This window comes from Streptomyces seoulensis, assembly GCF_022846655.1.
Taxonomy (GTDB): Bacteria; Actinomycetota; Actinomycetes; order Streptomycetales; family Streptomycetaceae; genus Streptomyces.
In genome coordinates this window covers 5,105,607-5,161,201 of the sequence record NZ_AP025667.1, presented here as the reverse complement: position 1 = coordinate 5,161,201, position 55,595 = coordinate 5,105,607, and the positions used below count along the sequence as shown (strand labels likewise).

The following is a 55,595-nucleotide window of genomic DNA, read 5'->3' as shown; positions in this document are numbered from 1 at the left end:
CAGGAGCTGTTGTCCGACTCGGGCATCGGCCGCGAGATGCACGTCATCGTCGGCCAGGGCCAGCTCGACTCCGTCCTGCACGCCGACCCCATGGGCCGCCGCGCCTTCATCGAGGAGGCGGCCGGCGTCCTCAAGCACCGCAAGCGCAAGGAGAAGGCGCTGCGGAAGCTCGACGCGATGAAGGCCAACCTCGCGCGCGTGCAGGACCTCACCGACGAACTCCGCCGCCAGCTCAAGCCGCTCGGCCGCCAGGCCGCCGTCGCCCGTCGCGCCGCCGTCATCCAGGCCGACCTGCGCGACGCCCGCCTCCGCCTCCTCGCCGACGACCTCGTACGGCTCCGTGAGGCGCTCGGCGCCGAGATCGCCGACGAGGCCGCCCTCAAGGAACGCAAGGACACCGCCGAGCGCGGACTGCGCCAGGCCCTCCAGCGCGAGGCCCACCTGGAGGACGAGGTACGCCGGCTCGCCCCACGCCTGAGGCGCACCCAGCAGACCTTCCACGACCTGTCCCAGTTGGCCGAGCGGGTGCGCGGCACCGTCTCGCTGGCCGAGGCCCGCGTCCGCAGCGCCACCTCCGCGCCCCCCGAGGAACGGCGCGGCCGCGACCCCGAGGACCTGGAACGCGAGGCCGCCCGGGTCCGGGAGCAGGAGGCCGAGCTCGAAGCCGCCCTGGAGGCGGCCCGGCACGCCCTCGACGACACCGTCGCCCATCGCGCCGAGCTCGAACGCGCGCTCACCGCCGAGGAACGGCGCCTGAAGGACGCCGCGCGGGCCATCGCCGACCGTCGCGAGGGCCTGGCCCGGCTGTCGGGCAAGGTGGGCGCCGCCCGCTCCCGCGCCGCCTCCGCCCAGGCCGAGATCGACCGGCTGGCCGCCGGCCGCGACGAGGCCCAGGAACGCGCGGTCCACGCGCAGGAGGAGTACGAGGTCCTCCAGGCCGAGGTCGACGGGCTCGACGCGGACGACGCCGACCTCACCGAACGGCACGAGAGCGCCAAGCTGCGGCTCGCCGAGGCGGAGAACGCGCTCGGCGCCGCCCGCGACGCGGTCACCGGAGCCGAACGCGAACGCGCCGCCCTGCGCGCCCGCCACGACGCCCTCGCCCTGGGCCTGCGCCGCAAGGACGGCACCGGCACTTTGCTCGAAGCCCGCCACCGCCTCACCGGCATCCTCGGCCCGGCCGCCGGACTCCTCACCGTCACCCCCGGCCACGAGACCGCCCTCGCCACCGCCTTCGGCACGGCGGCCAACGCGCTGGCCGCCACCACCCCCGCGGCAGCGGCCGAAGCGATCCGTCACCTCCGCAAGGAGGAGGCGGGGCGGGCGGCGCTGCTGGTCGCCGGGGGACAGGACGAGGACGGCCGGGTGGAGGCGGTGAGCCAGTACCCGTTCGCCGCCGATCTCGTGCGGGGCCCCGCCGAGCTGATGCCCGCCGTGCGGCGGCTGCTGCGGGGGATCGTCGTGGTGGGCACGCTGGAGGAGGCCGAGGCGCTCGTCTACGCGCGGCCCGGACTGATCGCGGTGACCGCTGACGGGGATCTGCTCGGGGCGCACTTCGCGGAGGGCGGTTCGGCCGGGGCGCCCAGCCTTCTGGAGGTGCGGGCCTCCGTGGACGAGGCCGCCGCCGAGCTGGCGGAGCTGGCCGTGCGGTGCGAGGAGCTGGCGCGGGCGCAGGAGACGGCGGCCGCGGTCAGAGCCGGGGCCGCCGCGCTCGTGGAGGAAGTGGGGGAGCGGCGCCGGGCCGCCGACCGGGAGAAGTCGGCCGTCGCCCAGCAGCTCGGCCGGCTCGCCGGGCAGGCGCGCGGCGCCGCCGGGGAGGCGGAGCGTTCGGCCGCGGCCGCCGCCCGCGCCCAGGAGGCGCTGGAGCGGGCCGTGGCCGAGGCGGAGGAACTGGCCGAGCGGCTGGCCACCGCCGAGGAGATGCCGGCCGAGGAGGAGCCCGACACCTCCGTGCGCGACCGGCTCTCCGCCGACGGCGCCAACGCGCGGCAGACCGAGATGGAGGCCCGCCTCCAGGTCCGTACGCACGAGGAACGGGTCAAGGGGCTCGCCGGACGGGCCGACTCGCTGGACCGGGCCGCCCGCGCGGAGCGCGAGGCACGCGCGCGTGCGGAGCGGCGGCGGGCCCGGCTGCGCCACGAGGCGGCCGTCGCCGCGGCGGTCGCCGAGGGCGCCCGGCAACTGCTGGCGCACATCGAGGTGTCCCTCGGCCGCTCCCAGCGGGAGCGGGACGCCGCCGAGGCCGCCAAGGCCGCCCGCGAGGGGGAGTTGGCCGATGCGCGCGGCGTGGGGCGTGAACTCAAGGCGGAGCTGGACAAGTTGACGGACTCGGTGCACCGGGGCGAGGTGCTCGGCGCGGAGAAGCGGCTGCGGATCGAGCAGTTGGAGGCCAGGGCGCTGGACGAACTCGGGGTCGAGCCCGAGGGTCTCGTGGCCGAGTACGGCCCTCTCCAGCCGGTGCCGCCCTCGCTCCCGGCGGACGGCGAGGAGCTGCCGGAGGATCCCGGGCACCCCCGTCACCAGCCCCGTCCCTTCGACCGCACGGAGCAGGAGAAGCGGCTGAGGGCGGCGGAGCGGGCCTACCAGCAGCTCGGCAAGGTGAATCCGCTCGCGCTGGAGGAGTTTGCGGCGCTGGAAGAGCGGCACAAGTTCCTCAGTGAGCAACTGGAGGACCTGAAGAAGACACGGGCCGATCTGCTGAGGGTGGTGAAGGAGGTCGATGAGCGCGTCGAGCAGGTCTTCGCCGAGGCGTTCCGGGACACCGCCCGCGAGTTCGAGGGCGTCTTCGCCCGGCTCTTCCCCGGCGGTGAGGGGCGGCTGGTGCTGACCGACCCGGACGACATGCTGGCCACCGGGGTGGACGTGGAGGCGCGGCCGCCGGGGAAGAAGGTGAAGCGGCTGAGCCTGCTGTCCGGCGGCGAGCGGTCGCTGACGGCCGTGGCCATGCTGGTGTCGATCTTCAAGGCCCGGCCCAGCCCCTTCTACGTCATGGACGAGGTCGAGGCGGCCCTGGACGACACCAATCTCCAGCGGCTGATCGGGATCATGCGCGAGCTGCAGGAGAGCTCGCAGCTGATCGTGATCACCCACCAGAAGCGCACGATGGAGGTCGCGGACGCGCTGTACGGCGTCTCGATGCAGGGTGACGGTGTGTCGAAGGTCATCTCGCAGCGGCTTCGCTAGCCGGGCTTTCAAGATCAAATAAGCGTGCGTTTACTTCTTGAACAACTTGAGCGTGCGCGTATCTCTTAAGTCACAGTCATCTGGGTATTGACTTCGAAACTTGAAGGCATAGTCTCTGCAACGTTGCTTTTACCTTCAGGTGTAAGTGGCGCCAAGTTGTGCGCCACTGGAACCTGGAAGGGCTCGCCCCCACCCGGCAGCGTTGCCGTGGCCCGAGGAGTTACACGTGACCAGCACAGCGCAGGCACCCCAGCCAGGAGCCGGGACGGCTCACCCCGAGCATCTCGGGCACGTCATCTTCATCGCGGCCGCGGCCGCGATGGGCGGCTTCCTGTTCGGCTACGACAGCTCCGTGATCAACGGCGCCGTCGAGGCCATCCGTGACCGTTACGACGTGGGCTCCGCCGTCCTCGCCCAGGTCATCGCCATCGCGCTGATCGGCTGCGCCATCGGTGCCGCCACCGCCGGCCGCATAGCCGACCGGATCGGCCGTATCCGCTGCATGCAGATCGCCGCCGTGCTGTTCACCATCAGCGCCGTCGGTTCCGCGCTGCCCTTCGCGCTGTGGGACCTCGCCTTCTGGCGCATCATCGGCGGTTTCGCCATCGGCATGGCCTCGGTCATCGGCCCGGCCTACATCGCCGAAGTGTCCCCGCCCGCGTACCGCGGCAGGCTCGGCTCCTTCCAGCAGGCCGCGATCGTCATCGGCATCGCCGTCTCGCAGCTCGTCAACTGGGGCCTGCTCAACGCCGCCGGCGGCGACCAGCGCGGCAAGCTGATGGGTCTCGAGGTCTGGCAGGTCATGCTGGGCGTCATGGTCATCCCGGCCGTCCTCTACGGCCTGCTCTCCTTCGCCATCCCCGAGTCCCCGCGCTTCCTGATCTCCGTCGGCAAGCGTGAGCGCGCCCGCACGATCCTGGGCGAGGTCGAGGGCAACGGTGTCGACCTCGACGCGCGTGTGAACGAGATCGAGCACGCCATGAAGAGCGAGCACAAGTCCTCGTTCAAGGACCTGCTCGGCGGCAGCTTCTTCTTCAAGCCGATCGTCTGGGTCGGTATCGGCCTCTCGGTCTTCCAGCAGTTCGTCGGCATCAACGTCGCGTTCTACTACTCCTCGACGCTGTGGCAGTCGGTCGGTGTCGACCCGACGGACTCCTTCCTGTACTCCTTCACGACGTCGATCATCAACATCATCGGCACCGTGATCGCCATGATCTTCGTGGACCGCGTCGGCCGTAAGCCGCTGGCCCTCATCGGCTCCGTCGGCATGGTCATCGGTCTCGCGCTGGAAGCCTGGGCGTTCTCGTACAACCTCGTCGACGGCAAGCTCCCCGCCACGCAGGGCTGGGTCGCCCTCGTCGCCGCCCACGTCTTCGTCCTCTTCTTCGCCCTCTCGTGGGGCGTGGTGGTCTGGGTCTTCCTCGGCGAGATGTTCCCGAACCGGATCCGCGCCGCCGCCCTCGGTGTCGCCGCCTCCGCGCAGTGGATCGCCAACTGGGCCATCACCGCGAGCTTCCCGTCGCTGGCCGAGTGGAACCTCTCCGGCACGTACGTGATCTACACGGTCTTCGCCGCGCTCTCCATCCCCTTCGTCCTGAAGTTCGTCAAGGAGACGAAGGGCAAGACCCTGGAAGAGATGGGCTGACCGCCCCCCCCTGGACCCGAGGAGAAGGGCCAAGTCCCCGCTGCCCCTCTCCTCGCACCTCCACCGCCCCCGCTCCGGCCACTGCCTGGAGCGGGGGCGGTGTTGTCGTGTCCGGGGGCGGTGCCGTTGCCCTCGGTCGGACCGGGTACGCCGGGGGCACGGGCCGATGTCGGGTCCCGTCGGGGAGGGCTCGGTCGGCTGTGCGCCGGCATCTCCGAAGGGGGAAGCCCCGTCGGCCAGGTGGAGGGCTCGTGCCCCTGGCGGGCCGACAGCCCACGGGCCGCACACGGGCGGGTAGGCCGAGATGCCGACTCGCGCACGGGAGTCGACCCCCGGCTCGGCTACTGGCCGACATCCTGCGCGGACCGGCGAGCCAGGCCCACCCCGCGCATCGGGCGCTGGAGCGCAGGCGCTGACGGAGCCACCGCGAGGCCCCCGCCCGGCGCCGGACCCCGCCGATTCCCCGACCCGGTACGCCGAAGGCCCCCTCCGTGGAGGGGGCCTTCGGGTTTCGGTGGGGGTCAGACCGTCGCGGAGGTCTGCTCCTCGGCCGGTGCCGGGGTCGGCGAGGGGATGCGGGGCTTCGGGAGGGCCAGGTACAGGGCGGCGGAGATGACGATCGCCGCGATCCAGCCCAGGCCGTACTCGCCGATGACGTTGTTCTTCGCCAGGGGGCCGGTGAACCAGTCCGAGGTGGTGAAGAGCAGGCCCGAGACCAGGCCGATCGCCCAGGCGGCCACGGCGGCGGGGGAGAAGCCGGCGCGGTACCAGTAGGCACTGGTGCGGGTGGTGTCGGCCAGGGCGCGGGCGTCGTACTCCTTGCGGCGGAGCATGTCCGCGCCGAAGACGCCGGTCCAGGCGGAGAAGGCCACCGCGAGCATCGACAGGAAGGCGATGAAGGAGCCCATGAAGCTCGACGCCACCAGCATCAGCACACCGCCCAGCGCCAGCGAGATCACGGCGTTGACGGAGACGGCCCAGTGGCGCGGGATGCGGAAACCGAGCGTCTGCGCGGTGAAGCCGGCCGAGTACATCGACATCGAGTTGATCAGCAGCATGCCGACCACGGCGATCAGCAGGTAGGGGATCGTGATCCACAGCGGCAGGATCTTGCCGAGGAAGGAGACCGGGTCGGCCGCCGAGGCCAGATCGGGGGTGGCCACCGCCATCACCGCACCCATCAGGACCAGCGGCAGTACGACGATGCCCGCCCCGCCGATGGTGTGCCCGACGACCGCCTTGGAGGAGGCCGTACGCGGCAGATAGCGGGTGAAGTCCGGCGCGGACGGGATCCAGCTCACGCCACCCGCGGCGATCAGGCCGACGGCGGTGATCAGCGAGGCCGTCGACCCCGCGCTCCCGTGCAGCACGCGCGACCAGTCGGTGTGCACGGCCAGATACCCCAGGACCAGCACCGAGAAGACACCGAAGAGGTACGTCGCGTACTTGCTGCACTTCTGCACGGCGCCGATCCCGAGCCCGGAGATCACGAACGTGGCGATCACGAAGAGGAGCAGCGTGACCATGTCCAGCACGCCGTTCGCCTTGATGCCGAGAGCGAGGTCCAGGATGGTGAGCAGCGCGTACGCGCCGGTCACGGCGTTGATCGTCTCCCAGCCCCAGCGCGCGACCCAGATCAGCGAACCGGGCAGCAGATTGCCGCGCTGACCGAAGACCGCCCGCGACAGCGCCATGCCGGGCGCGGCACCCCGCTTGCCCGCGATGCCGATCAGCCCGACCAGGCCGTAGGAGACGAGCGGCGCGACGGCCGCCACGACGAGCGCCTGCCAGAAGTTCAGGTGATACGTCACGACCAGGCTCGCGCCCATCGTGAGCAGAAGCACGCTGATGTTGGCCCCCACCCAGGTGGGGAAGAGCCCGCGGGTGCGCGCGGTGCGTTCGTGATCGGGGACCGGCTCGATGCCACGGGTCTCCAGCGCGCCCTCGCGCGCGGCCGTCTTGCTCATGAAGGGGGAGTGTCCTAGCGGTGGGGGACGAGGACGACGGGCTCAACACGCGGAGCGGAGCCGAGAGTCATCGTAGTTTAATCCGACTCCACTACCCCTGTGGCATTTGTCTCCTGGAGGAAATGCCAGGCGCGCGGAAGCCTCTTCGTCGGATACCCCATGGCTGATACTGGACAGGTTATGGAAACCATCATCCTTGCTGTAGTCATCGCCGTGGTCGTGCTCGGCGCGCTCGGCGGGCTCCTCATCACCAGCAGGCTCAAGAAGCCGCTGCCGCCGCCCCCGCCGTCGACCCCAGACCTGACCGCGCCCCCGGCCGAACCGCACGTCGGTGACGAGGCCGAGACCCCGCGCGACGAACAACGCCGGACCATCGAGGAGGTGGACCTTCCGGGTGGCGGCGCCCCCACCACCGTCGAGGAGCCCCCCGCCGCCGAGAAGGCTCCCGAGATCGAGATCCCGGAGCCCAGCGCCGGACGCCTCGTCCGCCTGCGCTCCCGCCTCTCCCGCTCGCAGAACGCCCTCGGCAAGGGCCTGCTCACGCTGCTGTCGCGCGAGCACCTGGACGAGGAGACCTGGGAGGAGATCGAGGACACCCTCCTCACCGCCGACGTCGGCGTCCAGCCCACCCAGCAACTGGTCGACCGGCTGCGCGAGCGCGTCAAGGTGCTCGGCACCCGCACCCCCGAGGAACTGCGCGGCCTGCTCCGCGAGGAGCTGCTCCAGCTCGTCGGCACCGACATGGACCGCGAGGTCAAGACCGAGCCCGAGAGCCGCAAGCCCGGCATCGTGATGGTCGTCGGCGTCAACGGCACCGGCAAGACCACCACCACCGGCAAGCTCGCCCGGGTCCTGGTCGCCGACGGCCGCACCGTCGTCCTCGGCGCCGCCGACACCTTCCGCGCCGCCGCCGCCGACCAGCTCCAGACCTGGGGCGAGCGCGTCGGCGCCTACACCGTGCGCGGCCCGGAGGCCGGTGACCCCGCCTCCGTCGCCTTCGACGCGGTGAAGGAGGGCAAGGAGATGGGCGTCGACGTGGTGCTCATCGACACCGCCGGACGTCTGCACACCAAGACCGGCCTCATGGACGAGCTGGGCAAGGTCAAGCGCGTCGTGGAGAAGCACGCCCCGCTCGACGAGGTGCTGCTCGTGCTCGACGCCACGACCGGCCAGAACGGCCTGGTGCAGGCCCGCGTCTTCTCCGAGGTCGTGGACATCACCGGCATCGTGCTCACCAAGCTCGACGGCACCGCCAAGGGCGGCATCGTCATCGCCGTGCAGAACGAGCTGGGCGTGCCGGTCAAGCTCATCGGCCTCGGTGAGGGCGCCGACGACCTGGCGCCGTTCGACCCGGAGGCGTTCGTCGACGCGCTCCTCGGTGACTGACCCCCGTCACCGCACCCGCGCTCACGCCGAAGCGCCCGCCCCCGCGAGAGACGGGGGACGGGCGCTTCGGCGTGAGAGGGGCCGGGGCCGCTACGCCGGGGCGGCGGAGCGGTGCGCCACATAGGCCAGCGTGCCCAGCAGCAGCCGGGCCGCCGGCGGGCGCGTCGCCCCGTCCAGCACCGGCGGCCTGAGCCAGCGCACCGGACCGAGGCCGCCCCGGTCGGAGGGCGGGGCGGTGATGTGCGTACCCGGGCCGAGGCCGCGCAGGTCCAGCGCGGAGGGGTCGTCCCAGCCCATGCGGTACAGCAGGTGGGGCAGCTCGGCGGCGGTGCCGGGGGCGACGAGGAAGTGCGCGCGGCCCTCCGGGGTCGCGGTGACCGGGCCGAGAGGCAGCCCCATCCGCTCCAGCCGCACCAGCGCCCGGCGCCCCGCGGCCTCCGCCACCTCGATCACGTCGAACGCCCGGCCGACCGGCAGCATCACCGACGCGCCCGGCACCTCGGCCCACGCCCGGCTCGCCTCGTCCAGCGTGGCCCCCGCGGAGACCTGGGGCGCGAAGTCCAGCGGATGCGCGCCCGGCTCCGGGCAGCCGGCCCGCCCGCACGAGCAGGCACCGCCCGCGGCACGTGCACCCGGCACCACGTCCCAGCCCCACAGCCCGGCGAACTCGGCGGCCGTGGTGCATTCCGGTGTGCGGCCGCGCCGACGCGTGCCGGAGCGGATCTCCCGGATGCCGCCGATCGTGAAACCCATGCCCCCTCCAACGGGTCGAGCGCGCCGGTGGTTACGAAACGGAGTGAGAGGGATGCGGAACGTGACTCCTCGACTCTCGCTTTCCCTCACCCCTATCGGGACAAGGCAGCGCATCGTGGCACGAACGGTGGTGTACGGGACGTCGCGCGCCCCCACGCGCTTCCTTCCGCCCACTGCCGATCGCCCGGTGTCAAGTGAATCGCGGGGTGGTCAACCTGAGTTCATTCGAAGGGGTGGCGAATGGTGGCGTTTCAAGGATCGCCGTGGCTGGAAGGGTGATCGTGGGATTACTGTGAGTGTGCGAGTCCCGGGGGCACATGCACTCATGGGTATGCCGGGGGCAAGCCGTCAGCTCGTTCGAAGGGTGAGAACCACCGGACGGGCGGCCCGGTCCACCGGCATTCTGATAGGGCTTGGCGCATTCGGCGACAGGTGGATTCAGGAATGGGGGCGTTCCAGTGGGCGGCAACGGCGGTGGCGGGACGAACGCTGACAAGCGCCCCAACGACCTGCTCGGTTCGTGGTTCGTGCGCAGCGGCTGGTCCAAGGGCGAGCTGGCCCGCCAGGTGAACCGCCGGGCCCGGCAGCTCGGCGCCAACCACATCTCCACCGACACCTCGCGGGTCCGCCGCTGGCTGGACGGGGAGAACCCGCGCGAACCCATCCCGCGCATCCTCTCGGAGCTGTTCTCCGAGCGGTTCGGCTGCGTCGTCTCCATCGAGGACCTCGGCCTGCGCGTCGCCCGCCAGTCACCGTCCGCGTCCGGCGTCGACCTGCCCTGGACCGGCCCGCAGACCGTCGCGCTGCTCAGCGAGTTCTCGCGCAGCGACCTGATGCTCGCCCGGCGTGGCTTCCTCGGCACCTCCCTCGGCCTCTCGGCGGGCCCCGCGCTCATCGAGCCCATGCAGCGCTGGCTGGTCCCCACCCCCTCCGCGTCGGCCCCGCCCGAGCCCGACCCGGCCCACGAGCCCCGCAGGCCCGGCCGGCTCTCCCGCCCCGAGCTGGAGCTGCTGGAGTCCACCACCAAGATGTTCCGGCAGTGGGACGCCCAGTGCGGCGGCGGCCTGCGCCGCAAGGCGGTCGTCGGGCAACTGCACGAGGTCACCGACCTCCTCCAGGAACCCCAGCCCGAGGCCACCACCCGCAAGCTCTTCAAGGTTGCCGCCGAACTCGCCGAACTGGCCGGCTGGATGTCGTACGACGTGGGGCTCCAGCCCACCGCGCAGAAGTACTTCGTCCTCGCCCTGCACGCGGCCAAGGAAGCCGGGGACAAGCCGCTCGGCTCCTACGTGCTCTCCAGCATGAGCCGCCAGATGATCCACCTCGGCCGCCCCGACGACGCCCTCGAACTCATCCATCTCGCGCAGTACGGCAGCCGGGACTGCGCCAGTCCGCGCACCCAGTCCATGCTGTATGCGATGGAGGCCCGCGCCTACGCCAACATGGGCCAGCCCGGCAAGTGCAAGCGCGCCGTCCGCATGGCCGAGGACACCTTCGCCGACGCCGACGACTGGGACGAGCCGGACCCCGACTGGATCCGCTTCTTCTCCGAGGCCGAGCTGCACGGCGAGAACTCCCACTCCTTCCGCGACCTCGCCTACGTCGCCGGCCGCAGCCCCACCTACGCCTCGCTCGCCGAGCCGCTGATGGAGCGCGCCGTGGAACTGTTCGCCAAGGACGGCGAACACCAGCGGTCCTACGCGCTCAACCTGATCGGCATGGCCACCGTGCATCTCCTCCAGCGCGAACCCGAGCGGGGCAGCGCCTACGCCTCCAGCGCCATGGAGACCGCCCGCAAGGTCCGCTCGGAGCGCGTGAACACCCGTATCCGCAAGACGGTCGGCACGGCGGTCCGGGACTTCGGGGACCTCTCCGTCGTCATCGACCTCACCGAGCAGCTCGCCGTCGACCTGCCGGAGAGCGCCGAGGCGGGCTGACCCGCCCGCGCGACCCACATGCCCCGGCCGCGGCCGGTCCTCCCGAACTGCCCGACTCGGCTCCCCCATGCCAGGTCATCGAGAGGCCGGACGCGGCCGGTTCACGTATGCCCCCACCCGCCTGTCGCTGCGGCTGTCCCGGCGCCGGTTGCGCCACGATAACGATCGGCGTGCCCGGCAGCGGGCAGTTCATGGACGCGTAACACGCCAGGTGCCTTCGTCACCCCCGCGAAACAGCCAGGGGCCCCCGTCGAAACCGCGCTGCGTCAGTCTCATGGCGCATAACCGGCCCACCCCTCACTTGACCGGACCGCCCAGGCACCGCCCGCACGGGGCCGTACAACCGATGAGGAGACGCCGATGGCAGCAGCCATCACGCTTGCCGCGGAGGCACCGAAACTGTCCTCCGCGAACACAGGCTTCATGCTGATCTGTTCCGCCCTGGTGCTGCTCATGACGCCGGGTCTGGCCTTCTTCTACGGAGGCATGGTCCGCGTCAAGAGCACCCTCAACATGCTGATGATGAGCTTCATCAGCATCGGTATCGTCACCATCCTCTGGGTGCTCTACGGCTTCTCCCTGGCCTTCGGCTCGGGGTCCGCCTTCATCGGATGGAACGCCGACTGGCTCGGACTGAGCGACATCGGGCTGACGGAACTCTGGCCGGACTACACCATCCCGGTGTTCGTCTTCATGGTCTTCCAGATGATGTTCGCCATCATCACCCCCGCACTCATCAGCGGAGCCCTCGCCGACCGGGTGAAGTTCTCGGCCTGGGCCCTGTTCGTCGCCCTGTGGGCCACGGTCGTCTACATCCCGGTCGCCCACTGGGTCTGGGCCTCCGACGGCTGGGCCTTCAAGCTCGGCGTCATCGACTTCGCGGGCGGCACCGCCGTCCACATCAACGCCGGTGCCGCAGCGCTCGGCGTCATCCTGGTCATCGGCAAGCGCGTCGGCTTCAAGAAGGACCCGATGCGCCCGCACAGCCTGCCGCTCGTCATGCTCGGCGCCGGACTGCTGTGGTTCGGCTGGTTCGGCTTCAACGCCGGCTCCTGGCTGGGCAACGACGACGGCGTGGGCGCCCTGATGTTCGTCAACACCCAGGTCGCCACCGCCGCCGCCATGCTGGCCTGGCTCGCCTACGAGAAGATCCGGCACGGCGCGTTCACCACCCTCGGCGCCGCCTCCGGTGCCGTCGCCGGACTCGTCGCCATCACCCCGTCCGGGGGCGCCGTCTCCCCGCTCGGCGCGATCGCCGTCGGCGCCATCGCCGGTGTCGCCTGCGCCGCCGCCGTCGGCCTGAAGTTCAGGTTCGGCTACGACGACTCCCTCGACGTCGTCGGCGTCCACATGGTCGGCGGCATCGTCGGCTCCCTGCTCATCGGCTTCTTCGCCACCGGCAAGGGCCAGTCCGACGCGGCCGGCGTCTTCTACGGCGACCACTCCTTCGACCAGCTCTGGAAGCAGTGCGCCGGCGTCTTCGCCGTCCTCGCCTACTCCCTGCTGGCCTCCGCCGTCCTCGCCTTCCTCCTCGACAGGACCATCGGCATGCGGGTCCCCGAGGACGAGGAGATCTCCGGCATCGACCAGTCCCAGCACGCCGAGACCGCCTACGACTTCAGCGGCGCCGGCGGCGGGGTCGTCGGCAGCGGCACGGCGCAGGCGTCGGCCGCCACGAAGAACAAGAAGGTGGACGCATGAGGCTCATCACGGCGGTCGTCAAGCCGCACCGGCTCGACGAGATCAAGGAAGCCCTCCAGGCGTTCGGTGTCCACGGACTCACCGTCACCGAAGCCAGCGGCTACGGCCGCCAGCGCGGGCACACCGAGGTCTACCGCGGCGCCGAGTACACCGTCGACCTCGTCCCCAAGATCCGCGTCGAGGTGCTCGCCGAGGACGAGGACGCCGAGCAGTTGATCGACGTCATCGTCAAGGCCGCCCGGACCGGCAAGATCGGGGACGGCAAGGTCTGGTCCCTGCCGGTCGAGACCGCCGTCCGCGTCCGCACCGGCGAGCGCGGCCCGGACGCGCTCTGACACGAGGAAAGACAGAGAAAGAACAGGAGTCGCTGGGTGACGCGCACGGATGACCGCAAAGAAGCCGACGACACGGGACCCAGCGGCTACGCGGCGGCCCGGCTGCACCTCCTCAACCAGGGGGCGCGGTCCGGGCCGCCGCGCCGTTCCGCCCTCGCCGGACTCACCGACGACTGGCTGACCGGCCTCTTCACCGCCGCCGCACCGGCCGCCAAGGGCGTCTCCCTCGTCGCCGTCGGCGGCTACGGCCGCGGCGAACTCTCCCCCCGCAGCGATCTCGACCTGCTGCTCCTCCACGACGGCACCGACCCCGCGGCCGTCGCCGCCCTCGCCGACCGCCTCTGGTACCCCGTCTGGGACCTCGGCATCAGCCTCGACCACTCCGTCCGCACCCCCGCCGAAGCCCGCAAGACCGCCGGCGACGACCTCAAGGTCCAACTCGGCCTGCTCGACGCCCGCCACCTCGCCGGCGACCTCGGCCTCACCGCCGGACTGCGCACCGCGATCCTCGCCGACTGGCGCAACCAGGCCCCCAGACGCCTCCCCGAACTCCAGGAACTCTGCGCCGAACGCGCCGAACGCCACGGCGAACTGCGCTTCCTCCTCGAACCCGACCTCAAGGAGGCCCGGGGCGGGCTGCGCGACGCCACCGCCCTGCGCGCCGTCGCCGCCTCCTGGCTCGCCGACGCACCCCGCGAGGGCCTCGCCGACGCCCGCCGACGCCTCCTCGACGCCCGCGACGCCCTCCACCTCCTCACCGGCCGCGCCACCGACCGCCTCGCCCTCCAGGAACAGGACCAGGTCGCCGCCGAACTCGGACTCCTCGACGCCGACACCCTGCTCCGCCAGGTCTACGAGGCCGCCCGCGTGATCTCGTACGCCGGGGACGTCACCTGGCGCGAGGTCGGCCGCGTCCTGCGCGCCCGCGCCGTACGGCCCCGGCTGCGCGCCATGCTCGGTGGCGGAAAGCCCGTCGCCGAACGCACCCCGCTCGCCGAAGGCGTCGTCGAACAGGACGGCGAGGCCGTACTCGCCCGCACCGCCCGTCCCGAACGCGACCCCGTACTGCCCCTGCGCGCCGCGGCCGCCGCCGCCCAGGCGGCCCTCCCGCTCTCCCCGCACGCCGTACGGCGCATGGCCGCCACCGCGCGCCCCCTGCCCACCCCCTGGCCCGCCGAGGCCCGCGAACAACTGATCACCCTGCTCGGCTCCGGCCGCCCCACCGTCGACGTATGGGAGGCACTGGAGGCCGAGGGACTGATCAGCCGCCTCCTGCCCGACTGGGAACGCGTCCGCTGCCGCCCCCAGCGCAACGCCGTCCACCTCTGGACCGTCGACCGGCACCTCATCGAGACCGCAGTCCGCGCCTCCGCCCTCACCCGCCGTGTCAGCCGCCCCGACCTGCTGCTCGTCGCCGCCCTCCTGCACGACATCGGCAAGGGCTGGCCCGGCGACCACTCGGTGGCCGGTGAGATCATCGCCAAGGACGTCGCCGCCCGGCTCGGCTTCGACCGCGCCGACGTCACCGTCCTGGCCGCCCTCGTCCGGCACCACCTGCTGCTGGTCGACACCGCCACCCGCCGCGACCTCGACGACCCCGCCACCCTCCGGGCCGTCGCCGACGCCGTCGGCAGCCAGAGCACGCTGGAACTGCTGCACGCCCTCACCGAGGCCGACGCCCTCGCCACCGGCCCCGCCGCCTGGTCCGCCTGGCGCGGCTCCCTCGTCGCCGACCTCGTCCGCCGGGTCTCCGCCGTGCTCGCCGGAGAGCACCCCGGCACCGAACCCGAACCCGCCGCCCCCACCGCCGAACAGGAACGCCTCGCCATCGAGGCCCACCGCACCGGCGGCCCCGTCCTCGCCCTGCGCGCCCAGGCCGAACCCGCCGCACCGCACGACGACACCTCCGGCGGGAGCGAGCCGCTCGGCGTCGAACTGCTCATCGCCGTACCCGACCAGCCCGGCGTCCTGCCCGCGCTCGCCGGAGTCCTCGCCCTGCACCGGCTCACCGTCCGCACCGGCGGTCTGCGCACCCTCCGTCTGCCCGACGATGTGGACGACGACGGCTCCGTCCTGCTGCTCGACTGGCGGGTCGCCGCCGAGTACGGCTCCCTCCCACAGGCCACCCGGCTCCGCGCCGACCTCGTCCGCGCCCTCGACGGCACCCTGGACATCACCACCCGCCTCGCCGAACGCGACGCCGCCTACCCCCGCCGCCGGGGCCGGGCCGCCCCGCCCCCGCGCGTCACCGTCGCCCCGGCCGCCTCCCGCCACGCCACGGTCATCGAGGTCCGCGCCCAGGACGCACCTGGCCTGCTGTTCCGTATCGGCTCGGCCCTGGAGAAGGCGGCGGTACGGGTACGGAGCATGCATGTCAGCACGCTGGGCGCGAACGCGGTCGACGCTTTCTACGTCACCAGCGGCACCGGGGCGCCACTGCCCCCGCAGGACGCGACGGCGACGGCCCGGGCGCTGGAGGAGGCGCTGCGAGCCTGAGACAGGTGCCGGAACTCCCCGCCCGCCGGGTGCGACGGGCGGGGATGAATCGCTTGCGCGGCCGGATACCCTGGAGGGCAGCCCAAAACGACTCCGACCCCGAGGACCGACGCCGCCGTGTTCGATACTCTCTCCGACCGCCTGTCAGCGACTTTCAAGTCTCTCCGGGGCAAGGGTCTGCTGACCGAGGCGGACGTCGACGCCACGGCACGCGAGATCCGCATCGCGCTCCTCGAAGCCGACGTGGCCCTGCCTGTCGTCCGGTCGTTCATCAAGAACGTCAAGGAGCGCGCCCTCGGCGCCGAGGTCTCCAGGGCGCTGAACCCCGCCCAGCAGGTGCTCAAGGTCGTCAACGAAGAGCTGGTGACGATCCTCGGCGGCGAGACCCGCCGACTGCGGTTCGCCAAGCAGCCGCCGACCGTGATCATGCTGGCCGGTCTCCAGGGTGCCGGTAAGACCACCCTCGCGGGCAAGCTCGGCCTGTGGCTCAAGGCGCAGGGCCACTCCCCGCTGCTGGTCGCCTGTGACCTCCAGCGCCCCAACGCCGTGAACCAGCTCAGCGTCGTCGCCGAGCGCGCCGGTGTCTCGGTGTACGCCCCCGAGCCGGGCAACGGCGTGGGCGACCCGGTCAAGGTCGCCAAGGACTCCATCGAGTTCGCCAAGGCCAAGGTCCACGACATCGTGATCGTGGACACCGCCGGCCGCCTGGGCATCGACCAGGAGATGATGCAGCAGGCCGCGGACATCCGCGACGCGGTCTCCCCGGACGAGATCCTCTTCGTCGTCGACGCCATGATCGGCCAGGACGCGGTCAACACCGCCGAGGCGTTCCGCGACGGCGTCGGCTTCGACGGCGTGGTGCTCTCCAAGCTCGACGGTGACGCCCGCGGTGGTGCCGCCCTGTCGATCCGGCAGATCACCGGCAAGCCGATCATGTTCGCCTCCAACGGCGAGAAGCTGGACGAGTTCGACGCGTTCCACCCCGACCGGATGGCCTCCCGCATCCTCGACATGGGTGACCTCCTCACCCTGATCGAGCAGGCGGAGAAGACGTTCAGTCAGGAAGAGGCCGAGAAGATGGCCTCGAAGCTGGCGTCGAAGAAGGGCCAGGACTTCACCCTGGACGACTTCCTGTCCCAGATGGAGCAGGTCAGGAAGATGGGCAGCATCAGCAAGCTGCTCGGCATGCTCCCGGGCATGGGCCAGATCAAGGACCAGATCAACAACATCGACGAGCGGGACGTGGACCGCACGGCCGCCATCATCAAGTCGATGACCCCGGCCGAGCGCACCGACCCGAACATCATCAACGGCTCCCGCCGCGCCCGTATCGCCAAGGGTTCCGGCGTCGAGGTCAGCGCGGTGAAGGGCCTGGTGGAGCGGTTCTTCGAGGCGCGCAAGATGATGTCCCGCATGGCCCAGGGCGGCGGGATGCCGGGCATGCCGGGGATGCCGGGCATGGGTGGCGGCCCCGGCCGCACCAAGAAGCAGCCCAAGAAGGCCAAGGGCAAGCAGCGTTCGGGCAACCCGATGAAGCGCCAGCAGCAGGAGCTGGAGGAGGCCCAGCGCCGCGAGGCCGCCGCGCAGGGCGGCAACGCGCTCGGACTGCCCCAGCAGGGCGGCAAGGACTTCGAACTGCCGGACGAGTTCAAGAAGTTCATGGGCTGAAACAGGCTCGTACGTGCCGAGGGCGCCCCTTCTTCGTGAGGGGGCGCCCTCGCGCGTAGGGGGTGCCCCCTAGGGCACGCGGGCTATCAGGTAGCGGAAGACGTTCGGCATCCACACCGTCCCGTCCGGGCGGCGGTAGGGGTGCAGGGACTCGGTCAGTTCCTTGGCGACCTGCTTGCGGTCCGTCGCCGCGATGGCCGCGTCGAACAGCCCGGTCGACACCAGCCCGCGCACCGCGCTGTCGGTGTCGGCGTAGCCGAACGGGCAGGCCACCCGGCCGGAGCCGTCCGGCTTCAGCCCGGCGCGCAGCGCGACCTCCTCCAGGTCGTCGCGCCGGGCCGGCCGCCAGCCGCGCCGCGGCTCGGCGAGCTTGGCGGCCACCCGCAGCACGGTGGAGGTGGCGCACCGCTCGGGCGGGCCCCATCCGGCCAGCACCACGGCGGCCCCGCGCGCGGCCAGCGGCAGCGCGGCGGCGAGGGTGTCACCCGGGCCGTCGGAGTCGTCGAGGGCGCCGACCGTCTCGTAGGCGGTCACGAGGGTGTACGGGGATGTCCCGGGGCCGGCCGCGTCGGCGGGGGAGTCCGCGTGCACCAGCCGGGCGTCCAGGGGGCCGTCCGGGTCCAGACGTTCGCGGGCGAGGGCGAGGTGTTCGGGGCGGGAGTCGACGCCGGTGACGGCCGCGCCCTTGGCGGCCGCCAGCAGCAGGGCGAGCCCGGAGCCGCAGCCGAGGCCCAGCAGGCGGGTGCCCGGTCCCACTTCGAGGCGCTCGTGGACGGTCTCGTGGAGCGGGAGAAGCATCCGCTCCTGGATCTCCGACCAGTCGCGCGCGCGTTTGCGGGGGTTCACGCGGGGTGGTGCGGAACCCGCGTGGGCCAGGTGCTCCCGCACGAGCGTAGGTGTCATAGGTAGCGCCCCAATCCGCCGGCTGTCCGTCGTGTGCACGGTGTGTGGCCCCCGTGTGCCGTGCGTGCGCACTTTCCACGTATGCCAGGTAACTCCCGGCTCGCCGAGTCGTCCAGTGGTCGTGGGGCCCGGCTTGCCGCCGGATGGCGCGTGTGGCTCGAATTCACGCCCCCGCAATCCGGAGCGCGCCACCGGGTGCGGGAGTGCCCGGGGACACCGGGTAACGTGCGGCACCTGCGGTGGCATCGGTCCCGCGCCCGCCGGGAACCGTACGTTCGGCTACGCACCGGCTTGGGATGAGCTGAGAGGCTTCTCCGTGAATCGGCGGACCCGCCCTCGTCAGGACGCATCGGCGACAACTGACGGGTAGGTGCAAATTATTTGAGATGCCCCGGAATAGGAACACAGCGGCACCCCCGCTCGTTGTCATTACGTGAGCACGACACAGACACCACCTGTTCTCGCCGCGGAGCTGGCGCAGGCGTGGGCCGACATTCAGCGGTACCACCCCGAGCTGCCCGACCTCGCCGCACCGGAATCCCTGATCGGGGAGTCGTCGTCCGCGTGCGGACACGAGCTCTCCTTCGAGCGGCTGCTGCACGAGGCGGTGCACGGCATCGCAGCGTCCCGAGGGGTGCGCGACACCTCCCGGGCCGGCCGCTACCACAACCGCCGTTTCCTCGCCATCGCCGAGGAGCTGGGCCTGGACCACCCCGACGAGCCGCACCCGAGCAGCGGTTTCTCACTGGTCACGCTCAACCCCGAGGCCAAGCGGCGCTACCGTCCGACCATCGACCGCCTCCAGCGCGCGCTGAAGGCGCACACGGTGGCCACCTCCTCCGACACCTCGCGCACCTTCCGGGGTCCGGCGGCGCGGCACGGCTCCTCCGGGGGCGGCGTCCGCGTCAAGGCGGTCTGCGACTGCGGCCGCAACGTCCGGGTGGTCCCCTCGGTCCTGGCGCAGGCGCCGATCATGTGCGGTGGCTGCGGCAAGCCGTTCCGTATCCCGGAGGCGGTGGCCGCGGCGAGCTAGTGGTGCGGCTGTTCGTGGCAGCCGCACCACCGCGCGCACGGCCGCAAGGCTCCGTGATGCCGGGCAGCACCCGACGCGCCAGGTCCCGGCGCCGGGTGCCCCCTCGTCATGCCCGGGAGCGGGCCCGCCCCCTGGCCGGGAGCGACCCTCCGGGTGTGGCACAATGGCTAGCTGTACTCGACAGTCGCACAGGACCCCTCTCTCCTCCGGCTGACGCGTCCATCGGGCACTCGGGTACCGCAACCCCACGCGGCAACTCCGCCGTGCCCAACACACGTCAAAACCAGGAGAACTCACTCCCGTGGCAGTCAAGATCAAGCTGAAGCGTCTGGGCAAGATCCGTTCGCCTCACTACCGCATCGTCGTCGCCGACTCCCGTACCCGCCGTGACGGCCGGGCCATCGAGGAGATCGGCAAGTACCACCCGACCTACAACCCGTCGGTCATCGAGGTGGACGCCGAGCGCGCCGCCTACTGGCTGAGCGTCGGCGCGCAGCCGACCGAGCCGGTGCTCGCCATTCTGAAGAAGACCGGCGACTGGCAGAAGTTCAAGGGCGAGCCGGCCCCCGCGCCGCTGCTCGTCGCTGCGCCGAAGCCCGCGCGCCCGTCGTTCGAGGCCCTGGGCTCCGACGACGAGAACAAGGGTGAGGCCATCACCCAGAAGAAGAAGGCTGAGAAGAAGGACGAGGCGGCTGCTGAGTCCGCCGAGTCGACCGAGGCCTGAGCAGCATGCTCGAAGAGGCGCTTGAGCACCTCGTGAAGGGCATCGTCGACAACCCCGACGATGTGCAGGTCGCCTCGCGTGACCTGCGCCGCGGGCGCGTGCTGGAGGTCAGGGTCCACCCCGACGACCTCGGTAAGGTGATCGGCCGCAACGGCCGCACCGCGCGCGCTCTGCGTACCGTCGTGGGCGCCATCGGCGGCCGCGGTGTCCGTGTCGACCTCGTCGACGTGGACCACGTCCGCTGACGCTTCATAGCAACCGGCTCGGGCCGGGGAGGGCCACTGGGCCGTCCCCGGCCCGCAGTCGTATGACAGGAGATCTGTACTCGTGCAGTTGGTAGTCGCACGGATCGGCCGTGCTCATGGCATCAAGGGTGAGGTCACCGTCGAGGTGCGTACCGACGAGCCGGAGTCGCGGCTCGGACCGGGCGCCGTCCTGGCCACCGACCCGGCTTCCGTCGGGCCGCTCACCATCGCCTCCGGCCGCGTGCACAGCGGCCGCCTCCTCCTGCGCTTCGAGGGCGTCGGCGACCGCACCGCCGCCGAGGCGCTGCGCAACACGCTGCTGATCGCCGACGTCGATCCGGAGGAGATGCCGGAGGACGAGGACGAGTACTACGACCATCAGCTCATCGACCTCGACGTGGTCACCGAGGACGGTACGGAGGTCGGTCGGATCACCGAGATCTCCCACCTGCCCTCCCAGGACCTGTTCATCGTGGAGCGCCCCGACGGCAGCGAGGTGCTGATCCCGTTCGTGGAGGAGATCGTCAGCGAGATCGATCTGGCGGAGCAGAAGGCGGTCATCACCCCGCCGCCCGGCCTGATCGACGACCGCGCCGAGATCGCTTCGGCACGGGACGAGGACGAGGGCGCATGAGGCTCGACGTCGTCACGATCTTCCCGGAGTACCTGGAACCGCTGAACGTCTCCCTCGTCGGCAAGGCCCGCGCGCGCGGCCGGCTCGACGTGAACGTCCACGACCTGCGCTCCTGGACCTACGACCGGCACAACACGGTCGACGACACCCCTTACGGCGGCGGCCCCGGCATGGTCATGAAGACCGAGCCCTGGGGCGACGCCCTGGACACGGTCCTGGCCGACGGCTACGAGTCCGGCGCGCACAGCCCCGCCCTCATCGTGCCGACCCCGAGCGGCCGCCCTTTCACCCAGGAACTCGCCGTCGAGCTGTCGGCGCGCCCCTGGCTGATCTTCACCCCGGCCCGGTACGAGGGCATCGACCGCCGGGTGACGGACGAGTACGCGACCCGGATGCCGGTCTACGAGGTGTCCATCGGGGACTACGTCCTCGCGGGCGGCGAGGCGGCCGTCCTGGTCGTCACCGAGGCCGTGGCGCGGCTGCTGCCCGGTGTGCTGGGCAACGCCGAGTCCCACCGGGACGACTCCTTCGCCCCCGGCGCGATGGCCAACCTCCTGGAGGGGCCCGTCTACACCAAGCCGCCCGAGTGGCGCGGCCGGGACATCCCCGAGGTGCTGCTCAGCGGCCACCACGGGAAGATCGCGCGCTGGCGGCGGGACGAGGCGATGCGCCGGACCACCGCCAACCGGCCCGACCTGATCGAGCGCTGCGACCCCGCGACGCTCGACAAGAAGGACCGGGAGATGCTCTCCATCCTGGGCTGGGCCCCGGACCCGGAGGGGCACCCGTTCGGGCGATTTTGGCGCAGGACCGACGGCGTGGAACAATAGGGCGCTGTTGTGCGTCCGTCCGGCGTGCGCCCCTGCCACAGGGGGACACGACGCCCGTTCCGACTCGCACGGCCGACCTCTTCGAACATCTAGTTCCGTTGATGACCTGTGGCATCAGCGAAGAAAGCAGACGAAATGTCTCACCTGCTCGACACCGTCGACTCCGCGTCGCTGCGCACCGACGTCCCGGCCTTCCGCCCGGGTGACACCGTCAACGTGCACGTCCGCGTCATCGAGGGCAACCGCTCGCGTGTGCAGCAGTTCAAGGGCGTCGTGATCCGCCGCCAGGGTTCGGGCGTCCGCGAGACCTTCACGGTCCGCAAGGTCTCCTTCTCCGTCGGCGTCGAGCGCACCTTCCCGGTGCACACCCCGATCGTCGAGAAGATCGAGCTCGTCACCCGCGGTGACGTGCGTCGCGCGAAGCTGTACTACCTCCGTGAGCTGCGCGGCAAGGCCGCGAAGATCAAGGAGAAGCGCGACAACTGAGCGCCTGCCCGGAGTCATGGCGGGGCCGGATAGCATCTGGCCCCGATGGACACCGAAGCACAGCCGACGCAACGCGACCGCTCCCGCCCACCCGGTACACCGGGTGCGCGGGGCCGGTCGCGTTTCGCGTTGGTGGCCCCGCTCGCGGAGCGGGTGCCGGGCGGCCGGTTCACCCTGGCCCTCTTCACCTGCCTGGTCCTCATGCTGCTCCTGAGCACCTTCGTGGTGCGGCCGTTCGATATTCCGAGCGGTTCCATGGAGCGCGGATTGAGGGTCGGGGACCGCGTGCTCGTAAACAAGTTGGCATACCGTTTCGGTGCCCGGCCGGACCGCGGTGACGTGGTGGTGTTCGACGGGACCGGCTACTTCGGGCACTCCGACTACGTCAAGCGCGTTGTAGGGGTGGGAGGCGACCATGTGGTCTGCTGCGACAGGGAGGGGAGGATCGAGGTGAACGGCCACCCGGTCGACGAGACGGGGTTCCTCTATCCAGGGAACAGCGCGTCCGACGTGCCCTTCGACGTGGTGGTGCCCGACGGCCGCCTCTTCCTGCTCGGTGATCACCGGGCCCGCTCCAGCGACTCCCGCGACCACCTCGGCTCGCCCGGCGGCGGCATGGTCCCGGTGGAGGACGTGGTGGGCCGCGCCGACTGGATCGTCTGGCCGTACGGCCACTGGACGCGCATCGAGCGCCCCGGCGCCTACGCGCACGTACCTGCCGCGGAGGCCGCGCATGGGTAACCGGGCAAGGCCGCGCGGGGTGTCCGGCGCGGCCGCCGAGAATCTGCTGCCCACCGGCGCCCGCCGGACCGCCCGGCCGAGCGCCGGCCGTTCGCGGGCGGAGCGGCGCAGGCTCCAGCGCAAGGTGAAGCGCAAGCGCCGGCGTTCGGCGGTGCGGGAGATCCCGCTGCTGCTCGGCGTCGCCGTGCTGATCGCGCTGGTGCTGAAGACCTTCCTGGTCCAGGCGTTCGTGATCCCGTCCGGTTCGATGGAGCAGACGATCCGGATCGGCGACCGGGTGCTGGTCGACAAGTTCACGCCGTGGTTCGGCTCCAGGCCGTCCCGCGGTGACGTGGTGGTCTTCCACGACCCGGGCGGCTGGCTGACCGGCGAGGAGACGCCGAAGAAGAACGACCCGGTCGGGGTCAAGCAGTTCAAGGAGGGGCTGACCTTCATCGGCCTGCTGCCCTCCGACAACGAGAAGGACCTGATCAAGCGGGTCATCGGGGTCGGCGGCGACCATGTGAAGTGCTGCGACGCCGAGGGCCGGGTCACGGTCAACGGCGTCCCGCTCACCGAGGGCGCCTACATCTATCCCGGGAACGCGCCCTCCGCGACCTCCTTCGACATCACCGTGCCCAAGGGCCGCCTGTGGGTGATGGGTGACCACCGGGGCAACTCCGCCGACTCCCGCTTCCACCAGAACACGTCGTACGGCGGGACGGTCGCCGAGGAGTCGGTCGTCGGCCGGGCCATGCTCATCGGCTGGCCCTTCGCGCACTGGACGCGCCTGGACGAACCTAAAACCTTCGCAAGCGTCACCGACGCGGCGTCCGGGACGAGTGCGGCCCCCGCCCGGTCGCATAGTGTTGCCCCCGACGACCCGAACGGACTGACCCAGCTCCCGACCCCTGCGGAACTCCCGCTCGTTATGGGAGTGGTGGGCCTGCACCGTGTATGGGGCAGGCGGCAGCACAGAGTAAGGAGTTGGCGTGGGGGATGTGGCGGTTGGCGCACGGTCGGGGCACGACGGCGAGGAGCACCGCGGGCACCCCGTGGGGTCCGACGCCTCGGCCCCGGACGGCGCCGTGAACTCCGGGAACGGCTTCGCGGCGGCCGGTGACGGCACGCCGCCCGGCCGGCCCCCGCGGACCGAGGAAGGCGGCGGCAGCGGCGGTGCTGCGCGCCGGCCGGAGAAGCAGCGCTCCTTCTGGAAGGAACTGCCGATCCTGATCGGCATCGCGCTGGTCCTGGCCCTGCTGATCAAGACGTTCCTGGTGCAGGCGTTCTCGATCCCCTCCGACTCGATGCAGAACACCCTCCAGCAGGGTGACCGCGTCCTGGTGGACAAGCTCACCCCCTGGTTCGGCTCCGAGCCCGAGCGCGGCGAGGTCGTCGTGTTCCACGACCCCGCCCAGTGGCTGGCGGGCGAGCCGACGCCGGAGCAGAACGCGGTGCAGAAGGCGCTGAGCTGGATCGGTCTGATGCCGTCCGCCGAGGAGAAGGACCTCATCAAGCGCGTGATCGGGGTCGGCGGCGACACGGTCGAGTGCGAGGGCAGCAGCCCGCTGAAGGTCAACGGCAAGGCGCTGGACGAGCCGTACGTGTACCCGGGCAACACGCCGTGCAGCGTGGACGACCAGGGCGGCCAGTTCAAGGTCAAGGTGCCCAAGGGCTACATCTGGGTGATGGGCGACCACCGCCAGAACTCGCGTGACTCGCGGTACAACCAGACCGACGAGAACCACGGCATGGTGCCGGTCAAGGACGTGGTCGGACGCGCGATCGTGAAGGCGTGGCCCATCAACCGCTGGGGCACCCTGCCGATCCCGGACACCTTCGACCAGCCGGGTCTGGACAAGCAGAGCTCCGCGGCCGCCTCGCTGCCGTACGCGCCGGGCGCGGCCGCCGTCGCGGGCGTGCTGCCGGTGGCCGTGTGGCGCCGCCGCAAGGGCACCCGCCCCGCCGCCGGGGCCGCGCGCGAGGTGTGATCCACGGGCATCGCCGAGGGCGGTGTTTCCCGGAAGACCCGGTGAAGAACCGGTCGACGGGGGACACCGCCCTCGCGGCTTTCCGGGCCGGTGTGCTACCAAGAGCGGATCGTGGCAGGCCGGGCCATCCCGGCGGAGGGGACCGGGAGACGACATGGGAAGTGCCGCAGGCGCGGGTTCCAAGGGGGGCCTCGGCCAAGTGCTGTCGGGTGTGGCGGTGGCCGTGGGCCTCCTGCTCTTCCTGGCCGGCTTCGGCTGGGCGGCCGTGACCTACCGGCCCTACATCGTGCCGACCAGCTCGATGGCCCCGACCATCGACGCCGGGGACCGGGTGCTGGCCCAGCGGGTCGACGGCGCGGACGTGCGCCGGGGTGACGTGGTCGTGTTCAGCGACAAGACCTGGGTGACCGGTGCCGACGTGGTCAAGCGGGTGGTCGCGGTCGGCGGGGACACCGTCGCCTGCTGCACCGACGGCAAGCTCACGGTCAACGGCAAGCCGGTCGACGAGCCCTACCTGCCCGAGGGCACCCCGGCCGAGATCAAGGGCTTTCCGACGGTGACCGTGCCCAAGGGCCGCCTCTTCCTGCTCGGTGACGAGCGGCAGGGCTCGCTGGACTCCACCGCCCACCTCACCGACGCGGCCGAGGGCACGGTGAGCCGAGGTGCGGTGGCCGCTCGCGTCGACTCGGTGATCTGGCCGATGAAGGGCATGCTCGCCCTGCCGTCCGGCTTCGAGGTGCTGGGGCCGGTGTCGCGGCAGGGGCCGCTGCCGCTCATCGAGGTGATGATCGTCGCCGGTGCGGTGCTGGTGCTGGGCGGTGCCGCCTACGGTCCGGTCGCTGCCCGCGTGGGCCGTTCCCGCACGCGTACCGAGCCGGAGCCCGCCCATGTCGGCTGAGGCCCCGGATACCTGCCCGGGTGGGCTGCGCAAGGTCGCCCGTGTGGTGCTGCTGGACCCCGAGGACCGCATCCTGCTGCTGCACGGCCACGAGCCGGACGACCAGGCCGACGACTGGTGGTTCACGCCCGGCGGCGGTGTGGAGGGTGCCGAGACACGTGAGCAGGCCGCGCTCAGGGAGCTGACCGAGGAGACCGGCATCACCGAGGTCGAACTGGGCCCGGTGCTGTGGCACCGCCGGTGCTCCTTCCCGTTCGCCGGGCGCCGCTGGGACCAGGACGAGTGGTACTACCTGGCCCGTACGGAGCAGACGGCCACCGCGGCGGCGGGACTGACGGAGCTGGAGCGGCGCAGCGTGTCGGGAGCGCGCTGGTGGACGTGTCGGGAACTCGAGCAGGCGCATGAGACGGTGTATCCGACCAGACTCGCCGGGCTGCTGCGCACGCTGCTCGACGAGGGTCCCCCGGCCAGACCCGTGACCCTCGACACGGAAATCGTCTGAGGGTTCGCCGGACTGGCGCACAATGGGGGGATCGCACGGCTGAAGGGGAACATGCCATGAGCGCCGAGGACCTCGAGAAGTACGAGACCGAGATGGAGCTGAAGCTCTACCGGGAGTACCGAGATGTCGTCGGTCTGTTCAAATACGTGATCGAGACGGAACGGCGCTTCTACCTCACCAATGACTACGAGATGCAGGTGCACTCGGTTCAGGGTGAGGTGTTCTTCGAGGTGACGATGGCGGACGCCTGGGTGTGGGACATGTACCGCCCGGCCCGGTTCGTCAAGCAGGTCCGGGTGTTGACGTTCAAGGACGTGAACATCGAGGAGCTGAACAAGAGTGATCTGGAGCTGCCCAGCGGGTGATCCCCGCTGGTGAAGCGGTGGTGAGTCACCCGTACGGGTGGCGGAGATATCCACAACGGCGGCTCCATCCACCAAGATCCACTTCTTTCGGCACGCCCCGCCACGGTGGGTGCCGGAGGTGGTGCCGACATGAGCAAGGAACGCAGTGGACTGGGCAGGTACGGCGAGGATCTGGCCGCGCGGCGGCTGACCGAGGCCGGGATGAGCATCCTGGAGCGCAACTGGCGCTGCGGGCGCTCCGGTGAGATCGACATCGTCGCGCGGGACGGCGGCACGCTGGTCGTCTGCGAGGTGAAGACCCGCAGGGGCGGGGGCTTCCAGCACCCGATGGCCGCCGTCACGCCGGAGAAGGCCCGGCGGCTGCTGGACCTGGCCGAGCGCTGGGTCCATACGCACGGCGGAGCACCGCCCGGCGGGGTCCGGGTCGACCTGGTCGGGGTGCTGCTGCCCCGGCGCGGGGCGCCCGCCGTGGAGCATGCGCGGGGGGTGGCCTGAATGGGATTCGCCCGCACCTGCTCGGTGGCCCTGGTCGGCGTCGAGGGAGTCCTCGTCGAGGTCCAGGCCGACCTGGAGCCCGGAGTGGCCGCCTTCACCCTGGTGGGCCTGCCGGACAAGAGCCTTTCGGAGAGCCGGGACCGGGTCCGGGCCGCCGTGGTGAACTCCGGCGGCGAGTGGCCGCAGAAGAAACTCACCGTCGGGCTCAGCCCGGCCTCGGTGCCCAAGGCCGGCTCGGGATTCGATCTCGCCGTCGCCAGTGCCGTGCTCGGTGCCGCCGAGCGCATCGACCCCAGGGTGCTCGCCGACATCGTCATGATCGGTGAACTCGGTCTCGACGGCCGGGTCCGGCCGGTCCGGGGCATCCTCCCCGCCGTGCTGGCCGCCGCCGACGCCGGGTACACACAGGTGGTCGTGCCGGAGTGCGCCGCGGCCGAGGCCGCGCTCGTGCCCGGAGTGTCGGTGCTCGGCGTACGCAGCCTGCGGCAACTGATCGCCGTCCTCGCCGACGAACCGGTGCCCGAGGAGGAACCGGACGCCCCCGGGCGGCCCGACCCGCTCCTCGCCGGCCTCCGGATGCCCGGCACCGGTTCGGCCACCGGAATGCACAGCGTCGGCGCCGCCCAGCACGACCTGGGCCACGACCTGGCCGACGTGGTGGGCCAGACCTCGGCGCGCACCGCCGTGGAGGTGGCCGCGGCAGGCGGCCACCATCTCTTCCTCGAAGGCCCGCCGGGCGCGGGCAAGACGATGCTCGCCGAGCGCCTGCCCGCCGTCCTGCCCCCGCTGACCCGGCAGGACTCGCTGGAGGTCACCGCCGTGCACTCGGTGGCCGGGCTGCTGCCACCGGGCAAGCCGCTGATCGACGTGGCGCCCTACTGCGCCCCGCACCACTCGGCCACCATGCAGTCGCTCGTCGGCGGCGGCCCCGGCATCGCCCGGCCCGGAGCCGTCTCCCTGGCCCACCGGGGCGTGTTGTTCCTGGACGAGGCGCCCGAGTTCCACAGCCAGACCCTGGACGCGCTGCGACAGCCGCTGGAGTCCGGGCACGTGGTGATCGCGCGCAGTGCGGGGGTGGTGCGGTTCCCGGCGCGGTTCCTGATGGTGCTCGCGGCCAACCCCTGCCCGTGCGGGCGGTTCTCGCAGCGCGACTCCCTGTGCGACTGCCCGCCCTCGGCTATCCGGCGCTACCAGTCCCGGCTCTCCGGCCCGCTGCTGGACCGGGTGGACCTGCGGGTCGAGGTGGACGCGGTCACCCGCGCCCAGCTCACCGACCCCGGCGCGCGCGGCGAGTCCACCGCGACCGTGGCCGACCGGGTGCGAGAGGCCCGGCAGCGGGCGGCGGCCCGGCTGGCCGGGACCCCGTGGGGGACCAACAGCGAGGTGCCCGGGCGGGAGCTGCGCAGCCGCTTCCACGCCGTGGCGGGTGCCATGGACGACGCCGAGCGCAATCTGGAGCGGGGCGTGCTCACCGCGCGCGGCATCGACCGGGTGCTGCGGGTGGCGTGGACCGTCGCCGACCTCGTCGGACACGACCGCCCGGACGCCGGTGACGTCGCCCTCGCGCTGCAACTGCGCACCGGCGTCCCGCGCGGCGTCCCCATGGCCATCGGGGCCCTGGCATGACGGCGGGGGAGTCCGAGCGGATGGGCCGGGTCTTCCTCACCCGCGTCATCGAACCCGGCGACGACATCGGGGGCAGATGGCTGAGGCAGTTCGGGGTGCCGGAGACGGTGCGGCGACTGCGGGAGGGCGGCGAGCCCCTGCCCGGGGTGAGCGGCACCCGCTGGCGCGGCCTGCTGGCCCGAGCCGCGCGCGCCGAGCCGGAAGCGGACCTGGCGGCGGCGCGGGCGGGCGGGACACGGTTCGTGTGTCCGGGGGACACCGAGTGGCCCGCCCAGCTCGACGACCTGGGCGACGGACGCCCGGTGGGCCTGTGGGTGCGCGGGCGGCCCGGACTGCGGATGTGGGCGCTGAGGTCCGTGGCGGTCGTGGGGGCGCGTGCCTGCACCGAGTACGGCGCCCATGTGGCCGCCACACTCGCCGCCGGGCTGGCGGAACGGGGGTGGGTGGTCGTCTCCGGCGGGGCCTACGGGGTCGACGGCGCCGCGCACCGGGGCGCCCTCGCGGCGGACGGCGCCACCGTCGCCGTGCTGGCCTCGGGAGTGGACCGGCCCTATCCGCGCGGGCACACCGCGCTGATCGACCGGATCGCCCAACAGGGTCTGGTGATCGGGGAGTTGCCCCCGGGTGACCATCCGACACCGAACCGCTTCGTCGTCCGCAACCGCGTGATCGCGGCCCTCACCCGCGGCACGGTCGTCGTGGAGGCCGCCTGTCGCAGCGGCTCCCTGGTCACGGCGCGCGCCGCCCAGCGGCTCGGCAGATTCACCATGGGGGTGCCCGGACCCGTCACCAGCGCGCTCTCCGCCGGGGTGCACGAGCTGCTGCGCGGTGAGGCGGTGCTCGTCACCGACGCGGCGGACGTGGTCGAACTCGTCGGCGAGATCGGCGAACTGGCCCCGCCCCGGCGTGGCCCGGTACTGCCACGCGATCTGCTCGCCCCGGATGCGGCGGCCGTGCTCGCCGCGCTGCCGGCCGCCCGCCCGGCCGGGCCCGAGGAGGTCGCCCGCGAGGCGCGCACCACCCGCGAGGAGGCGGTCGCCCGGCTGTACGAGCTTCGAGCGCTTGGCTATGTCGAACGACACGACGACGGCTGGAAGTTGACACGCCAGGCACTCCTCCCGGTCCTGAAAGACCCGCACCCGCCCTGACCGAGGGTGTTCGGCCGTCCGGGCGAATCCCCTACGCCCTTGGCGTTTACCGGAGTTGACTCCCGCGACCGGTCACGCTGAGCGAACCGGGTGAGGCGCCGGAGCCGCCCCGCACAGGGGTGCGCATGCGGGTGGTGCCCCGTTGTTCGCACACCGCGACTCTCCAGTCACGCTACGCTCACGAAAGCTCGGGTGCGGAGGGGCCGCCGACCCGCACCGCCCCGCTGCGGCCCGCGCCCCACCGACGACCCGGCGTCCAGCCACTACCCCGCTTCCCCCACCCACGGCACGGCACTTCACGGCAGAACGGCACTAGGCGACGAATGCCCCAGCACACCTCCGGCTCCGACCGGGCGGCGGCCCCCCCAGCCGCCCGCGACGGCGGCAGCGTGCGGCCGCCCGCTCCCTCGACGCTCGACGAGCTGTGGCGGTCGTACAAGGCGACGGGGGACGAGCGCCTCCGGGAGCAGTTGATCCTGCACTACTCGCCGCTCGTCAAGTACGTGGCGGGCCGGGTGAGTGTCGGCCTGCCGCCCAATGTGGAGCAGGCCGACTTCGTCTCCTCCGGCGTGTTCGGGCTCATCGACGCGATCGAGAAGTTCGACATCGACCGCGAGATCAAGTTCGAGACGTACGCGATCACCCGGATCCGCGGCGCCATGATCGACGAGCTGCGGGCGCTGGACTGGATCCCCCGCTCGGTCCGGCAGAAGGCACGCAACTACGAGCGGGCCTACGCCACGCTGGAGGCGAAGCTGCGGCGCACCCCCAGCGAGCAGGAGGTCGCCGCCGAGCTGGGCGTGGAGGTCGAGGAGCTGCACGCGGTCTTCAGCCAGTTGTCCCTGGCCAACGTCGTCGCGCTGGAGGAGCTGCTGCACGTCGGCGGCGAGGGCGGCGGCCGGCTCAGCCTCATGGACACCCTGGAGGACACCGCCGCCGACAACCCCGTCGAGGTGGCCGAGGACCGCGAGCTGCGCCGCTTCCTGGCGCGGGCCATCAACACCCTGCCCGACCGCGAGAAGACCGTGGTCACGCTGTACTACTACGAGGGCCTCACCCTCGCCGAGATCGGCAACGTCCTCGGTGTCACCGAGAGCCGGGTCAGCCAGATCCACACCAAGTCGGTGCTCCAGCTCAGGGCCAAGCTGGCGAGCTTCGGACGCTGACCTCCTGCCGGGTCCGGCGGGCGGTCCGTAAAGTGGGGGCGTGCCAAGGATTCGAGCGGCCTCCGTGGCCGAGCACCGGTCGATGCAGCGAGCCGCCCTGCTGGACGCGGCCCGGACCCTGCTGTCCGAGGGCGGGACGGAGGCGCTGACCTTCCCCGCGCTGGCGGAGCGCACGGGCCTGGCCAGGTCGTCGGTGTACGAGTACTTCCGGTCGCGGGCAGCCGTGGTCGAGGAGCTGTGCGAGGTCGACTTCCCCGTCTGGGCGGCGGAGGTCGAGGCGGCGATGACGCGGGAGCCCGCCGCCGAGGGCAAGGTCGAGGCGTATGTGCGCCGGCAGCTCGCCCTGGTCGGGGACCGCAGGCACCGGGCCGTCGTGGCGATCTCCGCGAGCGAACTCGACGCCGGGGCGCGGGAGAAGATCCGCGCCGCGCACGGCGGGCTCGTGGCGATGATCGTCGAGGCGCTGGCCGGACTCGGGCACGAGCAGCCACGGCTCGCCGCGATGCTGCTCCAGGGCGTCGTGGACGCGGCCGTGCGCCGTATCGAGCTCGGCGCGGCCGAGGAGCCGGAGACGATCACCGAGGCGGCGGTCGCCATGGCCCTGCGCGGCGTCCGGGGCTGAGACCGCTCAGCCGGGCGGCACCGGAACACCCAGCACCGGCAGGAGCCGGGACGGACCCCGGACGAGTAGCCACGGTGGCAGCAGGGCCAGCGGATTCAGATAGGTCCCGCCGTCCAGCAGGCCCCAGTGCACACACGTGCCAGGACAGTGCGACCCGGTGCCCTCCACCGTCCCGACCACCTCCCCGGCCCGTACCTCCGCCCCCTCCGTCACTCCGGCGCGCACCGGCTCGTACGTCGTCCGCAGCGAGGTGCCCGCCAGCCGCACCGCGACCACGCCCCGGCCCGCCACCCGCCCCGCGAACGACACCCGGCCCGCCGCCACCGCCCGCACCGGGGCGCCCGGTGGCGCCGCGAGGTCCACGCCCCGGTGCCCGGCGGCATACACGGTGGCGGGCGGCTCCCAGCCCCGCAGCACCGCCGGACGCACCCCCACCGGCCAGACGCGGGCGAGGGCGGGCACCCGCTTCCCGGGCGGTTCTCCGGACGGCGGGTCCGCCCAGGCCAGAGGGGTAAGCAGGGCAAGGGCCAGAGCAAGTGGCAGAATTGGGCCGATTGTCCAGGTCATCACGTATCGCACCAGTCGTCGCATGCGGAAACCCTGCCGCGCGCCGGCCGATCATGGCGGGATCTGTGGACAACCGGCCGGTTGTGGACAGCGGCGTCACCCGGTACCCCGGCCGTCCCGTACACTTCTTCTGGCGATCCGGGTCACCGGGTCGACTTCGCACGCCCCGGTACGAGGCCCCTCACAGGGTTCGTACAAGCGCCCCTCGGTCCTTCGCGGCACGGCGCACCGCGGGCGTCAGGCGCGACCGCCGTCCGGCGGACGCGGCACAACCGAGAATCTCAAGGAGATGGCCATGGCCGTCGTCACGATGCGGGAGCTGCTGGAGAGCGGCGTCCACTTCGGTCACCAGACCCGTCGCTGGAACCCGAAGATGAAGCGCTTCATCTTCACCGAGCGCAACGGCATCTACATCATCGACCTGCTCCAGTCGCTGTCGTACATCGACCGCGCCTACGAGTTCGTCAAGGAGACCGTCGCCCACGGCGGCACGGTCATGTTCGTCGGCACGAAGAAGCAGGCGCAGGAGGCCATCGCGGAGCAGGCCACCCGCGTCGGCATGCCCTACGTCAACCAGCGCTGGCTGGGCGGCATGCTCACCAACTTCTCGACCGTCTACAAGCGTCTGCAGCGCCTCAAGGAGCTCGAGCAGATCGACTTCGAGGACGTCGCCGCCTCCGGTCTGACCAAGAAGGAGCTGCTGGTCCTCTCCCGCGAGAAGGCCAAGCTCGAGAAGACCCTCGGTGGTATCCGCGAGATGCAGAAGGTGCCCAGCGCCGTCTGGATCGTGGACACCAAGAAGGAGCACATCGCGGTCGGCGAGGCCCGGAAGCTCAACATCCCGGTCGTCGCCATCCTCGACACCAACTGTGACCCCGACGAGGTCGACTACAAGATCCCGGGCAACGACGACGCGATCCGCTCCGTCACCCTGCTCACCCGCGTGATCGCCGACGCCGTCGCCGAGGGCCTCATCTCCCGCTCGCGCGTCGCCACCGGTGACAAGGGCGAGAAGGCCGCGGCCGAGCCGCTGGCCGAGTGGGAGCGCGACCTGCTCGAGGGCGAGAAGAAGGCCGACGAGGCCGCCGAGGCCGTCGAGATCGCCGCCGAGTCGCCGGCCCCCGACGCCCCGGTCTCCGAGGCCGTCGAAGAGGCTGCCGCCGAGGTTGAGGCCGCCCCCGAGGCCGAGCAGGCCTGACACCGGCGCTGACGGTGGGGGCGGCATGAACCCCGCCCCCGCCCGTCACCCGTAGGCCGACATGACGCCCGCGACCGGCCGCAAGCCGATCGCGGGCCCATGCGGATCTCCGATCTCCCAAGACTTCCAGAAAGACTCACAGACTCATGGCGAACTACACCGCCGCCGACGTCAAGAAGCTCCGTGAGCTCACCGGCGCCGGCATGATGGACTGCAAGAAGGCGCTGGACGAGGCCGAGGGCAACGTCGACAAGGCCGTCGAGGCGCTGCGCATCAAGGGCCAGAAGGGCGTCGCCAAGCGTGAGGGCCGCTCCGCCGAGAACGGCGCCGTGGTCTCCATCATCGCCGACGACAACTCCGCCGGTGTCCTGGTCGAGCTGAAGTGCGAGACGGACTTCGTCGCCAAGGGCGACAAGTTCCAGGCCGTGGCCAACGCCATCGCCGAGCACGTCGTCAAGACCTCCCCGGCCGACATCGAGGCGCTCCTCGCCTCCGAGATCGAGCCCGGCAAGACCGTCCAGGCGTTCGTGGACGAGGCCAACGCCAACCTCGGCGAGAAGATCGTCCTGGACCGCTTCGCGCAGTTCACCGACGGCTACGTCTCCGCGTACATGCACCGCACGATGCCCGACCTGCCCCCGCAGATCGGTGTCCTCGTCGAGCTGGACAAGCCCAACGCCGAGGTCGCCAAGGGCATCGCCCAGCACATCGCCGCGTTCGCGCCGAAGTACCTCTCCAAGGAGGACGTGCCGGCCGACGTCGTCGAGTCCGAGCGTCGCATCGCCGAGGAGACCACCCGCGCCGAGGGCAAGCCCGAGGCCGCGATCGCCAAGATCGTCGAGGGTCGTCTCAACGGCTTCTTCAAGGACGCCACGGTGCTCGGTCAGCCGTACGCCCTGGACAACAAGAAGTCGGTCCAGAAGGTGCTGGACGAGGCCGGTGTCACCCTGACGCGCTTCTCGCGCATCAAGGTCGGCATCTGAGTCCGTACCGCGATCGACGCGCGACCCCGATAGGGTCGACAGCAGTCGTCCGCGCAGACCGCCGTCCGTGAGCAAGTGGCGGACGGCAGCAGATCTGACGAGGAGGCCATTGCCGCGCATGGGAGCTGGAAACGACCCCATCGGCAATGGCCTTCTTCGTATGTGCAACACGTGAAAGAGGCGGGATCTCCATGACCACCAAGGCTCAGAAGAGCGACGACGGCAAAGTGCGCGGCCGGTTTCTGCTGAAGCTGTCCGGAGAGGCCTTCTCCGGCGGCGGTGGCCTCGGCGTCGACCCGGACGTGGTGCACAAGATCGCCCGCGAGATCGCCGCCGTCGTGCGTGACGGCGCCGAGATCGCGGTCGTGATCGGCGGCGGCAACTTCTTCCGCGGCGCCGAGCTGCAGCAGCGCGGCATGGACCGCGCCCGCTCCGACTACATGGGCATGCTCGGCACCGTGATGAACTGCCTCGCCCTCCAGGACTTCCTGGAGAAGGAGGGCATCGACAGCCGCGTGCAGACCGCCATCACCATGGGCCAGGTCGCCGAGCCGTACATCCCGCTGCGCGCCGTGCGCCACCTGGAGAAGGGCCGCGTGGTCATCTTCGGCGCCGGCATGGGCATGCCGTACTTCTCCACCGACACCACCGCCGCCCAGCGCGCCCTGGAGATCGACGCCGAGGCGCTGCTCATGGGCAAGAACGGTGTGGACGGGGTCTACGACGCCGACCCCAAGACCAACCCGGACGCCGTCAAGTTCGACGCGCTCGGCTACGGCGAGGTCATCACCCGCGACCTCAAGGTCGCCGACGCCACCGCCGTCACCCTGTGCCGCGACAACAGCCTGCCGATCCTCGTGTTCGAGCTCCTGGCGGAGGGCAATATCGCCCGGGCCGTCAAGGGTGAGAAGATCGGCACACTCGTGGGTGACCAGGGCAGCCGGGACTGACCGGCGACCCCGCCTTACGGGCGCGACCTTGTCCGGGGCAAGGACGGGACGCGCCCCGGCCGGGGGATGGACAATGTCCTGCCGGTCGGGAACCGTGCAGGAAGCAGACGCGACGCAGCCGGCCGCCGCCCGATCGGGGATCGCAGCCGGGCCTCACTCAAGACACGCAGGAGCAAGTGGTGATCGAAGAGACCCTCCTCGAAGCCGAGGAGAAGATGGAGAAGGCCGTCGTGGTCGCCAAGGAGGACTTCGCCGCGATCCGCACCGGCCGTGCGCACCCGGCGATGTTCAACAAGATCGTGGCCGACTACTACGGTGCCCCGACGCCGATCAACCAGCTGGCCTCGTTCTCCGTGCCGGAGCCGCGCATGGCCGTGGTCACCCCGTTCGACAAGAGCGCGCTGCGCAACATCGAGCAGGCGATCCGTGACTCGGACCTGGGCGTCAACCCCAGCAATGACGGCAACATCATCCGTGTGGTGTTCCCCGAGCTGACCGAGGAGCGCCGCCGCGACTACATCAAGGTCGCCAAGCACAAGGCCGAGGACGCCAAGGTCTCGATCCGCTCCGTGCGCCGCAAGGCCAAGGACGCCATCGACAAGCTGATCAAGGACGGCGAGGTCGGCGAGGACGAGGGCCGCCGCGCCGAGAAGGAGCTCGACGACCTGACCGCCAAGTACGTGGCGCAGGTGGACGAGCTTCTCAAGCACAAGGAAGCGGAGCTGCTCGAAGTCTGATGAGCGACTCTTCCTGGGGGGCGCCGCCGCAGGCGGGGCAGGCCGGGTACTGGGGGCCCACCGCGGGTGGGCCTGTCCAGGGGGCTGCCCCGGCGGGTCCCGCCTACGATGCGCCCGAGGCGCAGCAGACTCGCCCCATGCCCAGCGTGCCCGACGTACCCGCGTATGGCGGAGACCAGGACGACGACCCGATGCCCGACTCCCCGCAGCCGGTACCCGCGCCGAAGAAGACCGCGGGCCGTGATCTGAGCGCGGCCATAGGCGTCGGCGTCGGACTCGGCGTGGTGATCATCGCCTCGCTGTTCGTCGTCAAGGCCGTCTTCGTCGGTGTGGTCGCGGTCGCGGTGGTCGTCGGGCTGTGGGAGCTGACCAGTCGGCTCCAGGAGCGCAAGGGGATCAAGGCACCGCTGGTGCCGCTCGCGGTGGGCGGGGCGGCCATGGTGGTCGCCGGTTACGCGCGCGGCCCCGAGGGTGCCTGGGTCGCCATGGCGCTCACCGCGCTCGCGGTCCTGGTCTGGCGGATGACACAGCCGCCGGAGGGTTACCTGAAGGACGTCACGGCCGGCGTCTTCGCCGCGTTCTACGTCCCGTTCCTGGCGACGTTCGTGGCGATGATGCTCACCGCCGACGACGGTGCCTGGCGGGTGCTGACGTTCCTGCTCCTCACCGTCGTCAGCGACACCGGCGCGTACGCGGTGGGCTGGCGCTTCGGCAAGCACAAGCTCGCTCCGCGCATCAGCCCCGGCAAGACCCGCGAGGGTCTGCTGGGCGCGGTGGCCTTCGCCATGGTCGCGGGCGCGCTGTGCATGCAGTTCCTGATCGACGACGGCGCCTGGTGGCAGGGCCTGATCCTGGGCCTCGCGGTCGCGGCCAGCGCCACGCTGGGCGACCTCGGCGAGTCCATGATCAAGCGTGACCTCGGCATCAAGGACATGGGCACCCTCCTCCCCGGCCACGGAGGAATCATGGACCGCCTGGACTCCCTCCTGCCGACGGCACCCGTGGTGTGGCTGCTGATGGTGGCGTTCGTGGGGTCCTGACCCCGGACACGCCGACGGGCCCCGCTCTCACTTCGAGGGCGGGGCCCGTCGGCGTTCGCGCGGGGCGACTGCGCGCCCACCTTTCCTACGACGTTCCGGCGGACGTGCTCCGCCGCTCGATCAGGATGACGTCACGCCATACGCCGTGGAGCTTGCCGATGCGTTCGCGTGTGCCGATGACGCGGAATCCGGCGGACCGGTGCAGGGCGAGGCTGGCGGAGTTCTCCGGGAAGACGCCGGACTGGATCGTCCAGATGCCCGCTGCCTCGGTCGACGTGATCAGTTCGCGCAGGAGTGCGGCGGCGATCCCCCGGCCACGTGCGCCGGGACGGACGTACACCGAGTGCTCGACGACGCCGGCGTACGCGCAGCCGTCCGTGACGGGCGCCACGGCGACCCAGCCGAGCACGGTGCCCGTGTCGTCGAGTGCGACGTGCCGGTGGCCGGGCAGCCTGGCGGCGTCGAACCGGTCCCAGGTGGGGGCGGCCGTCTCGAAGGTGGCGTCGCCTTCGTCGATGCCGAGTCGGTAGATCTCCAGGACCTGGGCCGCGTGCTCCGGGCCCATGGGACCGAGGCGCACTCCGGCCGGGGGTGTCACCGCCGTACCGCCGGGGCGATCTCCTCGATGAGGTCGCGGACGCGGTGTTCGATCTCGTCACGGATGGGGCGGACGGCGTCGATGCCCTGGCCGGCGGGGTCGGTGAGGCGCCAGTCGAGGTAGCGCTTGCCCGGGAAGACCGGGCAGGTGTCCCCGCAGCCCATGGTGATGACGACGTCGGAGCCTCGGACCGCCTCGACGGTGAGCACCTTGGGGACCTCGGCCGAGATGTCGATGCCGACCTCGGCGAGTGCCGCGACCACGGCCGGGTTGACGGTGTCCGCCGGTGCGGAGCCCGCGGAGCGGACCTGGACGCGGTCCCCCGCGAGGTGGGTGAGGAAGGCGGCGGCCATCTGGGAGCGTCCGGCGTTGTGGACGCAGACGAACAGCACCGTGGGCAGGGCGGTGTCAGACATGGGCGGGGTCTTCCAGGGCTGCGGGCGTGGCGGGGGTGAAGTAGCGGCGGGCGTACAGCGCGACGTGGACGAGGCCGATCAGTACGGGTACCTCGATGAGCGGGCCGACGACGCCGGCGAGGGCCTGGCCGGAGGTGGCGCCGTAGGTGGCGATGGCGACGGCGATGGCCAGCTCGAAGTTGTTGCCCGCGGCGGTGAAGGCGAGCGTGGTCGCACGCGGGTGGTCCAGGCCCACGGCCCGGCCGAGAACCATGGAGCCGGACCACATGAGCGCGAAGTAGACCAGCAGCGGCAGGGCGATGCGGGCCACGTCGAGGGGCTTGGACGTGATGGCGTCGCCTTGGAGGGCGAAGAGGATGACGACGGTGAACAGCAGTCCGTAGAGGGCGAAGGGGCCGACGCGCGGGATCAGCTTCGACTCGTACCAGGTGCGGCCCCTGGTCCTCTCGCCGATGCGGCGGGTGAGGTAGCCGGCCGCGAGCGGGATGCCCAGGAAGATCAGCACGCTGCGGGCGATCTCCCAGACCGAGACGTCCAGTCCGCTCTGCGCCAGGCCGAGCAGGCCGGGCAGGAAGCTCAGGTAGAACCAGCCGAGGGCCGAGAACGCGATCACCTGGAACACGGAGTTCAGGGCGACCAGGACGGCGGCGGCCTCGCGGTCTCCGCAGGCGAGGTCGTTCCAGATGACGACCATGGCGATGCAGCGGGCGAGGCCGACGATGATCAGGCCGGTGCGGTACTCGGGCAGGTCCGGCAGGAACAGCCAGGCCAGGGCGAACATGAGCGCGGGGCCGACGATCCAGTTCAGCAGCAGCGAGGGCAACAGGAGCCGGCGGTCCCGGGTGACGGTGTCGAGGCGGTCGTAGCGGACCTTGGCCAGCACCGGGTACATCATCACGAGCAGGCCCGCCGCGATCGGCAGGGACACCCCGCTCACGGTCACCGTCGCCAGCGTGTCCCCGAGCCCGGGCACCAGGCGCCCCAGGCCGAGCCCGGCCACCATCGCGGCGAGGATCCACAGCGCCAGATGACGGTCCAGGAACGACAGGCGTCCGGCCACGTTCCGGTCAGGTGCGCTCATGCTCACGACGACGCTCCGGCGGTCTCCGCGTGGAGGGGCAGGGGCTCGCCGCTCGGGCGGGTGAGGATGCCCGCGAGACGGTCGGTCGTCTCCGGCAGCGACCAGTAGTAGACCCAGGTGCCGCGCCGCTCGCAGTCGATGAGGCCGGCCTGGCGCAGCAGCTTGAGGTGATGGGAGATGGTCGGCTGGGACAGGTCGAACGCCGGAGTCAGGTCACAGACGCAGACCTCCCCGCCCGCCCTCGAAGCGATCAGCGACAGCAGCCGCAGCCTGACCGGGTCCCCCAGTGCCTTGAACACCTTCGCCAACTCGACCGCCTGGTCCTCGCCCAGGGGAGCGGTCAGCAGTCCCGGGCAGCAGTCATCGTCCCCGGAGGTCCGGTCCGACACGGCAGGCTCTTGCTTCGACATGCTTCGATATTGACAGGCTTCTATGCAGGGCGCAATGTTGCATCGACAGATGTCAATGCAAGTCGATGGGAGCACCGCCATGTCTCGCGTCCAGCTCGCCCTCCGCGTCAGCGACCTCGAAGCGTCGGTCGACTTCTACTCGAAGCTGTTCGGCGTCGAACCGGCGAAGCGGCGCGACGGCTACGCCAACTTCGCGATCACCGAACCGCCGCTCAAGCTCGTCCTGATCGAAGGCGAGCCCGGACAGGACACCCGCCTGGACCACCTCGGCGTCGAGGTCGACTCCACCGACCAGGTCTCCGCGGCGACCGGACGGCTGAAGGAAGCCGGCCTGGCCGCCTTCGAGGAGCGCGACACCTCCTGCTGCTACGCCCTCCAGGACAAGGTGTGGGTCCACGGCCCCGGCAAGGAGCCCTGGGAGGTCTACGTGGTCAAGGCCGACGCCGGCACCCTGGGCAAGAGCGCCGCCCCCGCCCCGGCCGGCGGCTGCTGCTCCGGTCGGGCCGACGAGGGTGCTCCGGAGGTGGATACGTCCGCAGTCGTCCCCCGGAGGTGACCGCGCACACCCGCCTCTGGCCTGGGCGGGCCGTGTTGATCTGCGACACTGGAAGGGTTATGCCGAAGCCCGGAGAACTTGCAGTGGCCGGGCACGAACAAGCCCCCTACCAGGGAGTTTAGCGCCAGGCAGGGGGCTCGGTCGGGGCCGTCGGGCCGTCTCTGGGCCGTCAGGTTCGAGGAGCGGGCAGCAGCACCGTGTCCACGGCCTTCCGGGTGCGTTCCTGACTCGACGGCATCAGGTGCGCGTAGACCCGCAGCGTCAGCCCCGGATCGGAGTGGCCCAGGTACTCGCTCACGGCCTTGATGCTCTCGCCGGCGTCCAGGAGCACCGAAGCATAGAAGTGCCGCAGGGCGTGCATCCCGTGCTCGCGGGCGAACGCGTACTTCCCGTCGTCCCCTGCTTCCGCGATCAGGCCGGCTGAGGCGAGCGCGGGCTTCCATTCCTGGATGTTGAAGTTGCTGCGCCAGACCAACCCGCTCGCGGTGTTCGTGAACAGCAGGCGTGCCGATACCTTCGGGCCGTCAGGCTTCCGCCACGGCAACGTGATCTCCACTGGCGTGTATCGGTCCATGTGGGCACGTAACGCGTCGACCACCGACGACGGCAACGGCACGTCACGCTCCTTGTTGCATTTCGGCGGGGCGAACACGGCCTTGCCGCGGATCAGCTTCACCTGCCGGACCACGTGCACGGTGCCGTTCTCGAAGTCGAGGGCGTCCTCAGCCAGCCCCACGATCTCCCCTTGCCGAAGACCGCAGCCGGCGCCCATGTCGACCATGGGCCGGTATCGGAGATGGATCGCGGTTACATGCATAGCGCGACCGACATACCTATGGCCCAAGCTGTCTAGAGACCTGGAAAAGACGTCAAAACGTCGAAGCGTCTTGACGAAGTTCCATCGATCAAGGAGGAGAGGCTCCCGAATGGCCAGCACCGACGATGACCGTCGGCCCAAGTACCAACGGATCGCGGACTCCCTGCGCGAGGCGATCCAGTCGGGCGAGTACGGTCCGGGTGATCGGCTTCCGGGAGAGAACGAGCTGATGGCCGCGCACGGCGTGGCCCGCATGACTGCGCGGCAAGCGCTGAGCGTGCTCCGCGACGAGGGTGTAGTCGAGGCCCGCAAGGGTGCCGGCGTGTTCGTCCGGGACTTCAAGCCGCTTCGTCGTCGAGGCATTCAGCGGTTGTCCCAGAAGCAGTGGGGCAGCGGCCGGTCGATCTGGTCCGCCGACACTGAGAATCGTGCCCTTGAGGTTGATCAGGTCACGGTGTGCGAAGAGGTCGCGCCGGATCACGTCAGCGCCGTTCTAGACCTTGATGATGGCGAGCGGGTCTGCGTGCGGCGTCGGCGCTTCGTCCTTGATGGCAAGCCCGTCCTGCTCGCAACGAGCTACCTGCCCATGTCGCTGGTCGCCGACTCCGCGATCACCCAGAAGGACACAGGGCCAGGCGGCACCTACGCCAGGCTTGCCGAACTCGGCTACAAGCCTGTGCACTTCCGCGAGGAAGTCCGCTCCCGCATGCCATCGAAGGGACTACGCCCAGCAGTACCCATCAGCACTCTTCAGGCAGCCTGTATGACCGCTGATGACCGATCTCTGCAGCTACGGATCAGAAGGCATGCCCCAACCGTGCCTGATCGAGCGGGGAACCACGGCGAACACCGGTCAGGCTCACGGCATTGTGCCCCCCGTGGAGCGCTGAGATCATTACGGCGAGTGCCTAGAGAAGGCGCCGGGGGAGGGTCCTGTGTCGCCTGTCGTTCTTGTGCTCATTCTCGTGATGGCCTTGACACTAACCGTGACCGGCTTGTTGGCCATGACGACTGGGCGCATCGCATTCCCTTGGGTGCGCAAGGGAGTCAAACAGCCTCGCGTGTGGGGTGCTGGGACGTCGCTGATTGCTGCGAGCCTCACGGCAACTTGGCTGGTGCCCTTCCACGGCCAGAGTCTGCTCATGCTGGCTGGCGTCGCGCTGACGTGGCGGGCCCAGGGCCGGCGGCACCGGAAGACGCCACAGGGGGCTGATCTGTCAAGAACAGGTCTGACGCCTGACACCAACGGCTGACACCAACAGCGACGAACACGACCGGACGGGAGCGGCCCCTGGCAGTCAGAAGGTTGTCCTAGGGCTGGGGTCCCTCCAGCCCCCAGGCGGGCCGTGATCGACCTGATAAAGATGAGGCCAGACCTCAAAAAATCGCGATGTAATCTACGGCCGAAGGAGAACATCGAAGGCGGGGAATGCAATGCGGAGAGCGGTAATCGTGTCTAAGGCCGTACTCACGGTGATAGGCACGTGGCTTTCCCTCGTGCTGGCGATCGCACTTCCAGCCCTGCTTCCGGAGCGGTGGGAGTACTACATGATCTCCCCCGCCAGCGTGGGCCTGTGGATGCTTTGCATGCTCGTGGGGCCCATCGCAGTCTGCTGGAAACTGCGCTCCTGGATACGGACGGTCCCCGGTGATCCGCGGCGGCTGGACATCTGACTGGCTAGTCAAACGGGCCCGGCGCTGTGCCACTCTCGTGCTAGAACAGGCGGGCCCCCAGGGGGAACTACGGTGCTCAAAGGCACGATCGGTCCACCCCTTCCACGGGTGGAAACCCACAGGTCAGGCCCGGAGCTACCCAACCTCGCTCCTAAAGCGGGTGTACGCCAGGCGTGAAACGTCCCGGCGTGTGAAGGCGCCATGCCATCATCGGGCGATGCTGACCGAGGAGGACGCGCGCAGACTGGTGCTTGCCGAGATCGACGGCGCACGGGGCTGCGTCGAGTACGACCTTCGGATCCTGCGCGTGGTGGCCTTGCCGTTCGGGTGGATCTTCTACTGGGGAGCCGTCTGGGACGGTCAGGGACAGCGCCCTCGATTGGGGGGCAACGGTCCTTTCCTGGTGGATCGTGAAAACGAGCGGTTGATCCGAACGTCCACCAGCGTCCCCGTTGCCCGTCAGATCGCCGACTACGAACGGCGGCTGCGACGTGAAGCTCACGCCCGGAACCTGGCAGCGAAGCAAGCCGTACAGCAGCGCGGTACCGCAACCCCAACAACTGCCCCCGCCCATCGGCGTCCCTCAGAGGCCTCGGAGCGACCGGAATGACCGTCCTAGACCGAGCTGGCTAGAGCTACGGATCAGAGGTTGAGTCTCTGTAGCAGGCATCATGAGCCCGTGGGGATAGACGTGGAGCTGCACTCAGCACGGCCAACGCGTAACTGGCGCAAGTCCCGAGCGACGCTGATACAGAGTTCGTTCGGGCACGGGGACGCGTTGGCGGATGCGATCGGCTTGCTACGGCTGCTCGGAGTGCCTGGGCGGCTGACCGCCGTAGATCCGTACGGGGATGCTCTGATGAACGAGCAGGAGGCTGCCGTTGCTCTCGGTGAGATCCCCGATCTACGGCAACGGTGCACCGATGAGCGTCAGCTCCGTGCCTTGGACGACCTGGCAAGGTTGCTGGAGCGGTGCGCCGGCACTCCAGGCAGCTATCTGTGGTTCCAGGGCGACTGAAGCCGTGCCCCATCCGTGCCCGGTAGACCGGGAACTCACGGGGAACCACGGTCATTAGAAGGCACCGCGCATGAGGAAGGCGCCCGACCGATGTTCCTGGTCGGGCGCCGTTCTCACTGCTCATCAAGCGGAGGCGGTGGGATTTGAACCCACGGTGACATCGCTGCCACGACGTTTTCCGAGATCGATCCGGAGGCCCGGCTCGCCGGAACTGCGAGCGGCAGCAACAGCTTCTGGGAACATCCTGATCATGTGAACGGCGACAGTCCCTTGCTCTCCAGATGGGCGAGCAACGAGTCAAGGCATGCGTCTGCCGTGGCCAGGTCGGCACGGAAGAACGAGTCGTCACCGAGCGGCCCACCGCTGACGATGACCATCCATGCCGTCCGTCGCTCAACCATGCGGTCACCGTCGACCTTGAAGACGGTCGTGACTCCGCGCTCGGCCAGCCACTCCATCAGCTCAAGCATGTCCACTCGCACCCCTCCGGAGAGATCATCCCATCCCCAGAGCACGCACCCCTGGGCCGTCCCTGGGCCGTCCGAGGTCGACCAACGCCGACAGACGCCACCCACGGGTGACCACCCCCACCCCGCTCCGGCCTGGGCACCCCGAGTCGATCTGAGACACTGGTATCACCATGCCCAAGCCCGGAGAACTCACATTCGTCGCCCCCCGCGGAGCCAAGAAGCCGCCGCGGCACCTCGCCGACCTTTCGCCCGCGGAGCGGAAGGACGCTGTCGCCGAGGCGGGGGAGAAGCCGTTTCGTGCCAAGCAGCTCTCGCAGCACTACTTCGCGCGGTACACGCACGACCCCGAGCACTGGACGGACATCCCGGCCGGTGCGCGGGAGAAGCTGCGGGAGGCGCTGTTCCCGGACCTGATGTCGGTGGTCCGGCATCTGTCCACGGACCAGGGCACCACCCGTAAGACGCTGTGGCGGCTGTTCGACGGCACGCTGGTCGAGTCCGTGCTGATGCGGTACCCGGACCGGGTCACCATGTGCATCAGCTCGCAGGCCGGATGCGGCATGAACTGCCCGTTCTGCGCGACCGGGCAGGCGGGGCTGGACCGGAACCTGTCCACCGCCGAGATCGTGCACCAGATCGTGGACGGGATGCGGGCGCTCCGGGACGGAGAGGTCCCCGGCGGGCCCGCCCGGCTGTCCAACATCGTCTTCATGGGCATGGGCGAGCCGCTCGCCAACTACAAGCGCGTCGTCGGCGCCATCCGCGCCCTCACCGACCCCGCCCCCGACGGCCTCGGCCTGTCGCAGCGCGGCATCACCGTGTCGACCGTCGGCCTGGTCCCCGCCATCCACCGCTTCGCCGACGAGGGCTTCAAGTGCCGGCTGGCGATCTCCCTGCACGCCCCCGACGACGAACTGCGCGACACCCTCGTCCCCGTGAACACGCGGTGGAAGGTGCGCGAGGTCCTGGACGCCGGGTTCGAGTACGCGGAGAAGTCGGGCCGTCGGCTGTCCATCGAGTACGCGCTGATCCGGGACATCAACGACCAGGCGTGGCGCGGTGACCGGCTCGGCCGGCTGCTCAAGGGCAGGCCCGTGCACGTCAACCTCATCCCGCTCAACCCCACCCCCGGTTCCAAGTGGACCGCCTCGCGTCCCGAGGACGAGGAGGCGTTCGTGAAGGCCATCGCCGCGCACGGCGTGCCGGTGACCGTCCGGGACACCCGCGGTCAGGAGATCGACGGGGCGTGTGGCCAGCTCGCCGCCACCGAGCGGTAACCTGGGCCGGTCAGCACAACTTCATACGGTCATACATCTGCATATTCCGACAGGGGAGCGCCACAGCGCTGAGAGTGCGGCAACCAGGCCGCAGACCCTCTGAACCTCGCCCAGGTCATTCTGGGTAGGAAGTTCGGTCATCACTCAAGCTGTTGCGCCCTGCCCGGCCTCCCGCGCGGAGTCCGGGCAGGGCCGCGTCTCTTCCTGGCCCACCCAGGAGGACCACCAGTGCACACCAAGACCTTCGTGGCCGCGGCGGTCGGCCTCGGCCTGCTCACGCTCTCCGCGTGCGGGTCAACCGACACCAAGGGGGCCGCGGACACCAAGACCGTGACCCTCGTCAGCCACGACTCGTGGGCCGCGTCCAAGAACGTGATCGCGGACTTCGAGAAGCAGTCCGGCTACCGGTTGCGCGTCCTCAAGGACGGCGACGCCGGACAGGCCGTCAACAAGGCGGTCCTCACCAAGGACAACCCCCAGGGCGACGTCTTCTTCGGCGTCGACAACACCCTGCTCTCCCGCGCCCTCGACAACGGCCTCTTCCAGCCGTACGCGGCCAAGGGCCTCGACCAGGCCGACCCCGCCTTCCAGCTCGACCGCGCGGGGCACCGGGTCACGCCCGTCGACCACGGCGACGTCTGCGTCAACTACGACAAGGCGTACTTCGACAAGCACAAGCTGAAGCCGCCGCGCACCTTCGCCGACCTCGCCGACCCGAAGTACAAGAACCTCCTGGTCACCGAGAACGCCGCCACCTCCTCACCCGGCCTCGGCTTCCTGCTCGGCAGCGCCGCGACCTACGGCGACAAGGGCTGGGAGGGGTACTGGAAGAAGCTCAAGGCCAACGGGGTCAAGGTCGTCGACGGCTGGGAGCAGGCCTACTACCAGGAGTTCTCCGGCTCTTCCGAGGGCAAGAAGGCGGGCGGTGACCGGCCGCTGGTCGTGTCGTACGCCTCCTCGCCGCCCGCCGAGGTGATCTACGCCAAGAAGAAGCCGACGACCGCCCCGACCGGTGTCGCCGAGGGCACCTGCTTCCGGCAGGTCGAGTTCGCCGGGCTGCTGAAGAACGCGAAGAACCCCGAGGGCGGCAAGGCGTTCCTCGACTTCCTGCTGTCCAGGAAGTTCCAGCAGGACATGCCGATGAACATGTTCGTGTACCCGGTGATCAAGGGCGCCGAGGTGCCCGCCGAGTTCACCGAGTACGGGCCCGCGGCCAAGGACCCGGCGACCATGGCGCCCGGGAGGATCGCCGCCAACCGCGACCAGTGGGTCAGCTCGTGGACGTCGCTCGTACTGAAGTAGCCGCACGGCGAAGCCGCGGGAGCGTGGCGCGGCTGGGGCTGATGGCCCTGCCCGTCGCGTTCTTCGCGCTGTTCTTCGCCTGGCCCGTCACCGCGATCACGGCGCGCGGGCTCAAGGCCGACGGCACCTGGCACCTCGGGCGCTTCGCCGAGGTGCTGGCCCGCCCCGACATCCGGCACGTGCTGTGGTTCACCACCTGGCAGGCGCTCGCCTCCACGGCGCTCACCCTGCTGCTCGCGCTGCCCGCCGCCTACGCCTTCGCCCGGCTGGAGTTCCCCGGCAAGCAGGTGCTGCGGGCCGTGGTCACCGTGCCGTTCGTGCTGCCCACGGTGGTCGTCGGCACCGCGTTCCTCGCGCTGGTCGGCCACGGCGGACTGCTGGACGAGCTGTGGGGCGTCCGCCTGGACACCACGGTGTGGGCCATCCTGCTCGCGCACGTCTTCTTCAACTACGCCGTCGTCGTCCGTACCGTCGGCGGGCTGTGGGGACAGCTCGACCCCCGGCAGGAGGAGGCCGCCCGGATGCTCGGCGCGTCCCCGCTGCGCGCCTGGCGGCAGGTCACCCTGCCCGCGCTGGCGCCCGCCGTGGCCGCCGCCGCGCTGATGGTCTTCCTGTTCACCTTCACCTCCTTCGGCGTGGTCCAGATCCTCGGCGGGCCCACCTTCTCCACCCTGGAGGTGGAGATCTACCGCCAGACCTCCGAGGTCTTCGACCTGACCACGGCCGCCGTCCTGACCCTGGTCCAGTTCGCCGCGGTCGGCGCGATCCTCGCCGTGCACGCCTGGACGGTACGGCGCCGGGAGAGCGCGCTGCGCCTGGTCGACGCCTCCGTCACCGCCCGCCGTCCGCGCGGCGCCGGACAGTGGGCGCTGCTCGGCGGGGTGCTCGCCACCGTCGCGGTGCTGCTGGTGCTGCCGCTCGCCGTGCTGGTGCGCCGCTCGCTGGACGCGCCCGGGTTCGGCTACTACCAGGCGCTCACCGACGCCGACGGCGGTACGTTCCTGGTCGCGCCGCTGCACGCGGTGTGGACCTCGCTGGAGTACGCGTTCGCCGCCACCGGCATCGCCCTGGCCGTCGGCGGTCTCGCCGCCGCCGCGCTGGCCCGCCGGGACGCGGGGCGGCTGGTGCGCGGGTTCGACGCGCTGCTGATGCTGCCGCTCGGCGTCTCCGCGGTGACGGTCGGCTTCGGCTTCCTGATCGCGCTGGACGAGCCGCCGCTGGACCTGCGCCAGTCCTGGTTCCTGGTCCCGCTCGCCCAGGCGCTGGTGGGCGCCCCCTTCGTCGTACGGACCATGCTGCCGGTGCTGCGGGCGGTGGACACCCGGCTCAGGGAGGCGGCGGCCGTGCTCGGGGCTTCGCCCTGGCGGGTGTGGCGGGAGGTCGATCTGCCGCTGGTGCGGCGGGCGTCGCTGGTCGCCGCCGGGTTCGCGTTCGCGGTGTCGCTCGGTGAGTTCGGGGCGACCGTGTTCATCGCCCGGCCCGACGACCCGACGCTCCCGGTGGCGGTGGCCCGGCTGCTGAGCCGGCCGGGGGAGCTGAACTACGGCCAGGCGATGGCCCTTTCCACGATTCTCATGGTCGTCTGCGCGGCCGCGCTCCTCGTTCTGGAGCGGCTGCGCACCGACCGGACGGGGGAGTTCTGATGCTGCTGAGTCTTGAGGCGGCGACCGTCCGTCTCGGCGGGCGTGCGGTGCTCGACGCGGTGGACCTCGATGTCGCCGAGCACGAGGTGGTGTGCGTGCTCGGGCCGAGCGGCAGCGGGAAGTCGACCCTGCTGCGGAGCGTGGCGGGGCTGCAACCGCTGGACGCCGGAAGGGTGTCGCTCGACAGCCGGGACCAGGCGGGCGTTCCCGCGCACCGGCGCGGGGTCGGCCTGATGTTCCAGGACCATCAGCTCTTCCCGCAGCGGGACGTGGGCGGCAACGTCGGCTTCGGACTGCGGATGCACGGCATGCCCAAGGGCCGACGGGACGAGCGGGTCGGGGAGTTGCTGGAGCTGGTCGGACTGCCCGGCTCGGCCCGGCGGGCGGTGGCCGGGCTCTCCGGCGGTGAGCAGCAGCGGGTGGCCCTCGCGCGGGCGCTCGCACCCCGGCCGAGGCTGCTCATGCTGGACGAGCCGCTGGGTCAGTTGGACCGCTCGCTGCGGGAGCGGCTGGTGGTCGAACTGAGGGAACTGTTCACCCGGCTGGGCACCACCGTGCTCGCCGTCACCCACGACCAGGGCGAGGCGTTCGCGCTGGCCGACCGGGTGGTGGTGATGCGGGACGGACGGATCGCGCAGTCCGGTACCCCGCTGGAGGTGTGGCGCCGGCCCGCCGACGCGTTCGTGGCGCGGTTCCTCGGCTTCGAGAACGTGGTCCCGGCGAGCGTCACCGGGACGGCCGCCGACACCCCGTGGGGCAAGCTGCCGGTGCCCGAGGGTTCGCCGCAGGGCGCCGGGGAGCTGCTGGTGCGGCCCGCCGGGGTACGGCTCGTGGCCGCCGACGAGGGGCTGACCTGCACGGTCACCGCCCGCACCTTCCGGGGCACCCATGTGGCGCTCCGGCTCCAGCCCCAGGGCGGCGCCCCGCACCTGGAGGCGGCCTGCCCGCTGCGGGACGCGCCCGAGACCGGCGCCGAGGTCGGGGTGGAGTTCGACGCGGCGGAGATCGTCGTCCTCGGCTGACACCGCGCGCACGACAGCGGCCCGCCCCCGTACGAGACGGGGACGGGCCGCTGTCGTGCTCGGCGGGCGAAGGCGTCAGCCGCCGCTCTTCGCGCCACGGCGGCGCATGCCGAAGTACACCGCGCCACCGCCGACGACGACGAGGGCGCCGGCGACACCGGCGATCATGCCGGTGTTGGAGTTCGCACCGGTCTCGGCGAGGTTGGAGTCACCGATCGCCGCGGAGGGGGCGTTGCTCGGGGCCTCGGACGCCGGGGCGGCGGCGTTGCCGCTCTCGCTCTCGGAGGGGGCCGGGGAGGCGCTCTCCTCGGCCGGGGAGGAGGCCGACGGGGTCGGCTTCGGGGAGTCGGAGGCCGGGGCGCTCGGGGAGGGGGCCTCCTCCTTCGCGCAGGCGGTCGCCTGGGTCGTCAGGTTGCCCTTGATGTCCTCGTCGACGATGCCGGGCACCTTGACGTGGACGCGGTAGGTCGCGTTGGCCTTCCAGTCCTCGTCGAAGGTGATCGTCGCGCCCTCACGGGAACCGGTGACCTGCTGCTCGCCGATCTTCTTCTCATCGGCGCCGTTGTTCTCGAGGAACACGGTGACGGTGGCGGTCTTGCGGGAGGGGTCGATGTCCTTGACGACGATCTGACCCTTGTCGCCCGTGCACTTGGCCTCGGCCGAGAAGTCGTTGATGTTGCACGCGAGGGCCTGGCCGGCGACGCCGAGGGCCAGCGCGGCCGAGGCGGAGGCAACACCCAGGATGCGCACGGAGCGGCGCGCGTTACGGCGGGATATGGACAAGTCTTGTCCTTTGCTGAGTGCAGAACTGCGGGGGGTAGAGGGGGAGTTGGAGCGACGGACGGAGCGATGCCCCAGCACCCCCACGAGACACACAGGTTTATAAGCGCGCCATAAGCATGTCAATGCGTAGGCCGTCAACGGGCGTTGACTTTACTTTTTTATTGCCCACCGAGACGTTTCAACGCGTCGGAAGCCTGCTCGATCCGGCCAACCAGGGCGATACGGGACTCCATCGGCCGTTCCCGCGCCAACGCCCGCAGGAGCGGCCAGGTGGGGAGCTTCTCCGTCCAGTGTTCCTCGTCCACCAGCACCATGGGCGTCGGATTGCCGCGCGAGCCGTAGTAGTTGGGCGTGGCGTTGTCGAAGATCTCCTGCACGGTCCCGGCCGCGCCCGGCAGGAACACCACCCCGGCGTTGGAGCGGGCCAGCAGGCCGTCCTCCCGCGTGGCGTTGGCGAAGTACTTGCCCAGGTGCGAGGCGAACGCGTTGGGTGGCTCGTGGCCGTAGAACCAGGTCGGGATGCCCACCGACTCTCCCCCGTCCGGCCAGCGTTCCCGCACCTCGAAGGCGGCCCGCGCCCAGTCCGTCACGGACGGCGTGAAGGAGGGCGCCTTGGCCAGGACCCGGAGGGCCTCGGTCAGCATCCCGTCCTCGAACGGGGCAGCGTAAGCACCGAGGTTGGCCGCCTCCATCGCGCCAGGTCCGCCCCCGGTCGCCACCGTGAAGCCGGAGCGCGCCAGTTCGCGTCCGAGCCGGGCCGCACCCGCGTACGCGTCGGTGCCGCGGGCCATGGCGTGGCCGCCCATGACGCCCACCACCCGTGCGTCGACCAGGAGTTCGTCCAGGGCGTCGGAGACGGAGTCGTCGTGGACCGCGCGCAGCATCGAGGCGAGGATGTCGCCGTCGTCCTTGGTCCGCTGGAACCACTCGTACGCCCGAGCGTCCGGCGTCGCCTCGTACCCGTTCGCCAGCGAGGCGAACAACTCCTCGGGGGTGTAGGCGAATCCACGGTACGGATCGAAGGGGAGGCCCGGCACCGGCGGGAAGACCAGGGCGCCGCGGGCCGCGACGTGAGCGGCCGCCCCGGTGTGCATGGGGCACCCGAGGAAGACGGCGCCCGTGGTGTCCAGCTTCAGCAGGTCTTCCGTACGGCCGGTCAGATCGACGGCCTGCACCCGGAACCGCGCGAGGGTTCCGTGCGCGGCGACGACGGCGTCGAACTCCGCCAGCGACTCGATCTCATGGTCCGGGGCGACCTCTTCGGGCCGGGCGGGTATCGGAGGCATCCGCACATGCTAGTGGCGCGGCATCCGGTCCTGGTCCAGGAGTTCGCGCAGGCGGCTGAACGCGGTGGGTGTCGGCCGGCGGGGGAGGAACTCCTTGATCCGCTCGGCGCAGGCCCGCGGGCTCGCCTTACCGGTGTCGCACTCCAGGTCGTAGTCGCCGTGGCCGTGGACCTGGTCGTACTGCAGCGCGGCGAGGCCCGGTTCGCGGTCGCCGCGCGCCCGCTCGCGCCGCTGGAGTTCCTCCAGCGGGCAGTGGACGCCGACGAAGAGGACGTCCTCGGGCGGCAGCACGGTCAGACAGTCGGCCAGCCGCCACGGCTCGCTGAGCACATGGTCCACCACGAGGTCGTTGCCCACCTCGGCCATGGCCGCGATCGAGCGGTGGAAGCCGAGCCGGGTCCGGCGCAGGGCGGCGTCGAACTCCCGCGGGCCCAGTTCCCGCCGCGTGCGCATCGAGTTGAAGTCGTCCACCGACAGGTGGGAGAAGACGCCGTCGTCCAGGATGTCGAGCAGCTCGCGCGCGATGCTCGACTTTCCCGAACTCGACGTGCCGTTGAGGAAGATGATCCGGCCTGCTGTCATGCGGGCATGCTCACCCCTGGATCGCGGCCGGGTCCATCCACATGACCTCCCAGGTGTGGCCGTCGAGGTCGTCGAAGGCGCGGCCGTACATGAAGCCGTGGTCCTGGGGGTCGCCGTGGGAGGTGCCGCCCGCCGCGATGGCCTTGTCCACCAGCTCGTCCACCTTCGAGCGGCTCTCGGCGCTCAGGCAGAGCAGGACCTCGCTGGAGGTGCGGGCGTCCACGATCTTCTTCTGGGTGAAGCGGGCGTAGTGCTCGGGCGTCAGGAACATCGCCACGATGGTGTCGCTGATCACCACGCTGACGCAGTCGTCGCTGCTGAACTGCTCGTTGATGCCGTAGCCCAGGCCGCTGTAGAACTTGCGGGTGGCGGGCACGTCGGCGGTCACCAGGTTCACGAAGATCATCTGCTGGTACATGGGTTCTCCCCTGAAGTGTGTGCGCGATGCCGTACGCCGGTATAGACGGCGGGCCGCCGGAAAACTCATCGGCGGCCCGTGGACCGTCTTCCTCAGCCGGTCGGCGGGAGCGCCGACAGGTAGGCGATCAGCAGGGTGAGCGGCACGAACAAGGTGATCAGTGCGGCGGCCCGCAGTGCGGCGGAGCCCCGCAGCATCGTGGCCGGGGCGCCGAGCCGGAGCAGCGCGGCCGTCGTGCCGGCGCGGGACTGGCGGGCCTCGACGGCCGCCGTCAGCAGCGTGGCCAGCGTGCAGCCGCCCACCACCAGCGTGGCCACCGTGGACAGCGGCCCGAAGGCGGCGGCCGGCTGGTCGTACATCGCGGTCGTGGCGAGCGCGGCCGACGTCACCGCGCAGACCACGCCGAGCGGGCGCCCGATCCGCGTGGCCTCGGACATCAGCACCCGCCCCGCCAGCAGTCGCAGCGCGCCGGGCTGTGCCGACTGGAGCAGCCGCCCGCACAGGTAGGTGAGACCGGGTGCGGCCAGGACCAGCCCGAGCGCGGTGAGCAGCCAGGCGCCCAGCACGGCGGCGCCCTCCACGGGCAGCGCGAGCACGGACGCCGGGGCGGTCCGGTTCGCGTACGCCTGTACGGCGAGACCGGCCGCCAGCGCGGCGACACCCCAGGGGAAGCCCGCCGGAGCCTCGCGGGGCGGCGGCGCGACGGTCAGCACGTCCGACCAGCCCGCCTCCTCGGCGGCGACCTCCGCGGGTTCCTCCTCCGGAGTCCGGGCCTGGCGGGTGACGGCGAGCCGGCGGGCACCGAAGGACGCCCCGGAGCGGCCCTTCTCGGCCGGCCGGCGCGGGTCCCTGGGGCGCAGGCTCAGCGCGACCGCCGAGGAGGCGGCGACCGGCAGCAGCGCCAGCAGGGTCAGCGCGGCCGGGACCGGGAACGGCCGGTCGGCCGCGAGGAACTGCGCGCCCTTCCCGTCGAAGGGCATGCCCGTCAGATCGCCCCGCAGATGCAGGAAGAACATCAGCGCGACCAGCGAGCCCAGCGTGCAGGAGAGCAGCGTGGTCAGCGCGGAGACCGCCATCAGCCGGCCCGGCCCGAGACCCACCGCCGACAGCCCCGGCCGGGGACGGGTGCCCGGGTCGGTACGGGCCACCGCGCGCGCCAGGTACACCGTCGCGGCGATCGGCACCACGCACCAGGCCAGGCGCAGCGCGGCCGCGCCCGGGGTGCGGGGGTGGTCCATCGCGTAGCCGAGGGAGCCGAGCAGCAGGAAGCCGGTGCCCGCCGAGGCGGCCGCCACGAGCAGGCGGCGCAACTGGACGGCGGGCCGGGCCGCGCGGGTCAGACGGAGAGCGAGCACGCCGCCCGGCCTTCCGTGTCCGGGGTGTCGGGCAGGTTCACGGTCTTCACGCGCCGCCCGTCCAGCAGCGAGACCGTGCGGTCGGCCAGGGCCGTGGTCTCCGGGTCGTGGGTGGCGAGGACGACCGTGATGCCGTGCGAGCGGGCCGCCGTGGTGAGCGTGCGCAGCACATGGCCGCGGTCGGCGCGGTGCAGCGGCGCGGTCGGCTCGTCGGCGAACAGCACCGTGGGCCCGGGGGCGAGCGCGCGGGCGATGGCGACGCGCTGGCGCTCGGCCTGGAGCAGTTCGTGCGGGCGCTTGCGTGACTTGTCGCCGACGTCCAGCCGCTCCAGCCACTCCATCGCGGCCACCTTGGCGCGCCGGCGGCTCGTGCCGCGCAGCATCAGCGGGAGCGCCGCGTTCTCCCAGACGTTCAGCTCGGGGACGAGCGCCGGGGCCGGGTCGATCCAGCCGAACCGGTCGCGGCGCAGCCGTTCGCGGCCCATCGGGCCCAGGGTGTGCACCGGGGAGCTGTTGAACCACACCTCGCCGTCGTCCACCTTGACCTGCCCGGACAGGCAGCGCAGCAGGGTGGTCTTGCCGCTGCCGCGCGGGCCGCCGACCGCGAGGATCTCGCTCTCCCGTACGCCCAGCGAGACGCCGGCCACGCCGGGGGAGCCGTCGGGGTACCTGTAGTGCAGGGAGCGTGCCCAGAGCACGTCGTTGTCCGGCGGAGCCTCCATGGCGTACACCTCGGTTCTGATCCGTTTTCCCGTGTCCGTATGCCCTGTTCGGGGGAACGAAGACCGGGCCGATCGGTCACTGGCACGCTAGGCAGCGCCGAGGAGGAGGGGGCACAGCACACGGCCCCGGACCGCCGTTCTCACTCGAACGGGCGGCGCCGGGGCCGGTGCCGGTCGACCGACCGGAGGCATCCGCGCGGGAAGGTCAGAGCTTGGTCCACGCCTCCGTCAGGGTGGCGCGCAGGATCTGCTCGATCTCGTCGAACGTCTCCTGGTCGGCGATCAGCGGCGGGGCGAGCTGGACCACCGGGTCGCCCCGGTCGTCGGCGCGGCAGTACAGGCCGTTCTCGAACAGGGCCTTGGAGAGGAAGCCGTACAGGACGCGCTCGATCTCGTCGGCGTCGAAGGACTCCTTGGTGTTCTTGTCCTTGACCAGCTCGATGCCGTAGAAGAAGCCGTTGCCGCGGACGTCGCCGACGATCGGCAGGTCGTGCAGCTTCTGGAGGGTGCGCAGGAAGGCGCCCTCGTTGTCCAGGACGTGCTGGTTCAGGCCCTCGCGCTCGAACAGGTCGAGGTTGGCGAGGCCGACCGCGGCGGAGACCGGGTGGCCGCCGAAGGTGTAGCCGTGCAGGAAGACGTTGTCGTCCCGGTAGAAGGGCTCCGCGATCCGGTCGGACACGATCGTCGCGCCGATCGGGGAGTAGCCCGAGGTCATGCCCTTGGCGCAGGTGATGATGTCCGGGACGTAGCCGAACTTGTCGCAGGCGAACATCGTGCCGAGGCGGCCGAAGGCGCAGATGACCTCGTCGGAGACGAGCAGGACGTCGTACTGGTCGCAGATCTCGCGCACCCGCTGGAAGTAGCCGGGCGGCGGCGGGAAGCAGCCGCCGGCGTTCTGCACCGGCTCCACGAAGACCGCGGCGACCGTGTCCGGGCCCTCGAACAGGATCTGCTGCTCGATCTGGTCGGCGGCCCAGCGGCCGAACGCCTCCGGGTCGTCGCCGTGGATCGGGGCGCGGTAGATGTTGGTGTTCGTCACCTTGTGCGCGCCCGGCACCAGCGGTTCGAAGGGGGCCTTCAGCGCGGGCAGGCCGGTGATGGAGAGGGCGCCCTGCGGGGTGCCGTGGTAGGCCAGCGAGCGGGATATGACCTTGTGCTTGGTGGGCTTGCCGACCAGCTTGAAGTACTGCTTGGCCAGCTTCCACGCGGTCTCCACGGCCTCGCCGCCGCC

Annotated in this window: 54 protein-coding genes and 1 pseudogene (2 of these 55 cut by a window edge); 38 read left to right on the top strand and 17 right to left on the bottom strand. The window is 71.1% G+C overall.

The genetic code is table 11. From position 1 onward, the window contains the following. Both smc and HEK131_RS23670 read left to right on the top strand, forming a co-directional pair. Window positions 1-3,183, top strand: the 3' portion of a protein-coding gene (gene smc / locus HEK131_RS23675) for a chromosome segregation protein SMC (protein ID WP_244336946.1). Its footprint begins 372 nt before the window's first position; only the last 3,183 of its 3,555 coding nucleotides appear in the window; the start codon falls outside the window, past its left edge; the stop codon is at window positions 3,181-3,183. Window positions 3,184-3,409: 226 nt separating this feature from the next. After that, window positions 3,410-4,828: a sugar porter family MFS transporter gene (locus HEK131_RS23670; protein ID WP_217464787.1), complete on the top strand. Its 1,419-nt coding sequence runs from the start codon at window positions 3,410-3,412 to the stop codon at window positions 4,826-4,828. Between the two features lie 521 nt (window positions 4,829-5,349). Here HEK131_RS23670 and HEK131_RS23665 read toward each other — a convergent pair. Continuing rightward, window positions 5,350-6,795, bottom strand: coding sequence for a cytosine permease (locus HEK131_RS23665; RefSeq protein ID WP_244336944.1), 1,446 nt, complete (start codon window positions 6,793-6,795; stop codon window positions 5,350-5,352). A gap of 180 nt (window positions 6,796-6,975) precedes the next feature. Here HEK131_RS23665 and ftsY point away from each other — a divergent pair, with 180 nt between their 5' ends. After that, on the top strand, window positions 6,976-8,181 hold the full coding sequence (gene ftsY, locus HEK131_RS23660) for a signal recognition particle-docking protein FtsY (protein WP_217464789.1): 1,206 nt from the start codon (window positions 6,976-6,978) through the stop codon (window positions 8,179-8,181). Window positions 8,182-8,271: 90 nt separating this feature from the next. On the opposite strand, the gene HEK131_RS23655 is transcribed toward ftsY, so the two are convergent. Next, window positions 8,272-8,934: a bifunctional DNA primase/polymerase gene (locus tag HEK131_RS23655; RefSeq protein WP_244336942.1), complete on the bottom strand. Its 663-nt coding sequence runs from the start codon at window positions 8,932-8,934 to the stop codon at window positions 8,272-8,274. A gap of 458 nt (window positions 8,935-9,392) precedes the next feature. On the opposite strand from HEK131_RS23655, the gene nsdA reads away from it, so the two are divergent. The 5 genes from nsdA (at window position 9,393) to ffh (ending at window position 17,071) form a co-directional block, all read left to right on the top strand. Next, window positions 9,393-10,871 (top strand): transcriptional repressor NsdA, encoded by a 1,479-nt coding sequence (nsdA, locus tag HEK131_RS23650; RefSeq protein ID WP_217464791.1) that lies wholly within the window; start codon window positions 9,393-9,395, stop codon window positions 10,869-10,871. A gap of 360 nt (window positions 10,872-11,231) precedes the next feature. Continuing rightward, window positions 11,232-12,572 carry an ammonium transporter gene (locus tag HEK131_RS23645; RefSeq protein WP_244336941.1) on the top strand — a complete coding sequence of 447 codons (1,341 nt, stop codon included), beginning with the start codon at window positions 11,232-11,234 and terminating at the stop codon, window positions 12,570-12,572. Continuing rightward, a complete protein-coding gene (locus HEK131_RS23640) occupies window positions 12,569-12,907 on the top strand; it encodes a P-II family nitrogen regulator (RefSeq protein WP_161150361.1) in 339 nt (112 codons plus the stop codon). The genes HEK131_RS23645 and HEK131_RS23640 overlap by 4 nt, the downstream gene beginning before the upstream one ends. Window positions 12,908-12,943: 36 nt before the next feature. Continuing rightward, window positions 12,944-15,403 (top strand): [protein-PII] uridylyltransferase, encoded by a 2,460-nt coding sequence (locus tag HEK131_RS23635; RefSeq protein WP_244336940.1) that lies wholly within the window; start codon window positions 12,944-12,946, stop codon window positions 15,401-15,403. 117 nt (window positions 15,404-15,520) lie between these two features. Then, complete coding sequence (gene ffh / locus HEK131_RS23630) at window positions 15,521-17,071, top strand: signal recognition particle protein (RefSeq protein ID WP_244336938.1); 1,551 nt, start codon at window positions 15,521-15,523, stop codon at window positions 17,069-17,071. A 69-nt stretch (window positions 17,072-17,140) separates the two neighbouring features. Here ffh and HEK131_RS23625 read toward each other — a convergent pair whose 3' ends face one another. After that, on the bottom strand, window positions 17,141-17,974 hold the full coding sequence (locus tag HEK131_RS23625; protein WP_244336937.1) for a class I SAM-dependent methyltransferase: 834 nt from the start codon (window positions 17,972-17,974) through the stop codon (window positions 17,141-17,143). Between the two features lie 433 nt (window positions 17,975-18,407). Between HEK131_RS23625 and HEK131_RS23620 the strand changes: the two genes are divergently transcribed. From HEK131_RS23620 to HEK131_RS23540, 17 genes are all read left to right on the top strand, one after another. Continuing rightward, complete coding sequence (locus HEK131_RS23620) at window positions 18,408-19,007, top strand: hypothetical protein (protein ID WP_217464796.1); 600 nt, start codon at window positions 18,408-18,410, stop codon at window positions 19,005-19,007. A gap of 301 nt (window positions 19,008-19,308) precedes the next feature. After that, window positions 19,309-19,731 carry a 30S ribosomal protein S16 gene (rpsP, locus tag HEK131_RS23615; protein WP_217464797.1) on the top strand — a complete coding sequence of 141 codons (423 nt, stop codon included), beginning with the start codon at window positions 19,309-19,311 and terminating at the stop codon, window positions 19,729-19,731. 5 nt (window positions 19,732-19,736) lie between these two features. Beyond that, window positions 19,737-19,976 (top strand): RNA-binding protein, encoded by a 240-nt coding sequence (locus HEK131_RS23610; protein ID WP_005479813.1) that lies wholly within the window; start codon window positions 19,737-19,739, stop codon window positions 19,974-19,976. An 82-nt stretch (window positions 19,977-20,058) separates the two neighbouring features. Continuing rightward, window positions 20,059-20,610 carry a ribosome maturation factor RimM gene (gene rimM / locus HEK131_RS23605; RefSeq protein ID WP_244336936.1) on the top strand — a complete coding sequence of 184 codons (552 nt, stop codon included), beginning with the start codon at window positions 20,059-20,061 and terminating at the stop codon, window positions 20,608-20,610. Next, window positions 20,607-21,440 carry a tRNA (guanosine(37)-N1)-methyltransferase TrmD gene (gene trmD, locus HEK131_RS23600; RefSeq protein ID WP_244336935.1) on the top strand — a complete coding sequence of 278 codons (834 nt, stop codon included), beginning with the start codon at window positions 20,607-20,609 and terminating at the stop codon, window positions 21,438-21,440. The genes rimM and trmD overlap by 4 nt, the downstream gene beginning before the upstream one ends. A gap of 135 nt (window positions 21,441-21,575) precedes the next feature. Beyond that, window positions 21,576-21,926: a 50S ribosomal protein L19 gene (gene rplS, locus HEK131_RS23595; RefSeq protein ID WP_030808575.1), complete on the top strand. Its 351-nt coding sequence runs from the start codon at window positions 21,576-21,578 to the stop codon at window positions 21,924-21,926. Window positions 21,927-21,971: 45 nt separating this feature from the next. Continuing rightward, window positions 21,972-22,667: a signal peptidase I gene (gene lepB, locus HEK131_RS23590; RefSeq protein ID WP_217464800.1), complete on the top strand. Its 696-nt coding sequence runs from the start codon at window positions 21,972-21,974 to the stop codon at window positions 22,665-22,667. After that, complete coding sequence (gene lepB / locus HEK131_RS23585; protein WP_217464801.1) at window positions 22,660-23,769, top strand: signal peptidase I; 1,110 nt, start codon at window positions 22,660-22,662, stop codon at window positions 23,767-23,769. The genes lepB (HEK131_RS23590) and lepB (HEK131_RS23585) overlap by 8 nt, the downstream gene beginning before the upstream one ends. Further along, window positions 23,702-24,637: a signal peptidase I gene (gene lepB / locus HEK131_RS23580; RefSeq protein WP_217464802.1), complete on the top strand. Its 936-nt coding sequence runs from the start codon at window positions 23,702-23,704 to the stop codon at window positions 24,635-24,637. Before lepB (HEK131_RS23585) ends, lepB (HEK131_RS23580) begins: the two co-directional genes overlap by 68 nt. A gap of 154 nt (window positions 24,638-24,791) precedes the next feature. Further along, window positions 24,792-25,535: a signal peptidase I gene (lepB, locus tag HEK131_RS23575; RefSeq protein WP_244336934.1), complete on the top strand. Its 744-nt coding sequence runs from the start codon at window positions 24,792-24,794 to the stop codon at window positions 25,533-25,535. Continuing rightward, the gene (locus HEK131_RS23570; protein WP_217464804.1) at window positions 25,525-26,037 is read left to right on the top strand and encodes an NUDIX hydrolase; all 513 of its coding nucleotides are present in this window, start codon (window positions 25,525-25,527) and stop codon (window positions 26,035-26,037) included. Before lepB (HEK131_RS23575) ends, HEK131_RS23570 begins: the two co-directional genes overlap by 11 nt. 56 nt (window positions 26,038-26,093) lie before the next feature. Continuing rightward, window positions 26,094-26,402, top strand: a complete 309-nt coding sequence (locus HEK131_RS23565; protein ID WP_018544766.1) for a DUF2469 domain-containing protein — start codon at window positions 26,094-26,096, stop codon at window positions 26,400-26,402. Between the two features lie 129 nt (window positions 26,403-26,531). Continuing rightward, complete coding sequence (locus HEK131_RS23560; protein ID WP_244336933.1) at window positions 26,532-26,897, top strand: YraN family protein; 366 nt, start codon at window positions 26,532-26,534, stop codon at window positions 26,895-26,897. Next, window positions 26,898-28,523 carry a YifB family Mg chelatase-like AAA ATPase gene (locus HEK131_RS23555; protein WP_217464806.1) on the top strand — a complete coding sequence of 542 codons (1,626 nt, stop codon included), beginning with the start codon at window positions 26,898-26,900 and terminating at the stop codon, window positions 28,521-28,523. Next, the gene (dprA, locus tag HEK131_RS23550) at window positions 28,520-29,671 is read left to right on the top strand and encodes a DNA-processing protein DprA (RefSeq protein WP_244336932.1); all 1,152 of its coding nucleotides are present in this window, start codon (window positions 28,520-28,522) and stop codon (window positions 29,669-29,671) included. The genes HEK131_RS23555 and dprA overlap by 4 nt, the downstream gene beginning before the upstream one ends. Window positions 29,672-29,994: 323 nt before the next feature. Next, on the top strand, window positions 29,995-30,837 hold the full coding sequence (gene whiG, locus HEK131_RS23545) for an RNA polymerase sigma factor WhiG (RefSeq protein ID WP_217464808.1): 843 nt from the start codon (window positions 29,995-29,997) through the stop codon (window positions 30,835-30,837). 64 nt (window positions 30,838-30,901) lie between these two features. Next, the gene (locus tag HEK131_RS23540; RefSeq protein WP_244452129.1) at window positions 30,902-31,459 is read left to right on the top strand and encodes a TetR/AcrR family transcriptional regulator; all 558 of its coding nucleotides are present in this window, start codon (window positions 30,902-30,904) and stop codon (window positions 31,457-31,459) included. Between the two features lie 6 nt (window positions 31,460-31,465). Here HEK131_RS23540 and HEK131_RS23535 read toward each other — a convergent pair whose 3' ends face one another. After that, entirely contained in the window at window positions 31,466-32,026 is a 561-nt protein-coding gene (locus HEK131_RS23535; RefSeq protein ID WP_432215671.1) for a murein hydrolase activator EnvC family protein, read from the bottom strand. Between the two features lie 295 nt (window positions 32,027-32,321). Between HEK131_RS23535 and rpsB the strand changes: the two genes are divergently transcribed. The 5 genes from rpsB (at window position 32,322) to HEK131_RS23510 (ending at window position 36,934) form a co-directional block, all read left to right on the top strand. Continuing rightward, window positions 32,322-33,224, top strand: coding sequence for a 30S ribosomal protein S2 (gene rpsB / locus HEK131_RS23530; RefSeq protein ID WP_161150329.1), 903 nt, complete (start codon window positions 32,322-32,324; stop codon window positions 33,222-33,224). Between the two features lie 146 nt (window positions 33,225-33,370). Continuing rightward, window positions 33,371-34,207, top strand: a complete 837-nt coding sequence (gene tsf / locus HEK131_RS23525) for a translation elongation factor Ts (protein WP_217464809.1) — start codon at window positions 33,371-33,373, stop codon at window positions 34,205-34,207. Window positions 34,208-34,398: 191 nt separating this feature from the next. Next, entirely contained in the window at window positions 34,399-35,157 is a 759-nt protein-coding gene (gene pyrH, locus HEK131_RS23520; protein WP_161150331.1) for a UMP kinase, read from the top strand. Between the two features lie 179 nt (window positions 35,158-35,336). After that, window positions 35,337-35,894, top strand: a complete 558-nt coding sequence (gene frr, locus HEK131_RS23515) for a ribosome recycling factor (protein ID WP_026248385.1) — start codon at window positions 35,337-35,339, stop codon at window positions 35,892-35,894. Beyond that, window positions 35,894-36,934 (top strand): phosphatidate cytidylyltransferase, encoded by a 1,041-nt coding sequence (locus HEK131_RS23510; protein ID WP_217464810.1) that lies wholly within the window; start codon window positions 35,894-35,896, stop codon window positions 36,932-36,934. Before frr ends, HEK131_RS23510 begins: the two co-directional genes overlap by 1 nt. An 85-nt stretch (window positions 36,935-37,019) precedes the next feature. Here HEK131_RS23510 and HEK131_RS23505 read toward each other — a convergent pair whose 3' ends face one another. The 4 genes from HEK131_RS23505 to HEK131_RS23490 are packed head-to-tail and all read right to left on the bottom strand — an operon-like array spanning window position 37,020 to window position 39,439. Then, a complete protein-coding gene (locus tag HEK131_RS23505) occupies window positions 37,020-37,499 on the bottom strand; it encodes a GNAT family N-acetyltransferase (protein ID WP_244336930.1) in 480 nt (159 codons plus the stop codon). A gap of 29 nt (window positions 37,500-37,528) precedes the next feature. Further along, entirely contained in the window at window positions 37,529-37,948 is a 420-nt protein-coding gene (locus HEK131_RS23500) for an arsenate reductase ArsC (protein ID WP_244336929.1), read from the bottom strand. Then, on the bottom strand, window positions 37,941-39,029 hold the full coding sequence (gene arsB, locus HEK131_RS23495; protein ID WP_244336928.1) for an ACR3 family arsenite efflux transporter: 1,089 nt from the start codon (window positions 39,027-39,029) through the stop codon (window positions 37,941-37,943). The genes HEK131_RS23500 and arsB overlap by 8 nt, the downstream gene beginning before the upstream one ends. 2 nt (window positions 39,030-39,031) lie before the next feature. After that, the gene (locus tag HEK131_RS23490; protein WP_244336927.1) at window positions 39,032-39,439 is read right to left on the bottom strand and encodes an ArsR/SmtB family transcription factor; all 408 of its coding nucleotides are present in this window, start codon (window positions 39,437-39,439) and stop codon (window positions 39,032-39,034) included. A gap of 79 nt (window positions 39,440-39,518) precedes the next feature. On the opposite strand from HEK131_RS23490, the gene HEK131_RS23485 reads away from it, so the two are divergent. After that, on the top strand, window positions 39,519-39,995 hold the full coding sequence (locus HEK131_RS23485) for an ArsI/CadI family heavy metal resistance metalloenzyme (protein ID WP_244336926.1): 477 nt from the start codon (window positions 39,519-39,521) through the stop codon (window positions 39,993-39,995). Between the two features lie 169 nt (window positions 39,996-40,164). Here HEK131_RS23485 and HEK131_RS23480 read toward each other — a convergent pair whose 3' ends face one another. Beyond that, window positions 40,165-40,776 carry a tyrosine-type recombinase/integrase gene (locus HEK131_RS23480; RefSeq protein WP_432215670.1) on the bottom strand — a complete coding sequence of 204 codons (612 nt, stop codon included), beginning with the start codon at window positions 40,774-40,776 and terminating at the stop codon, window positions 40,165-40,167. Between the two features lie 145 nt (window positions 40,777-40,921). Here HEK131_RS23480 and HEK131_RS23475 point away from each other — a divergent pair. The 3 genes and pseudogenes from HEK131_RS23475 to HEK131_RS23465 form a co-directional block, all read left to right on the top strand. Next, window positions 40,922-41,530 (top strand): annotated as a pseudogene (locus HEK131_RS23475) (GntR family transcriptional regulator); the annotation flags it as partial. 1,173 nt (window positions 41,531-42,703) lie between these two features. Further along, window positions 42,704-43,096 (top strand): hypothetical protein, encoded by a 393-nt coding sequence (locus HEK131_RS23470; RefSeq protein ID WP_244336925.1) that lies wholly within the window; start codon window positions 42,704-42,706, stop codon window positions 43,094-43,096. 249 nt (window positions 43,097-43,345) lie between these two features. Next, complete coding sequence (locus tag HEK131_RS23465; protein ID WP_244336924.1) at window positions 43,346-43,504, top strand: hypothetical protein; 159 nt, start codon at window positions 43,346-43,348, stop codon at window positions 43,502-43,504. 248 nt (window positions 43,505-43,752) lie between these two features. On the opposite strand, the gene HEK131_RS23460 is transcribed toward HEK131_RS23465, so the two are convergent. Next, window positions 43,753-43,974: a hypothetical protein gene (locus HEK131_RS23460; RefSeq protein WP_244336923.1), complete on the bottom strand. Its 222-nt coding sequence runs from the start codon at window positions 43,972-43,974 to the stop codon at window positions 43,753-43,755. Window positions 43,975-44,144: 170 nt separating this feature from the next. On the opposite strand from HEK131_RS23460, the gene rlmN reads away from it, so the two are divergent. The 4 genes from rlmN (at window position 44,145) to HEK131_RS23440 (ending at window position 49,218) form a co-directional block, all read left to right on the top strand. Continuing rightward, a complete protein-coding gene (gene rlmN / locus HEK131_RS23455) occupies window positions 44,145-45,251 on the top strand; it encodes a 23S rRNA (adenine(2503)-C(2))-methyltransferase RlmN (RefSeq protein ID WP_217464820.1) in 1,107 nt (368 codons plus the stop codon). 228 nt (window positions 45,252-45,479) lie between these two features. Further along, entirely contained in the window at window positions 45,480-46,553 is a 1,074-nt protein-coding gene (locus HEK131_RS23450; protein WP_244336922.1) for a thiamine ABC transporter substrate-binding protein, read from the top strand. A 41-nt stretch (window positions 46,554-46,594) separates the two neighbouring features. Then, the gene (locus HEK131_RS23445) at window positions 46,595-48,196 is read left to right on the top strand and encodes an ABC transporter permease (RefSeq protein ID WP_244452128.1); all 1,602 of its coding nucleotides are present in this window, start codon (window positions 46,595-46,597) and stop codon (window positions 48,194-48,196) included. Beyond that, complete coding sequence (locus HEK131_RS23440; RefSeq protein WP_244336921.1) at window positions 48,196-49,218, top strand: ABC transporter ATP-binding protein; 1,023 nt, start codon at window positions 48,196-48,198, stop codon at window positions 49,216-49,218. Before HEK131_RS23445 ends, HEK131_RS23440 begins: the two co-directional genes overlap by 1 nt. A gap of 75 nt (window positions 49,219-49,293) precedes the next feature. Here HEK131_RS23440 and HEK131_RS23435 read toward each other — a convergent pair whose 3' ends face one another. The 7 genes from HEK131_RS23435 to HEK131_RS23405 form a co-directional block, all read right to left on the bottom strand. Then, window positions 49,294-50,001 carry an LAETG motif-containing sortase-dependent surface protein gene (locus HEK131_RS23435; RefSeq protein ID WP_217464823.1) on the bottom strand — a complete coding sequence of 236 codons (708 nt, stop codon included), beginning with the start codon at window positions 49,999-50,001 and terminating at the stop codon, window positions 49,294-49,296. Between the two features lie 158 nt (window positions 50,002-50,159). Next, on the bottom strand, window positions 50,160-51,287 hold the full coding sequence (locus tag HEK131_RS23430; RefSeq protein WP_244336920.1) for an LOG family protein: 1,128 nt from the start codon (window positions 51,285-51,287) through the stop codon (window positions 50,160-50,162). 9 nt (window positions 51,288-51,296) lie between these two features. Then, entirely contained in the window at window positions 51,297-51,869 is a 573-nt protein-coding gene (locus HEK131_RS23425) for a chloramphenicol phosphotransferase CPT family protein (RefSeq protein ID WP_244336919.1), read from the bottom strand. Window positions 51,870-51,879: 10 nt separating this feature from the next. Next, the gene (locus HEK131_RS23420) at window positions 51,880-52,287 is read right to left on the bottom strand and encodes a VOC family protein (protein ID WP_244336918.1); all 408 of its coding nucleotides are present in this window, start codon (window positions 52,285-52,287) and stop codon (window positions 51,880-51,882) included. Window positions 52,288-52,379: 92 nt separating this feature from the next. Beyond that, the gene (locus HEK131_RS23415) at window positions 52,380-53,642 is read right to left on the bottom strand and encodes a hypothetical protein (RefSeq protein WP_244336917.1); all 1,263 of its coding nucleotides are present in this window, start codon (window positions 53,640-53,642) and stop codon (window positions 52,380-52,382) included. Then, window positions 53,624-54,364: an ABC transporter ATP-binding protein gene (locus tag HEK131_RS23410; protein ID WP_161146847.1), complete on the bottom strand. Its 741-nt coding sequence runs from the start codon at window positions 54,362-54,364 to the stop codon at window positions 53,624-53,626. Before HEK131_RS23410 ends, HEK131_RS23415 begins: the two co-directional genes overlap by 19 nt. A 205-nt stretch (window positions 54,365-54,569) precedes the next feature. After that, a protein-coding gene (locus tag HEK131_RS23405; RefSeq protein WP_217464827.1) for an aspartate aminotransferase family protein crosses the window boundary here: on the bottom strand, window positions 54,570-55,595 show its 3' portion. 339 nt of this gene lie beyond the right edge of the window; only the last 1,026 of its 1,365 coding nucleotides appear in the window; the start codon falls outside the window, past its right edge — the gene reads right to left on this strand; the stop codon is at window positions 54,570-54,572.

What these genes read in the sequence shown, in the direction of transcription:
- HEK131_RS23440 (WP_244336921.1), top strand. Translation starts at nt 48,196, where the DNA reads ATGCTGCTGAGTCTTGAGGCGGCGACCGTCCGTCTCGGCGGGCGTGCG.
- HEK131_RS23430 (WP_244336920.1), bottom strand. Translation starts at nt 51,287, where the DNA reads ATGCCTCCGATACCCGCCCGGCCCGAAGAGGTCGCCCCGGACCATGAG.
- HEK131_RS23480 (WP_432215670.1), bottom strand. Translation starts at nt 40,776, where the DNA reads ATGGTCGACATGGGCGCCGGCTGCGGTCTTCGGCAAGGGGAGATCGTG.
- tsf (WP_217464809.1), top strand. Translation starts at nt 33,371, where the DNA reads ATGGCGAACTACACCGCCGCCGACGTCAAGAAGCTCCGTGAGCTCACC.
- HEK131_RS23460 (WP_244336923.1), bottom strand. Translation starts at nt 43,974, where the DNA reads ATGCTTGAGCTGATGGAGTGGCTGGCCGAGCGCGGAGTCACGACCGTC.
- HEK131_RS23445 (WP_244452128.1), top strand. Translation starts at nt 46,595, where the DNA reads ATGGCCCTGCCCGTCGCGTTCTTCGCGCTGTTCTTCGCCTGGCCCGTC.
- HEK131_RS23625 (WP_244336937.1), bottom strand. Translation starts at nt 17,974, where the DNA reads ATGACACCTACGCTCGTGCGGGAGCACCTGGCCCACGCGGGTTCCGCA.
- pyrH (WP_161150331.1), top strand. Translation starts at nt 34,399, where the DNA reads ATGACCACCAAGGCTCAGAAGAGCGACGACGGCAAAGTGCGCGGCCGG.
- HEK131_RS23645 (WP_244336941.1), top strand. Translation starts at nt 11,232, where the DNA reads ATGGCAGCAGCCATCACGCTTGCCGCGGAGGCACCGAAACTGTCCTCC.
- HEK131_RS23410 (WP_161146847.1), bottom strand. Translation starts at nt 54,364, where the DNA reads ATGGAGGCTCCGCCGGACAACGACGTGCTCTGGGCACGCTCCCTGCAC.
- HEK131_RS23560 (WP_244336933.1), top strand. Translation starts at nt 26,532, where the DNA reads ATGAGCAAGGAACGCAGTGGACTGGGCAGGTACGGCGAGGATCTGGCC.
- rpsB (WP_161150329.1), top strand. Translation starts at nt 32,322, where the DNA reads ATGGCCGTCGTCACGATGCGGGAGCTGCTGGAGAGCGGCGTCCACTTC.
- rlmN (WP_217464820.1), top strand. Translation starts at nt 44,145, where the DNA reads ATGCCCAAGCCCGGAGAACTCACATTCGTCGCCCCCCGCGGAGCCAAG.
- HEK131_RS23640 (WP_161150361.1), top strand. Translation starts at nt 12,569, where the DNA reads ATGAGGCTCATCACGGCGGTCGTCAAGCCGCACCGGCTCGACGAGATC.
- lepB (WP_244336934.1), top strand. Translation starts at nt 24,792, where the DNA reads ATGGGAAGTGCCGCAGGCGCGGGTTCCAAGGGGGGCCTCGGCCAAGTG.
- HEK131_RS23465 (WP_244336924.1), top strand. Translation starts at nt 43,346, where the DNA reads ATGAACGAGCAGGAGGCTGCCGTTGCTCTCGGTGAGATCCCCGATCTA.
- HEK131_RS23500 (WP_244336929.1), bottom strand. Translation starts at nt 37,948, where the DNA reads ATGTCTGACACCGCCCTGCCCACGGTGCTGTTCGTCTGCGTCCACAAC.
- lepB (WP_217464800.1), top strand. Translation starts at nt 21,972, where the DNA reads ATGGACACCGAAGCACAGCCGACGCAACGCGACCGCTCCCGCCCACCC.
- trmD (WP_244336935.1), top strand. Translation starts at nt 20,607, where the DNA reads ATGAGGCTCGACGTCGTCACGATCTTCCCGGAGTACCTGGAACCGCTG.
- rplS (WP_030808575.1), top strand. Translation starts at nt 21,576, where the DNA reads ATGTCTCACCTGCTCGACACCGTCGACTCCGCGTCGCTGCGCACCGAC.
- HEK131_RS23655 (WP_244336942.1), bottom strand. Translation starts at nt 8,934, where the DNA reads ATGGGTTTCACGATCGGCGGCATCCGGGAGATCCGCTCCGGCACGCGT.
- HEK131_RS23425 (WP_244336919.1), bottom strand. Translation starts at nt 51,869, where the DNA reads ATGACAGCAGGCCGGATCATCTTCCTCAACGGCACGTCGAGTTCGGGA.
- lepB (WP_217464801.1), top strand. Translation starts at nt 22,660, where the DNA reads ATGGGTAACCGGGCAAGGCCGCGCGGGGTGTCCGGCGCGGCCGCCGAG.
- HEK131_RS23485 (WP_244336926.1), top strand. Translation starts at nt 39,519, where the DNA reads ATGTCTCGCGTCCAGCTCGCCCTCCGCGTCAGCGACCTCGAAGCGTCG.
- dprA (WP_244336932.1), top strand. Translation starts at nt 28,520, where the DNA reads ATGACGGCGGGGGAGTCCGAGCGGATGGGCCGGGTCTTCCTCACCCGC.
- whiG (WP_217464808.1), top strand. Translation starts at nt 29,995, where the DNA reads ATGCCCCAGCACACCTCCGGCTCCGACCGGGCGGCGGCCCCCCCAGCC.
- HEK131_RS23570 (WP_217464804.1), top strand. Translation starts at nt 25,525, where the DNA reads ATGTCGGCTGAGGCCCCGGATACCTGCCCGGGTGGGCTGCGCAAGGTC.
- HEK131_RS23565 (WP_018544766.1), top strand. Translation starts at nt 26,094, where the DNA reads ATGAGCGCCGAGGACCTCGAGAAGTACGAGACCGAGATGGAGCTGAAG.
- HEK131_RS23510 (WP_217464810.1), top strand. Translation starts at nt 35,894, where the DNA reads ATGAGCGACTCTTCCTGGGGGGCGCCGCCGCAGGCGGGGCAGGCCGGG.
- HEK131_RS23665 (WP_244336944.1), bottom strand. Translation starts at nt 6,795, where the DNA reads ATGAGCAAGACGGCCGCGCGCGAGGGCGCGCTGGAGACCCGTGGCATC.
- arsB (WP_244336928.1), bottom strand. Translation starts at nt 39,029, where the DNA reads ATGAGCGCACCTGACCGGAACGTGGCCGGACGCCTGTCGTTCCTGGAC.
- HEK131_RS23505 (WP_244336930.1), bottom strand. Translation starts at nt 37,499, where the DNA reads ATGGGCCCGGAGCACGCGGCCCAGGTCCTGGAGATCTACCGACTCGGC.
- HEK131_RS23420 (WP_244336918.1), bottom strand. Translation starts at nt 52,287, where the DNA reads ATGTACCAGCAGATGATCTTCGTGAACCTGGTGACCGCCGACGTGCCC.
- HEK131_RS23535 (WP_432215671.1), bottom strand. Translation starts at nt 32,026, where the DNA reads ATGACCTGGACAATCGGCCCAATTCTGCCACTTGCTCTGGCCCTTGCC.
- HEK131_RS23555 (WP_217464806.1), top strand. Translation starts at nt 26,898, where the DNA reads ATGGGATTCGCCCGCACCTGCTCGGTGGCCCTGGTCGGCGTCGAGGGA.
- HEK131_RS23470 (WP_244336925.1), top strand. Translation starts at nt 42,704, where the DNA reads ATGCTGACCGAGGAGGACGCGCGCAGACTGGTGCTTGCCGAGATCGAC.
- HEK131_RS23610 (WP_005479813.1), top strand. Translation starts at nt 19,737, where the DNA reads ATGCTCGAAGAGGCGCTTGAGCACCTCGTGAAGGGCATCGTCGACAAC.
- HEK131_RS23490 (WP_244336927.1), bottom strand. Translation starts at nt 39,439, where the DNA reads ATGTCGAAGCAAGAGCCTGCCGTGTCGGACCGGACCTCCGGGGACGAT.
- ftsY (WP_217464789.1), top strand. Translation starts at nt 6,976, where the DNA reads ATGGAAACCATCATCCTTGCTGTAGTCATCGCCGTGGTCGTGCTCGGC.